The sequence below is a fragment of the Streptomyces sp. NPDC031379 genome (assembly GCF_055569615.1).
In genome coordinates, this window is sequence record NZ_JBVIIT010000023.1 from 65302 (window position 1) to 120949 (window position 55648).

Genomic DNA, 55648 nt, shown 5'->3' on the forward strand with positions numbered 1-55648 from the left:
CGTGGGTGCGCGGGGGGAGAGGTTGCGGGGGGTGGGGGGCGGAGAGGAAAGACACAACACAACCTCCAGCAGGGGGGGACCGCCCAAAACAACGCCGGGGGGGGGGGGGGGGGGCCCCCCCCCCCCCCCCACACCGGTGCTCGTGGACGCGAACGCCGTATGGCCGGTGTTGCCGCGCGTGGACGCCGTCTTCCCGTCGTGCGCCCTCACCGCGCCCCTGGACCGCTCACCGAACGAGCCGGCGTAGCGCGACCGGCTGCGGACCGGCACGGCCGAACAGGCCCTCGCCCGCTCCGGCCTGGCCACGCATCCGGCCGGAGCGGCCGGGTACGTCGTCGGCTACGCGCCGGCCGGGGAACACCTCCGGCAGGGCCTGACCGTGATCGCCGGGTCGGCGAACCCGCCGGCCGTGACCCGCGACGCCTGGCACGACACAGGGGTCCGGGCGGGCGTCCCCGTGGCGGAGGTCGTCCGCTCGGACGCGGCGGAGCACGGGCGCCGGGTGGAGACCCGGACGTCGGGCATCTTCGGCCTGCCCCTGCCCGGCCGGCGTGAGGTGATGGGCCGAAAGTACGAGCCGTGGAACCGCGAGCACATCGTGATCGACATCGCGGGGCAGCCCTGGGACCGGTCACCGGACACCCTGATCGCGGCCGCCGCGCGGGCAGGGACCGCCCGACCGGGGGCCTGTCGGGCTTGCGCGACGGCGACGCGGCGGGCCGTGCCTCTGTGATCGGCCGCGGCAGGGCGGTGGGGCCCCGGCACACCGGATCGACTGCCGGGAGGGAGCCGGGGCCCCCAGGTCAGCGGCGCTGCCACTCCTTCGCCAGCAGCTCGTAGGAGCGGACCCGGTCCGCGTGGTCGTGGGTGATGGTCGTGATGAGCAACTCGTCCGCGCCCGTGGCCTCCTGGAGCTGTTCGAGCCGGTCGGCCACGCGGTGCGGCGAGCCGACGAACTGGGTGTCGACGCGGTCCTGGACCAGCGTCCGGTCCTCGTCGGTCCAGACGTGCGCCCGGGCCTCCTCGGGTGTCGGGTAGGCGATGGCCCCTTCCGCTGTGCGGATGCTGCGCACCCACGGGCCGTAGCCGGCGGCGAGTTCCCGCGCCGTCTCGTCGTCCTCGGCGACCACGACGTCGGCGGAGACGCTGACGTACGGCTTGTCGAGAAGGTCGGACGGCTGGAAGAACGCCCGGTAGCCGTCCACCGCCTCCAGCACGGTGCCGGGACTGACGTGGTAGTTGGCGGCGAACCGCAGGCCGCGTGCCCCCGCGACCTCGGCGCTCTGCCCGCCGCTGCTGCCCAGGATCCACACCTCCACCTCGGCTCCCTCACCGGGCACGGCGTGCGCCTCGATGCCTTCAGCGGATCGGTAGGTGCCGGCGAGGAGGGCGAGGATGTCGCCGATCTGCTCGGCGTAGTCCTGCGACTCGGCGTTCGGCAGCAGAAGCAGCTTGCGTTGCAGGGCGACGCGGGGCGAGCCGAGCAGGTGCCGGAAGGAGAAGCGGGGCGGGATGAGGAGGCCGTTCGGAGCCCGGCCGTCGACCACCGGGGTGGCCGTCGGTGGCGGTGCGGCGCCCGGTCCCGGCGGGGCGCCCCCGGAGCGGCCGAGGCCCAGGTCCAGACGGCCCGGGTGCAGCGCGTCGACCAGGCCGAACTCCTCCACCGTGGACAGCGCGGTGCGGTGCCCCAGCTGGACGGCCCCGGAGCCGAGCCGGATGGTGGAGGTGGCGGCGGCGGTCAGGGCCAGCACCACCGCGGGCGAGGTGCCGGCCACGCCCGGGTTGAGGTGGTGCTCGGCGAACCAGTAGCGGCTGTAGCCGAACTCCTCGGCCCGCTGCGCGAGGTCGATGGAGTTGCGCAGGGCCTCGGGCGCGCTCGAGCCGGACGAGATGGGCACCAGGTCGAGGACGCCGAGCGGTATGTCGGAGGGCATGGGCGGGACTCCTCAGCGGTCGGTGGGCCCGGGCAGGACCGGTGCCCAGGCGAACGGCGGGTCCGGGATGTCCTTGCGCAGCACGGGGGCGACCGCCGACTGGAACAGTTCCAGGGAGTCGCGGTGCCGTGTGCCGGGCAAACCGCTCGCGTCGGCCTGCACGTGCAGCACGGTGTGCCCGAACTGCTCGTGGTAGCGGTGCACCTTGTCGATGACCTGCTCGGGACTGCCGATCAGCGCCGAACTGCGCTCCACGAAGTCCTCCAGGGTCCCGAAGACCACCGGCAGTCCGGCCGTGCGCTGGAAGGCGAGGTTGCTCTCGAAGACCGGCCGGTAGGCGTCCACCGCCTCCTGCGAGGTCGGGGCGACGTACAGGCCCGCCGAGCCCGCGCCCACCGCGATCGCCGCCGGGTCGTGCCCGTAGTGCTCCCAGCGCTCCCGGTAGTGCCGGATCAGCTCCGCGTACGGCTCGATCGGGTTGGTGACGTTGGCCGAGAACAGCGGGTCGCCGTAACGGGCGGCCAGCTCCACGGACTCCTTGCTGGTGGCGCTGCCGTGCCAGACCCGCACCGGCTGCTGGTACGGCCGTGGCCAGACCTCGGCGTCCGTCAGCGGCGGCCGGAAACGGGTGTCGGCGCTCACCCTGTCCTGCCGCCAGAGCTGCCGGAACACCTCGTAGCTCTCGGCGTTGCGGTCCCACTGGTCCTCCGGGGTGACCTGGAACAGCTCCCGCTGGGCAGTGCCGTTGCCCTTGCCGATGATCAGGTCGAGGCGGCCCTCGGAGAGGTGGTCCAGGGTCGCGTAGTCCTCGTAGGCCCGGACCGGGTCGAGCAGGCTCAGTGTGGTGACGGCGGTGAAGAGCCGGATGCGCCGGGTGAGCGCCGCGATGTGGCTGAGCACCACGGTCGGCGAGGAGGAGAGGAACGGCCGCTCGTGCCGCTCCCCCACGCCGAACCCGTCGAAGCCCAGCTCCTCCGCCAGCACGGCGTTGTCCAGGACCTCGCGGAAGCGGTCGTGCGTCGGCTTCTTCACCCCCGTGACCGGGTCCGGCCGGTGCACGATCAGGCTGATCGCGAGGAACTTCACGACGCGGCCCGCCGGTCCGAGCCGCCGGCGTCCGCGTCGGGGTGGGCCAGACCGAGGTGGTCGCGCAGGGTCGTGCCCTCGTAGTCGGCGCGGAAGACGCCCTGCTCCTGCAGGAGCGGGACCACCTTGTCGGCGAAGGGGTCGAGGCCGCCGGGGGTGATGTGCGGGACGAGGATGAAGCCGTCGGAGGCGTCCGCCTGCACGAAGTCGTTGATGGTCCGCGCGACGGTGGCCGGGGAACCGATGAACGTCTGGCGGTTGCCGGTGTTGATGACCAGGTCGCGGATGGACCACTTGTTGGCCTCGGCGAGCTGCCGCCACTCGCGGGCGATGGCGATCGGGTCGCGGTACATGCGCACCTGGGCGCGGCCCCGGGAGATGTGCTCCTCGCTGACCACCGGGTCGACGTCGGGCAGCGGCCCCTCCGGGTCGTACGCCGACAGGTCCCGGTTCCAGACGAATTCCAGGTGCTTGATGGCGGTGGCACCGCTGACCTGCTGCCGGCGCACCTCGCGGGCCAGCTCGGCGGCCTCCTGGTCGGTGTCGCCGAGGACGAAGGTCGCGGCGGGCAGGATGAGCAGCTGGTCGGGGCGGCGGCCGTACTTGGCGAGGCGGGACTTGACGTCCGTGTAGAAGGCCTGGCCCTCCTTCAGCGTGGAGTACCGGCTGAAGATCGCGTCCGCGCCGGAGGCGGCGAACTCGCGGCCCTCGTCGGAGTCACCCGCCTGGAAGATCACCGGGCGGCCCTGCGGGGAGCGCGGGACGTTGAAGCGGCCGTGGATGTCGAAGTGCTGCCCCTGGTGGACGAAGGAACCGGCCCGGGCGTCCCGCAGGAAGGTGCCGGTGGCCTGGTCGGCGAGGATCTCGTCACCGTCCCAGGAGTCGAACAGCTCGTTCGCGGTGGCGAGGAACTCCTTGGCGCGGGAGTAGCGCTCGTCCTGCGGCAGGAAGCCGCCGCGGCGGAAGTTCTCCCCGGTGAAGGCGTCCCAGGAGGTGACCACGTTCCACGCGGACCGGCCGCCGGAGAGGTGGTCGAGGCTCGCGAACTGGCGGGCCACCTCGTACGGCTCGTTGAACGTGGAGTTGATGGTGCCGGTCAGCCCGAGCCGGTCGGTGACGGCGGCCAGCGCGGCCAGCACGGTGAAGGTGTCGGGGCGGCCGACGACGTCCAGGTCGTAGATACGGCCGCCCTGTTCGCGCAGGCGCAGGCCCTCGGCGAGGAACAGGAAGTCGAACTTGGCGCGTTCGGCGGTGCGGGCGAAGTGCGCGAAGGAGCTGAACTCGATGTGGCTGCCGGCGGCCGGGTCGCTCCACACGGTGGTGTTGTTGACGCCGGGGAAGTGGGCGGCCAGATGGATCTGCTTCAGGGGCTTGCTCATGGCGTTGCGTTCCTCCGGCTCAGGCGACGGCTGCGGCATAGCGGTTGGCGGGGCGGGCGAGGCCGAGGAGACCGCGGAGGGTGTCGGCTTCGTAGGCGTCCCGGAAGCGGTGGCGGCGCTGCAGTTCGGGCACCAGGTCCCGGCTGATGCGGGGCAGGTCGTGGCCGGCGACGGCGGGCCGCAACCGGAATCCGGTCAGCCCGCCTTCGGCCAACTCCTCCAGCAGGTCGGCCAGTTCGGCGGCGGTGCCGGTGAAGATCCGGGCGTCGCTGGTGTACGGCTCGCCCGCGAGCGCGTCGAGGCGGTCACGGCGGGCCTCCGCCTCGGCCCGGGTGTCGTCCAGGAAGACGACGAGGTCGCCGAAGACGTGCAGGGTCTGGTCGGCGCGGCCCGCGGCCTGCTGCTCGGCGCGGATCTCGGCGACGATCGCGCGGGCCTGCGCCACGTCGTGCGGGGTGACGTAGCCGATGTCGGCCTGACGGGCCACGAGCCGGTACGGGATCGTCTGGTGGGCGAGGGCGGTGACCAGCGGCTGGCCCTGCGGCGGGCGGGGCGTGATGGAGGGGCCCTTGACGTGGAAGAAGCGGCCCTCGAAGTCGATGTAGTGCAGCTTCTCCCGGTCGACGAAGCGGCCGGTCACCGCGTCCCGGATCTCGGCGTCGTCCTCCCAGCTGTCCCAGAGCCGGCGTACGGCCTCCACGTGGTCGGCGGCCTCGTCGAAGAGTTCGGTGACCAGTTCCTGGGCGGAGGGGCTGTCATAGGCGTCGATCAGGGGAATCGTGCGGCGGCCGAAGTGGTCGGCCTCGTTGGGCCGGGCGGTGATCTGCACGCGCAGGCCCGCGCGCCCGCTGCTGACGTAGTCGAGGGTGGCGATCGCCTTGGAGATGTGGAACGGCTCGGTGTGTGTGGCCACCACGGTCGGGACCACGCCTATGTGCCGGGTGAGCGGGGCGACGCGGGAGGCGACGAGGACCGCGTCCAGCCGGCCGCGGACCTGGTCGGTGCGCTCGTCGGGTTCCAGGAAGCGGGAGGACTGCGGGCCGAGGCCGTCCTCGATGGTGACGAAGTCGAGCAGGCCGCGTTCGGCCTCCGTGACCAGGTCGGTCCAGTATCCGGCGGTGAACAGCTCACGGGGGCGGGCGCCCGGCTCGCGCCAGGACGCGGGATGCCAGCCGGTGCCGTCCAGCGCGACGGCGAGGTGCAGGGCGGGAACGGGAGTTGAGGACACGTCGGTGCCTTCCTTGATGTCCGTACGTGAACACCGGCTCGCGCGGCAGGGCGTCGGCGCGGGGCGAGCGCGGCAGGAGGAGCCCCGTGCCGGGGCCAGGGGCCGGGGCACGGGGGGGGAACGTCAGTGGCGACAGAGCGCGGCGGACACGCGCTGGAGATCTATGTGCGGCCGGGAGTGCAGGCGGACGGAGCGGTACGGGTGCGGGACGCGCAGCGGGAGTACACGTGTCACGGCCGTCACCTCCGTCCGTCGGGCGCGGCGGGCCTGGTCGGCGACCGCCTCGCGGATCTCGTCAGGACTCACAACGCCCGTCCGGCGCTGGTTGTTCCCGGTGTGCGGACCTGGACGATCCGCGAGCGGCGGCGGAGGGTGAACCCGATCGACTCGTAGAGCCGGATCGCCCTCATGTTGTCCGCGGCGGCGTGCAGGAACGGGGTGTCCCCGCGGTCGCGGATGCCCGCGGCGACCGCCCGCACCAGCCGTGTGGCCAGTCCGCGGCCGCGGTGTCCTGGGTCGGTGCAGACGGCGCTGATCTCCGTCCACCCGGGCAGCCGCAGACGCTCCCCGGCGAGCGCGATCAGCCGCCCCTCGTACCGGATGCCGAGATAGGTGCCCATCTCCACGGTCCGTTTCAGGAACGGGCCGGGTCTGGTCCGGGCGACCAGGTCGAGGATCTCGGGGACGTCGGCGGGTCCCAGCCGTACCGCTTCCGCGGCGTGCTCGGCTCGCAGTCCGGTGTCGACGAGCTGGACGCCGGTTCCGCCACCGACGACCTCCCACCCGTCGGGGACCCGCTCGACGGGCTTGATCCGTACGGTGCGCCCCGGTCCGACGAGGGTGTGCAGGTCGGCCCAGGTGGCCGGGTCCGCCGGGTCGGCGACGGCGGCGAAGGCGTAGGTCTCGGGCAGGTAGCGGGCGGCACGGCCCACGCGTTCGGCGAGGTGGGCGTGCGGGCCGTCGAGAGCGGCCCAGACGGCGTTGTCGAGGACAGCCGTGTCGGACGGGGTCGGGGCTCCGCCTCCGCGGAGGTCGGTCGGTAGGGCCACGGAGGCGGAGTCCTTTCTCGACTCGTCCGGTGCGGTGCCGGTGGGCGGTGACGGTGGATCAGGAGTTGTCGAGCGGCAGCCCGGGCGGGTTGACCTCCGACTTGGCCACAGCCTCGTTGGAGAGGTTGTAGGCCGCCAGCCACTTGGCGTACTGCCCGTTCTTGATCAGGTGGTTGATGGCGTCCGCGAGCGGCCGTGCGAGCCCGCTGTCCTTCTTGGCCGTGGCGGCGATCAGCCCTTGCAGGGTCTCGCCGGCCCCGGAGAAGGTGCCCGCGCTGCGGGTCGGGTGGGGCGTGTTCGCGGTCTGCCGGGCGCGGTAGGCGACACCGGGGTTGGGTCCGAAGTAGGCGTCGATCTTGCCGCTGCTCAGCGCCAGGTTGACGGAGTTCTGGTCCGGGAAGTACTTGACGGTGAGTTTCTTGCCCTCCTGGGCGAGCTTGGCCTTCCACTCCAGGAGGATCTTCTCCTGGTTGGTGCCGGAGCCCACGGAGACCGTCTTGCCCGCGAGGTTCTCGTAGTCGTCGTCGAAGTTCCAGGTGCTCTTCTTCAGCACCTCGAAGGCGAGGTTGTCCTGCCGGTAGGAGGCGAACTCGTACTTCTTCTTGCGCTCCTCGGTATCGGTGACGTTGGAGAAGGCCACGTCGACCTTGCCGCTGTCGATGCCGACGAAGAGGTTCTCCCAGGTGAAGTTCCTGATCTCGGGCTCGAGGCCGAGGACGGCGGCCACCAGGCGGCCGAAGTCGGGCTCGGAGCCGGTGAGGGTCTTCTGGTCGCTGCCGACGTAGTTCAGCGGCGCGGACCCCGACGGCAGGGCTCCGATGCCGATGACGAGCTTGCCGCTCTTACGGATGGACTCGGGCAGTTCGGCGCTGATGGACTTCACCTCGGAGACCTTCAGGCCGGTCTCCTTGGCGGCTCCGTTGGACAGCTGCCCCACGGTGACCGTGCCGGTGGCCTCGGTCTTGGTGGCGGCCTCGCTGTCGCCCCCGCAGGCGGCGAGCCCGGTGGCAAGGGTGGCGACGGCGGTCGCCGCGGTGATGCCGCGTATCAGGCTGCGTCGAGAGATGTGGGTAGGCATGGCGTGGCTGTCCTTGTCTCGCTGTCGAGGGTGATGAGGGTGGTGCGGGAGGGTGCTGCCGTGGGGGGAGGTCATGGGTGCGCCGGCAAGCCGGTCAGAGCACCTTGGCGAGGAAGTCCCGGGTCCGTTCGTGCCGGGGCCTGTCCAGCACCTGGCCGGGCGGTCCCTGTTCGACGATCCGGCCGCCGTCGATGAAGACGACCCGGTCGGCGACCTCGCGGGCGAAGCCGATCTCGTGGGTGACGATGACGAGGGTGGTGCCGCTGGTCGCCAGGTCCTTGATGACGGCCAGCACCTCGCCGACGAGTTCGGGGTCGAGCGCCGAGGTCGGCTCGTCGAAGAGGATGACCCCGGGCCGCAGGGCGAGGGCGCGGGCGATGGCGACGCGCTGCTGCTGCCCGCCGGACAACTGCCGTGGGTAGGCGCCGGTCCGGTCGCCGAGGCCCACGCGTCCGAGCAGTTCGCGGGCCAGCTCCTCGGCCGCCGGCCTGGCCAGCCGGCCGGTGGCGACGGGCGCGGCGGCGACGTTGTCGAGGGCGGTCAGGTGCGGGAAGAGGTTGAAGTTCTGGAAGACGAAGCCGATCCGGCTGCGCTGGGCCAGGATGGTGCGCTCGCTGAGTTCCTTGAGGCGGTCCCCGTGGCGCCGCACGCCGATCAGTTCGCCGCCCACGCTGACGTGGCCGATCTCGGGCTTCTCCAGGTGGTTGACGACCCTGAGCAGCGTCGACTTGCCGGAGCCGGACGGTCCGAGGATCACGGTGACCTCGCCGGGGCGGATGGTCAGGTCGATGCCGTCGAGGACGCGGTGGGCGCCGTACCACTTGTGGACGTCGTGCACCTCGATCGCGGCGGGGGCGGCCTTCTCGCGGAGCTGGGCGCTGGTCATACGGCGGCCTCCCTGCGCAGCCGGGCCCGCAGGTCGGCCAGGCCGGCCCGGGCTCTGCGCAACGGTGTCGGCGGCAGGGTGCGGGTGGCGCCCCGGGCGTAGTGCCGCTCGACGTAGAACTGGACGACGGACACGGCGCTGGTCAGGATCAGGTACCAGACGGTGGCGACCAGCAGCAGCGGCACGACGTCACCGGGGTAGGTGTTGCCCATCGTCTGCACCGTGCCGAACAGGTCGAGCAGGGACACGTAGAACACCAGGGAGGTGCTCTTGACGAGGCCGATCAGCTGGTTGACGTAGTTCGGGGTGATGGACCTGAGGGCCTGCGGGAAGACGATCCTGCGGAACTGGTAGCCCTTGGGCAGGCCGAGCGCGGACGCCGCCTCGTGCTGCCCCTGGTCGACGGAGAGGAGACCGCCGCGGACCACCTCGGCCGCGTAGGCGGACTCGTTGAGGCTGAGGCCGACGACAGCGATGGCCATGTCGGTGGCGAGCTTGGACTCGTCGAAGCGGACGAAGGCGGGACCGAACGGCACACCCAGGCTCAGCGTCTGGTACAGGGCACTGAAGTTGTACAGGAAGATCAGCACCACGATCAGCGGTACGGAGCGGAACAGCCAGGTGTACGTCCAGCTGACCGCGCGCAGCACCGGGCTGCCCGAGAGCCGGCCGAGCGCCAGCACGATTCCGCCGGCCAGCCCCAGCACGGCGCTCAGGGCGGCCACTTCGAGGGTGACGACGAGGCCGTCGAGAACGGCCGGGCGCAGGAACCAGTAGCGGAAGCGGTCCCACTGGTAGAACGGGTTCGTGACCAGTCCGTGCAGGATCTGCGCGACGAGCACGAGGACGACGGCGGTGACGATCCACCGGCCGGGTCGGCGCAATGGCTGAACCCGTTGTGCGGTAAGGGGTTTTGACGGTACGTCGGGGGCGGGCGCCTCGGCTAGGGAGAGGGCGGCGCCTGGGGGTTCACTCATGGCGGGCTCCGGCGGAATCGGACACCCCGGGACGGCGGCGAGCGGGCGCGGGTCACGACGGCACTACGGCACGGGGCACTGCGGCACGAGGTGGCACACGGGAACGCGCGGAACCGGGAGCTGGGCGGACAACGGCACACCACACGGACGGTGTGCGTGACGGACGCGGGGGGCTGGGAAGCTTGCGTCAGCCCCGACAGCGGGCAGAGCCCGGTGCGGTACACAGTGCGCTGTTGACGCGGAGCAGATCGACGGCGCGGTTGGCGACGAGGAGCTGGGCGCGCGACGGTACGCAGCCCTGAGGGCGGCTCGCGGCCGTCCTGGGAGCTGCGTACATGGCGTCACCTGTCACTGTTCCGGCCCCGCGGGGCCTCGCGCTTACCGAAAACGTCGTCCGGTCCGGTCGTCACCTGGGGCACCCCACCGCGATGCGAGGGTTGCCGGTCAGCGAGCCAGGGCTTGGCGCTGACGCTCATGACCGTTCTGAGCCGTAAGTAAGGCAGTTGCCCGTTCGAATGTCAACGGCCGTCCGCGAAGTGGACGTACGGAGCCCGCTCTCACCTGCGGAAAGCGTCCGGTGCATCCCCCGCGTGGCCGACCCAGTCCAGGATCTGGACAGCTGCGCCGGCGGCCTCCAGACCCTGGCAACGGCCGTGGTGGCGGCGGGAGATGCCGTCCAGGTCGAGGTGGCGGCCGAAGGCGGGGTGGGCGGCCAGCCGGCGTGCGTAGGCCCACAGGGTGCGGTGGTCGGCGATCCGGTGTACGGCGGAGGCGTCGAGGTGACAGCGGTGGACGGTGTCGAGCTGCACCAGGGTCACCCACAGCTCGATGTCGGCGGCGGTGAGCCGGTCGCCGACGAGGTACTCCTCACCGGTCAGCCGCCGCTCCAGCCGGCCGAGGGTGTCGAGCAGGACGTCGAGGGCGGCGGCCTGCTCGGCGGGGTCGGCACCGGCACGTCCGGCGCGCTGGGCGGCCTCCTCGATGCCGTCGGCGCACATCCGCTCGACGGCCTCGATCACCGACTCCGTTCCGCACGGATACAGCGAGGCCCGCGCGTCATGCGGAAAGCGGTCCAGGTCGCGCAGGATGTCGGGGGCGTGAGTGCTGACGATGCGTCCGGACCAGTCGTCGCTGAGGACGGGCGCGAGGGCCGGACCGGTGTAGTGGTGGACGCTTGCCTCGTACAGCGGGCGCAGCGCGGCGTGACCGCCGCCGGGACAGTCCGGGACTGCGGGCAGGACGGTGACCGGACAACTGCCCTCCAGGCCGAGCAGGTGGTGCCCGACGGCGAGACGCAGCCCGTCGGGACAGGCGGTCGAGAGATGGAGCCGGTACCGGTGGGGCACGGCGTAGTGGCCGCTGCGCGCGTCCCGGCCGATCCGCCCCCGGAAGAGGGGGGCGGACCGGCGCAGGTGCGAGGCGGTGGCGAGCGGACTGACGGACATGCGTCTCCCCTGTTCGTGGGCGTGCGGACGGGCGCGACGGCAGGCGCCGTCCTTCGATGAGAGCGAGGGAACGGGCTCAGGGCCGGCCGCTGATCGCGCTGCAGACACGCAGCAGGTCGATATGGCGCCGGGAGGTCAGGAGGGGCGCGGTGAACGGCGTCCGGCTCGCTCGGCCGGTGACCGTTTCGAGGCGCGCCATGATTCCCTACCTGTTCACTAGGATTCCCTCCTTGGAGTGTCGATCCGGCTTCGTACGACGTCAAGGGGGCGTCCACGCCTAGGACTCCGGGCGGGTGACTAGACGGGCGACCGGGCGAGGGCCGTACGGGCCGACCGGGGCGGGCCGGACGGGCGACCGGGGCGGGCCGGAACGGGCGAGGCGGTGTGCTCGGGGTCTCCTCAGAGCCAGCGACATGTGACATAGTACTGACGTGGCGAAGCGACTGACCTGCGATGTCGTGGTCGTCGGAGCCGGAATGGTGGGCGCGGCGTGCGCACTGTACGCCGCGCGGGCCGGCCTCGACGTGCGGGTGGTGGACCGGGGACCGGTGGCCGGCGGCACCACCGGCGCGGGCGAGGGCAACCTGCTCGTCTCCGACAAGGAACCGGGACCCGAACTCGAACTTGCCCTGCTGTCGGCCCGGTTGTGGGCGGACCTGGCCGGGGATGCGGGCGCGGCGATCGAGTACGAGCCCAAGGGCGGCCTCGTGGTCGCCTCGACGTCCGCCGCCCTGGCCGCGCTGGCGGACTTCGCCGTGGGGCAGCGGGCCGCCGGCGTCACCGCCACCGCGGTCGGCGGAGACGCACTCCGAGAACTGGAACCGCACTTGGCTCCTGGCATGGCGGGCGGCATGCACTATCCGCAGGACGCCCAGGTGATGCCCGCGCTCGCCGCGGCACAACTGCTCCGCGCCTCCGGGGCCCGCCTGCACACCGGCCGTACGGTGACGGGGGTGCTGCGGAGGGCGGACGGGACGGTGTGCGGCGTCCGCACCGACCGGGGCGACCTCCACGCGCCGGCCGTGGTGAACGCGGCCGGTACCTGGGGCGGCGACCTCGCCGCACTCGCGGGCGTCCGGCTGCCGGTGCTCCCACGGCGCGGCTTCGTGCTGGTCACCGAGCCACTGCCCCGGATGGTCCGGCACAAGGTGTACGCCGCGGACTACGTGGCCGACGTGGCGAGCGACTCCGCCGCCCTGCGCACCTCGCCGGTCGTCGAGGGCACGGCCGCCGGACCGGTGCTGATCGGCGCCTCCCGCGAGCGGGTGGGGTTCGACCGCTCGTTGTCGCTTCCGGCGGTACGGGCGCTCGCCGCGGGGGCGATCGGCTTGTTCCCCTTCCTGGAGCGGGTCCAGGCGCTGCGGACGTACGCGGGCTTCCGGCCGTATCTGCCCGACCACCTCCCGGCGATCGGCCCCGACCCCCGGGTGCCCGGACTGTTCCACGCCTGCGGGCACGAGGGAGCGGGCATCGGACTCGCCACCGGCACCGGACAGTTGATCGCGCAGACGCTCAGCGGGAAGGCGGCGGAGCTGGATCTCACGCCGTTCCGGCCGGAGCGGTTCGACACCGACGGAGGCGACACGCCGTGAATCCCAGGGAGTTGGTCCGGGCCCGGCCGGGCGAGACGTTCACCGTCACCTTCGACGGCCGGACCGTGGCGGCCCTGCCCGGCCAGACGGTGGCGGCGGCACTGTGGGCCGCGGGCGTGACGGCCTGGCGCAGCACCCGTGGCGCGGGCCGGCCCCGCGGGGTCTTCTGCGGGATCGGGGTGTGCTTCGACTGCCTCGTGACCGTCAACGACCGCCCGAACCAACGGGCTTGCCTGGTGCCGGTACAGCCGGGAGACGCGATCCGCACACAGGAGGGTACGGGACGGGACGATGACTGAACGACCCCACCTCGCCGTCATCGGCGCGGGCCCCGCAGGACTCGCCGGAGCCCTGGCGGCAGCCGCACGAGGCGTCCACGTCACCCTCGTCGACGCGGCCGGCCAGGCGGGCGGACAGTTCTACCGGCAGCCCGCCCCGGCCCTCGGCGCACGCCGGCCGCAGGCCCTGCACCACCAGTGGCGCACCTGGGAGCGATTGCGGGACGGACTCGCCCGGCACCGCACCGCGGGGCGGATCAGTCACCTGACGGATCATCATGTCTGGTGCGTCCAAGGGGAATCGGACACGCCGCGACGGGACTCGGGCACGGGCTCCCTCTCCGTGTACGCGCTGCACGGCTCCGCACAGGAGGAGGGCGTCACCGTCCGCGCCGACGCGGTTCTGCTCGCCACCGGCGGTTACGAGCGCATCCTGCCCTTCCCGGGCTGGACGCTCCCCGGGGTCGTCACGGCGGGCGGCGCGCAGGCCATGCTCAAGGGCGGACTGGTGCTGCCCGGCCGGACGGCCGTCGTCGCCGGAACCGGCCCGTTGCTGCTGCCCGTGGCCACCGGGCTCGCCGCGGCCGGCCCCCGGGTGGCCGCGCTGGTCGAGTCCGCCGGCCCCCGGGCGGTACTGCGCCGGGCGCCTGCCCTGGCCGCCCAGCCGGACAAGCTCGCCGAGGGTGCCGGGTACGCGGCCCGGCTGCTGCGCCACGGCGTACGCGCCCTGCCCCGGCACGTCGTCGTCGAGGCACACGGCACCGACCGGCTGGAGGCGGTCACCGTGGCCGCACTCGGCCGGGACGGGCGGACCGTACCCGGCAGTGCCCGCCGCATCCCCTGCGACACCCTGGCCGTGGGTCACGGCCTGCTGCCGCACACCGACCTCGCCGAGACCCTCGGCTGCACCCTGTCCGGCACCGCCGTACGGGTCGACGACGAGCAGCGTACGGATGTCCCCGGCGTCTGGGCCGCCGGGGAGACCACCGGCGTCGGCGGTGCGGCCCTCGCCCTCGCCGAGGGTCACATCGCCGGACACTCGATCGCCGCCCGCCTGCGCGGCACCGCCCCCGACCCGCGCCGCTGGTCCGCCGCCGCTCGGGCCAGGACGCGGCTGCGCCGCTTCTCCGCGGCGCTCGACGCGGTCTGCGCACCGCCTGCGGGCTGGACCGCCACGGTCACGGACGACACGGTGGTGTGCCGCTGCGAAGAGGTCACCGCCGGGGAGGTCCGTACGGCCGCGGACACGCTCGGCGCCACGGACCTGCGCTCCGTGAAGCTGCTCACCCGGGCCGGGATGGGCTGGTGCCAGGGCCGGATGTGCGCACCTGCCGTGGCCGGGCTGACCGGCTGCCCGCTCACCCCGGGACGCCGCCCGTTCGCCCGGCCGGTACCGCTCGGCGTGCTGGCCGCGCTGCCCGACCCGGACTGACCCGGCCTGACCCGGACCGGGTCCGCACCCGCGGGCCGGACCGCACCTCCCAGTGATATGTCACACCCTATTGAATGAGGGATCACCCATGACCCATCCGCAGCACCGCCCCTGGCGCGGCATCCTGGTCGCCACCGCGCTTCCCCTCCGCGACGACCTCTCGATCGACTACGACCGCTACGCCGAGCACTGCGCCTGGCTGGTCGAAAACGGGTGCGACGGCGTCGTGCCGAACGGCTCGCTCGGCGAGTACCAGGTGCTCACCCCCGAGGAGCGCGCACGGGTGGTGGAGACCGCCGTGGCCGCGATCGGGGGCGAGCGGGTGATGCCGGGCGTCGCCGCGTACGGCTCCGCCGAGGCGCGCCGCTGGGCCGAGCGGGCGGGCGAGGCCGGCTGCGCGTCGGTGATGCTGCTGCCGCCCAACGCCTACCGCGCCGACGAGCGGTCCGTCCTCGGCCATTACGCGGAGGTCGCGCGGGCGGGCCTGCCGGTGGTGGCGTACAACAACCCGATCGACACCAAGGTCGACCTGGTGCCCGAACTCCTCGCCCGGCTGCACGGCGAGGGTCACATCCACGGCGTCAAGGAGTTCTCCGGTGACGTCCGACGCGCCTACCGGATCGCCGAACTCGCCCCGGAACTGGACCTGCTGATCGGTGCCGACGACGTCCTGCTGGAGCTGGCCGTGGCCGGCGCCAAGGGCTGGGTGGCCGGATATCCCAACGCGCTCCCCCGGGCCTCGGCCGAGCTGTACCGTGCCGCCGTGGCCGGGGACCTCACCACCGCGCTCCCCCTCTACCGGCAGCTGCACCCGCTGCTGCGCTGGGACTCACAGGTGGAGTTCGTGCAGGCGATCAAACTGTCCATGGACGTCGTCGGGCGCCACGGCGGCCCGGTGCGCCCGCCGCGCGTCCCGCTGCCGCCCGAGCGGGCGGCCGCCGTCCGCGCGGCCACCGAGAAGGCCGTTGCCGCAGGACTCGTCTGACAGGGAGGCCGGACCATGCGCAGCAAGCTCGTCCTGCACGCCGTCGACTCGCACACCGAGGGCATGCCGACCCGCGTGATCACCGGCGGGATCGGCACCGTACCCGGTGCGACGATGAACGAGCGACGGCTGTACTTCCGTGAACACCACGACGCCGTCAAGCGGTTGCTGATGAACGAGCCGCGCGGCCACGCCGCGATGAGCGGCGCGATCCTGCAGCCGCCGAGCCGCCCCGACTGCGACTGGGGGGTCATCTTCATCGAGGTCTCCGGCTATCTGCCGATGTGCGGGCACGGCACGATCGGGGTCGCCACCGTGCTGGTCGAGACCGGCATGGTGGAGGTCGTGGAGCCGGTGACCACCCTGCGGCTCGACACCCCGGCGGGGGTGGTGGTCGCCGAGGTGGCGGTGGAGAACGGTGCCGCGCGGAACGTGACGCTGAGGAACGTCCCGTCGTTCGCCGTCGCCCTGGACCGCAAGATCACCCTCCCCGACGGCCGCACGGTCACCTACGATCTCGCCTACGGCGGCAACTTCTACGCGATCCTCCCGCTGGACGCCTTCGGGCTGCCCTTCGAACGCTCCCGCAAGGACGACATCCTCGCGGCCGGACTGTCCCTGATGAGCGCGATCAACGCGGAGTCGGAGCCGGTGCATCCCGAGGACCCGTCCATCCGGGGCTGTCACCACGTCCACCTCTACGCACCCGGCGCCACCGCCCGGCACTCCCGGCACGCGATGGTCATCCACCCGGGATGGTTCGACCGCTCCCCGTGCGGCACGGGTACGAGCGCGCGCATGGCGCAACTGCACGCGCGCGGCGAACTTCCGTTGCACACCGAGTTCGTGAACGAGTCCTTCATCGGCACCCACTTCACCGGACGGCTGCTGGGCACGACGGAGGTCGGCGGGGTCCCGGCGGTGCTGCCCAGCTTCACGGGCCGCGCATGGATCACGGGGACCGCGCAGTACCTGCTGGATCCCACCGACCCTTTCCCGGAGGGGTTCGTCCTCTAGACTCGCCCGGTGATGCGTGACATGGCACAGAACACGCCGGCCCCGGACATGCCCGCGCTCCCCCGGCTGGGCGGCCGGCGGAGCAGCTACCGCGAGCGGGTGGCCGACGCGCTGCGCGCCGCGCTGATCGCGGGCGAGCTGCGGCCCGGCGAGGTCTACTCGGCGCCCTCGCTCGCCACCCGCTTCGGCGTCTCGGCGACGCCGGTGCGGGAGGCGATGCTGGACCTGGCCAAGGAGGGACTGGTCGACACGGTGCCCAACAAGGGCTTCCGGGTCACCGCCGTCTCCGACCAGCAGCTGGACGAGTACACGCACATCCGCGCGCTCGTCGAGATCCCCACCGTGGTCGAGCTGGCCCGCACCGCCGACCGTGTCTCGCTGGAGGCGCTGCGCCCGGCGGCCCGCGAGATCGTCACCGCCGCGGTGGCGGGCGACCTCATCGCCTACGTCGAGGCCGACACCCGCTTCCATCTCGGCCTGCTGGCCCTGGCGGGCAACGCCCACCTCGTCGAGGTCGTCGCCGACCTGCGCAAACGCTCCCGTCTCTATGGCCTCACCGCACTGGTCGAGGCGGGCCGGCTGCTGTCCTCCGCCCAGGAGCACCTGGAACTCCTCGACGCGCTGCTGGAGCGCGACGAGCAGGGCGTGCGCGAGATCATGACCCGGCATCTCGGGCACGTCCGCAGCCTGTGGGCGTCCGCCGACTGAGCGGGCCGCCCCCACGCCACGCCCGCGCCACACACCCCGCGGACGGCCGGACATCTCACGGCGGGAAGGCCACCGCGCCACACTTCTTGCGCGATCCGGCGGGCCTTACGGGACAAGAACCGGCGATTTTGAGCCAGATCGGAGCATCCCCGACCATGGGCGCGTCCCGGTGATCCCGGGAACGTCAGTTCCATGAGAGGCGCACCACCCATGCACAGCACCGGAACCGTCCCGCAGTCGGCTCCGGCCCCCTCGGAGGCCCCCCCGGTTCCCGTCGAGGACCCCCACGGCGACACCGGCAGGCACGCCCGCCGGTTCGGCCTGCCCGTGGCCACCGCCCTGGTCATGGGCAACATCATCGGCGGCGGCATCTTCCTGCTCCCCGCCTCGATCGCCCCCTACGGCACGGTCAGCCTGGTCGCCTTCGCCGTCCTGACCGTCGGCGCCGTCGCCCTGGCCCTGGTCTTCGGCCGGCTCGCCGCGCGGGACCCGCGCACCGGCGGTCCGTACGTCTACGCCCGCGAGGCCTTCGGTGACTTCGCCGGCTTCCTCGCGGCCTGGGCGTACTGGATCACCACCTGGGTGTCCAACGCGGCGCTCGCCGTCGCCGCCGTCGGCTACCTGGACGTGCTGATCCCGGTGCAGGGCCACGCGTGGACCGCGTGCCTGGCCGCGCTCGCCCTGCAGTGGCTGCCCGCGCTCGCCAACTTCGCCGGCACCCGCTACGTGGGTGCCGTGCAGCTGGTGTCCACGGTGCTGAAGTTCGTCCCGCTGCTGCTCGTCGCGGTGGGCGGCCTGTTCTTCTTCGACCCGTCCCGGCTGGGGCCGTTCAACTCCAGCGGCCAAAGCGCGGTCGGCGCGGTGTCCGCATCCGCGGCCCTGCTGCTCTTCTCCTACCTCGGTGTGGAGTCCGCCGCCGTCAGCGCGGGCGAGGTCAGGAACGCCCGCCGCAACGTGGGGCGCGCCACCGTCATCGGCACCGCGGGCGCCGCGCTGGTCTACCTGCTGGGCACGCTGTCCGTCTTCGGCACCGTCGCGCACGACCGGCTGGTCACCTCCACCGCGCCGTTCTCGGACGCCGTGAACGCGATGTTCGGCGGCAGCTGGGGCGGTACGGCGGTGGCGCTCGCCGCGCTGGTGTCGATGACCGGCTGCCTCAACGGCTGGACGCTGCTGAGCGCCCAGACCCCGTACGCCGCGGCGAAGGACGGCCTGTTCCCGGCCGCGTTCGCGCGCCGCCGCCGGGGCGTGCCGACGGTCGGCGTCGGTGTGACGGTCGTTCTCGCCTCCCTGCTCACCGCGTACAACTACCTGTCGGGCTCGGGGAAGGTCTTCGAGGTCCTGGTCCTCGTCACCACGTTCACCGCGACCGTGCCGTACCTGCTGGCCACCGCGGCACAGATCTTCCACCTCGTCTCCGGCCGCGGCCCGGTCGACCGGGGGCGGCTGGTGCGGGACTCGGTGATCACCGCGGTGGCGGCCGCCTTCTCCGTCTGGCTGATGGCGGGCGCCGGTTACGCGGCGGTCTACCAGGGCGTGCTGTTCCTGTTCGTCGGGATCATCGTGTACGCGGTGCTGGCCGCGCGGCGCCAGCGACGCGAGGCGGCGACGGGGCAGGCCTGACCGGGGGGCGCGGGGGCCGCTCGCCCCTCGGGCCGGTCGCCGCAACGGCCCTCGCCCTCCGACTGAACCGGTCGGGACGGCAGGATGTGAACCTGAACCTGCGCCCCCTTGGCCCTCGAACGTGGCGGCCCGGCTCATGCGGCGGCCCGGCTCCTGTTCGGCCAGGCCGGCAGCAGGCGGCGAGCACGCGTCACTCCGTCGCGATGCCGCCTCCGGGGTCGTCCGCGAGGCCGCCCCGACCCGCTGGCGCGGCGGGCGACGGCGGGTAGTCGTCGACGGTCACGGAGTTGTAGAGGCGTGCGCTCTTGGTGGTGAGGCGGAGGAGGGCACGGCCGGGGCCTGCCGGCAGGGCGGAGATCAGGCGGGCGCCCTGGGCCAGTCCCCGCACGCCGAGGCGGGAGGAGGGGATCAGGGTTCTTGCCGCGCTCAGCGCGACCGCCCGGCTGCCGTGTACGTGCTCCGCCATCACGCGCTCGTAGGCGGGGAAGGCGCGCTCGTGGTCGCCGCCCGCCCGTGCCAGCTCTCCGGCAAGGACGTACGCGCCGACGACGGCCAGGGTGGTGCTGCCGCCGACGGCCGGACCGGGACAGTAGCCCGCGTCGCCGACGAGCGTCACCCTCCCCCGCGACCAGGTGTCCATGTGGAGCTGGGTGATCGAGTCGAAGTAGAACGCCGGGGTGCGGTCGAGTTCGTCCAGCCAGCGGTCCACATCGGCATGCATGCCGGCGAACGCACCGCGTAGCAGCTCCTTCTGCCGGGGCACCTCGCGGTGGTGGTGGTCGGGTTCGTGCTCGCTCCGGAACAGGAACAACGCCCGCGCGTCGCCGAGGTGCCGCGCGCCGTACACGCCGGTGGTACGGCCGACACCGACGTGGATGAGAAGCTCGCCGTCGAGGTCGGAGACGTTCGGCAGGGTCAGAACGCCGAGGTAGGCCCCGGTGAAGGCGCTGAACCGGGACTCCTCGCCGAAGACGAGGCGGCGCACGTTGGAGTGCAGGCCGTCCGCGCCTATGACGAGGTCGAAGCGGCGCGGCGCGGCGTTCTCGAACCGCACCTCGGCGTCGGGCGAGATCTCGGTGATCGAGTCGCCGAAGACGTACTCGACGTCGTCGCGTGTGGCGTCCTGGTAGATCTCCCTCAGGTCGTCGCGCATGATCTCGGCGTGCCGGTCGGAGGTGGCGTTGAAGATCTTGGAGAGGTCCGCCCGGACCGGACGCCGTGAGCTTTCCCGGCAGACGGTCATACGGGTCGTGCCGGTGGCCCGCGCCTCGATACGCGGGAGCACACCCATCTTCTCCGAGATGTTCATCGCGGGCCGGAACAGGTCGACCGCGTGGCCGCCGGTCCTGCGCAGCGCCGGCGCGCGCTCGACGACGGTCACGGAGAAGCCGTGCCGGGTGAGCCAGTAGGCCAGGACCGGACCGGCGATGCCGGCGCCGGAGACGAGAATCCGCATGGCACCCCTCCCCTTCATTCAGGCCACCCGTACGGCGTGGGCCGCGGTGAAGGCCAGCAGGGGGGTGGCGGTCCGCGGCGGATCCTCGAGCAGGGGTGAGTGACCGAGACCGGGCAGCAACTCGACCTTCGCGCCCGGAACGGCGCGGTAGTCGGCAGCGGATGAGGATCGCCATCGGCGGTCGTCCTCGCCGAAGAGAACCAGGAGTGGCTTGCCCAGGACCGCCAGCCGGTCCGGCAGCGCCCGCTGCTCCATGTAGGAGCGCGTGGCCGACATCGTCGCGATGAACGTGTGGTACGTCATGCCGCGCACGTCGTCCAGGAGTTCTTCGGGGATCTGGTATCCCGCGCGGCTGACACCGGTGCTCGCGAACCGGCGGAGCTGCTCGTCGGTCGGCGGCCACCGCGAGGGGTCGATCGCGGCGAACTCCGGTGCGATGAAGGCGTCCAGGCGGGGGCCGGTGTTGACGAGCGCGAGCGCGGTCACCAGGTCGGGCCGCTGTTCGGCGAGGGCGGTGGCGACCACTCCCCCGCTGGAATGACCGACGACCACGGCGTGCTCGATGCCGAGCCGGCCCAACGCCGCGCCGGCCCGGCGTGCCTGGTCCGGGATCGCGTAGCTGCTCTCGTCCGGTTTGGCCGACCGGCCGTGCCCGAGCAGGTCGATCCGGATGACGCGGTGAGATCCGGTCAGCAGCGGAACCATCGGGTTCCACGACCGGGTCGAGGATGCGGAGCCGTGGATGAGCAGGAGTGCGGGGGCGTCGCGGGGGCCGTCCTGGCGCACGTGGATGTCGCCGTCGTCCAGCGACAGGGTCGAACTCCCGGTGGCCTCAGCGCCGCCGCTCACGGGCGAATCACCGTCAGAAACATTCATGAGCCCAATGTCTCCGCCGGCAGGCGCCGGTGGATTGGACGAATGTTCCCCTCCGCGGGCTCGCCGTAGCATGGGACGATGCAGACGTTCGCGCACGGTGCGGCCATGTGGGGCGTCGAGTGCCCGCGGCGGCCCAGTCGGGTGACCGGTGTCACCATGGCCGGGTTCCGTGTGCGTGACCTGGACGCGCTCCGGATCGTCCCGCACCCCGCCGTGACGCTGCTCCTGGAGTTCGGCGCCGGTTCGCCCGTCCTTGACTGTGCCCCAGGGCAGCAGCAGCGGGGAAGCATCGCCGCCGGCCCCGGGCTCGGGTCCGGCGGCGCGGTCCGGGCGCGGGGAGAGAACCTCGAATGCGTGCAAGTGCGCCTGTCCCCGGTGATCGCACGCGCGGTTCTGGGCGCCTCCCCCGCCGACCTCGACGGCGCCGTCGTGTCCCTGGGCGACCTGTGGGGCCGGGAGGCGTCCCGGATCCGCGAGCAACTGGCCGGTGTCTCGTCGTGGCAGGAGCGCTTCGCGCTGACGGACGCGCTGCTCGCCCGCCGGCACGGGGCGGGGCCGCTGGTCGACCCGGAGGTGGCCTGGGCCTGGCACCGGATCGTCGTCAGCCGTGGCCTGACCCGGGTCGACGGACTCGCGGCCGAGGTCGGATGGAGCCGTAGGCGGCTGTGGTCCCGCTTCCGGTCGCAGCTCGGCCTGCCGCCCAAGCGCGCCGTGAAGCTGGTCCGCTTCGACCATGCGGCCCACCTCCTGGTCGCGGGTGAAGCCGCGGCCCGCGTCGCGGCCGACACCGGCTACGCCGACCAGTCCCACCTGCACCGGGACGTCATGGCGCTCACCGGGGCAACCCCCGCGACCGTGGCCGGCGAGCCGTTCCTCGCCGTCGACGGCATCGCATGGCCCGGCCGCGGGACAACCGCCGTGCCCAACCCCTCCAGGCAGCTCCGACCCGGTCGCTGATGGAGACGTCACCGCTGGAAGGGCCCCTCGCCCGCCGCAGCCCGCTCGGCAGTACGGCGGTCGGTCAGGGCAGGTTTGAGGGCGCAGAGCATGACGGCGCCCGTGAGGGCGAAGGCCCAGGGATAGCCGGTGCCTGCCGCGAGCCAGCCGAACGTGGCGGCGCCTGCGCCCATACCCGCGTCGTAGGCGCCGTTCCACAACGCGCTGACGGTGCCGTACCCGGCGGCCGGAACGCGCGCGTACATCAGTGTCGACGTGGCGTTCTGGGCGATCCCGAAGCCGGCGCCGAACAGGCCGACCCCGATGACGACGGCCACCGGACTGCCCGTCAGCGCCATCAGCAGTGCGCCGAGGGCTGACAGCAGCAGGCCGGGGAGCAGCAGTACGGCGGAACCGTGCCGGTCGGAGTACCGGCCGGCGAGCCAACGGGCCGGCGTGGCCGCTGCGGGCTGGACGAACAGTGCCACGGCGACCAGACCGGTGGCCGACGCGGGAACGGCGAGCGGCAGGAAGGTGACGACGATCCCGGCGCCCACGGCCGTGACCGCGAAGACCCCGGCGGGACGCAGCAGTTCGGGTCTGCGCAGTCCCTCCGTCATGCCGACGGGCCGCCCGGAGATACGCAGCCGGTCCGGCATGCCGGGCACCGTCGGGACGGCGGCGAGCGCGGCCACGGCCCCGGCGATGAAGATCGCATCGTGGCCCAGGTGTGCGGCCAGCCACACGCCCAGCGGCAGTGCCACCAGCGAGGGCACGCCGCCGACGACACCGACCAGCGCCAAGCCCTCGCCGCGCCGCTCGGCCGGGATGAGCGCCGCCGTCAACGCACCGCCCGCGACCACCGTGAACGCGAAACCCACGCCGCGCAGCAAGCAGACCACGACGATGCACCACAGGTTCCGGGAGAAGGTCAGCGCCAGCGCCGGCGCGCCCAGCAGCCCCAGGCCGACGGCCAGGACGACACGGTAGCCGTAGCGGTTGACCAGGGCGGGGGTGGCGAACTCGCCCACCACCGTGGCCAGCATCAGCGTGCCGGTGGCCAGCCCTGCCTGCCCGCCGCCCCCGCCGCCGCTCGCGGCGTAGACGGGGACGGTCGACAACAGGAGGTAGAAGCTGGTCGAGGCACCCAGGATCGACACGAAGCGCAACAGCAACGGTGGGGTCACCAGCGGCGGACGCGACGCGGGATCAGCGGGAATCGAATCGAGCATGTCGGTCATGACAGGACGCTAAGGGCCCCACCGGCCCCCGGGTAAGCTCCAGTTCCATGCCTCTGGAGTGGTCCAGTTCCTCGCCCGATCTGCTGCTGGCCGTCGACCGGACCAACGGCCGCCCGCTGCGCGCGCAGCTGGAACACGGCCTTCGGGACGCCATCCGAACCGGCCGCCTGGAGGTCGGCGAACGGCTTCCCTCCTCCCGGGAACTCGCCCGTGCGCTCGGCCTTTCCCGTGGCCTGGTGCAGGAGTGCTACGCCCAACTCCTCGCCGAGGGCTACCTGGTGACCCGTCCCGGCTCGGCAACCAGGGTGGCAGCCGGTGCGACGGCGCCGTCCATGACCGCCCGGCCGCGGACCGTCGCTCGCCCTCGGGTGGCCGACTTCCGGTGGGGGGTACCGGACTTGGGTTCCTTCCCGGTCCAGGACTGGTTGTGGGCCTTGCGGGAGGCCGCACGTGGCATGCCCACCGAGGAGTTCGACTACGGCGACCCGCGCGGCGCCGGGGCCTTGCGCGAGGTGCTGGCCGGCTACTTGCGCCGGGTGCGCGCCGCCGCGGCCGACCCCGAGCACATCGTCGTCTGCAACGGCTACGCCCAGGGCCTGGGCCTCGCCCTGCGCGCCCTCGCGGACGCCGGCGTGCAGGCGGTGGCCTTCGAGGACCCCGGCTCACCCGCCACCGTGACCGCGGCCGCTGCCGCGGCGCGCATGCGGGCCGTCGCCGTACCGGTCGACGAGCACGGCATCGACGTCCGTGCGCTGGCTGCCACGGGAGCCCGGGCCGTACTGGTCACCCCCGCCCACCAGTGGCCGACCGGCGTCGCCCTGGCCCCGGAACGCCGGCTCGCCCTGATCGAGTGGGCCAGGGACCGCGACGCCTTCATCATCGAGGACGACTACGACGCCGAGTTCCGCTACGACCGCGAACCCGTCGGTGCGCTCCAGGGCCTGGAACCGCACCGGGTCATCGGGCTGGGCACCGTCAGCAAGTCCCTCGCTCCGGCGTTGCGCATCGGATGGATGATCTGCCCACCCGATCTGGCCGAACCCCTCGCCGAGCAGAAACACCGCAGCGACCGCTGCGCGCCCGCACTCGATCAGCACGCCCTGGCCAGACTGATCGAGTGCGGGCGCTTCGACCGCCACCTGCGCCGCATGCGCGCCACCTACGCGGCCCGCCGCGCCGCCCTGCTCGCCGCACTCGCCGAACACGCCCCCGCAGTGCCGGTCACCGGCCTCGCGGCTGGCTTCCACGCGGTCGCCCACCTGCCCGCCCATGCCGACGAACACGACGTCATCGCCGCCGCCCGCACCCGCGCGGTGGGTCTCTACGGCATGAGCACCTGCCGCGCCTCGCACGCCGACACGCCGGCACAACTCGTCCTGGGCTTCGGCAACGTCGGCGAACGAGGCATCACAGCGGGCATCGCCGCCATCGGCGATCTGCTCATCGGGCGGCCGAAAGACACCAGCCTGTGACCCGCACGAACCGCGCCGACCGGCCGCGCACCACCGGCTCCCGCCGGCGGGAGGCACGGCCAGGCGCGCCTGAGGATCCTCCCCCACCGCAGAAGGACCGGACGGGCCCCGCCCTCCCGGCAGGAGGAGGACGCCGCCGCACACCGACCGGTCCGTTCAGGCGCCCGGCCCGTCCCCTCCGGAACCCGTCGCGAACGCGAGGGGCGGAGCGATCGCCTGGGCGTCCGCGCCCTCCCCGACCCACAGCCCGATGAAGAGCGCGGCCGTCGCCTCCAGGAGGCCCGCCCGGTCGAGGCCGCCGCCGGCCACCGGTGCACGGCCCGTGTCCCGGACCAGCTCCTGCGCGAGGGCGAGCGCCGACGCGTCGTCGCCGCAGAGCGGGACGGCGAGCGGGCGCCCGTCGCAAACCGGCGGTGGTGGGGCGGATCCACGAAGTCCTCGGGCCGCTCGCAGCGAAGCATCCCCGATCGAGCCGTTGAAGCACACCCCGACAGAAGACCCGTACCGCCGTGCGCTCGGCCGGCCAAGCCCGCCCAGGCGTCCTGCCCCACCTCCGCGACGACGCCGCGCGTCTTCTGTCTCTGTCTCCCGTCACATGATCCGCGTCCCGTGACGGCATTGTCCGAAGTCCGTGACACAGGATGTTCCGGTGGTGCGGCGCGAGCTGAGACGTTGTTACGGTCCGACCGGAGTGCGGCCCGCACGGCCGCCTGTGAACAGGGGGGACGTCCCGACATGAATGCTCATCGCCTCAGACCCGCCGCCATCGCGCTCGCCGCCGCGGCGCTGGCCGCGGTGCTCGCCGGTTGCCAGGGGGACGATTCCGCCGCTGGAGCCGAGGGCTCGCCGAGCGCCGCCGCCACGGCGAACCAGACGTCCGGCACGTCCGGCGGCGGCAAGGGCGGGGCCACGGGGGGCACCGGAGGGGCGGGAGGCACGGGTTCCACGGCGACCACGTCGCCGGGTGCGGCCGGTGCCGGAACGCCCGCGGCGAAGCCGGCCTCCAAGGCCCCCGGCTCGGTCAAGACCACGGCACCGGCCACCGGCTGTGCCGACAAGGCGCCGGACCCGGACCATGTCGACCCCGACGAGATCGCCGTCTACCGAGTCGAGGAACTGCCCGCCGGCACCGGGAAGGTGAACCTCGTCATTCAGCACGGGGCGTGGGGATGCCCTGCCGAGGACTCCGACGGAAGGTCGTTCGTCGTCACCGGCGAGGACAGCCGCTGGGCCCTCGACCAGGCCGCGTACGTCACCGCCACCAGTCCCGTCGTCGCCGGCAGCAAGAACCAGCGCATCGGCGTGCAGGAGCTGATCGACTGGATCAAGGCGCACCCCGACTCCGGCCTGGTGTTCAAGTACACGACCGGCGACGACGGCGCCATCCACAGCCTGGAGCAGATCTACACGCCGTAGCCACCGGACCGGCCGCCACGGGCACGAAGGGATGTCTCGTTCGAGGGACACCGGGCGCGGGTTCCCGACCGTCTCCGGACGCGGGGTCGGGGACTACGACGATCAAGGGGCCGTTCCGGATCTCTCCGAAACGGCCCCTGAACCGCGACTTTCACAAGTCGGGACGACAGGATCAGGGCGCTGTGCTCCGGGGTCGGAGCCCGGGTGTGTGACACATCGGTGACACGGTCACCTCGGCAGAGGCCGCCACGGGTCACCAGACGCTCCAGGAAGCGCGCGTCACGCCGGGTTGATGATCTTGCCGATGCGTCCACGGTGCAGTGTCTGCCGTTGGAGGGGTGCTGCTCGCTGCACAGTCGTGTCTATCTGCAATCAGGTGGCGGCACAGCCACATTGGCAGAGTGACAGCGCAATCGATGAGAGAGCTACTGATCCGCGCGCAGCGGGACGCGGCGTTTGCTGAACTGGCACGAACCGATCCCGATACTGCCGCTGCCGAGTATGACCTGAGTACCGATGAGCTGAAGAGCCTGCGGCGTCTCGGCTGGGACTTGTACCGCTATTTGATTCCGGCCCTCACTACCGGGGAGGACCTACATCTGACTCTCCCTCCGACCACCCTGACCGAGCCCCTGCATTTGACCTACCACTCGTTTTCGGAGCTGGTCCGCGGATCGAAAGGCCCCGAGGCGGAAAGGCCACGGAGGGAACTGGTGGAGGCCATTGCAACTCTGCGCGGCGCAGAGCGGCGCGCCAAGATCGAAGAATTGATGGAGTACGTGTGAACGCCTCGAACGCTGCGCGCCGCCCGGTCGACATCTACGTGGTCGGACTTGGCATCCGCAATGTCCAGCAAATCACCCGCGAGGCAGAGCAGGCCGTGCGTCTCAGTAAGCAGGTCTTCTCCGTGGACGCCGGGTTCGGCGTCGACGAATTCCTGAAGACTCTGTGCCCCGATGTCCGCAGCTTGTTGGGGCAGTACGAGGAAGGCGGGGACCGCCTGCGGACCTACCGGGCCATGGCGGCCGAGGTCATGCACGCAGCCATGGACGAGTCCCCGGTCTGCTTCGCCACGTACGGTCATCCTAAAGTCTACGTGTACCCCACTGCCTTGATTGAAAGGGCCGCGCCGCTTCTCGGTCTGACAGTGAGGGTCCTTCCGGGCATCTCAGCTCTCGACACCATCATCACGGACCTCCGACTGGACCCGGGGCCGCACGGTCTGCAGATGTACGAAGCAACGGATCTTTTGGCCCGTGAGCGGCCCCTGCAGCCGGACGTCCCCTGTCTGCTGTGGCAGGTCTCAGCCGTGGAGACGGCCATGTACTCGACCAAGCGTGGCAACTCCGAGCGGTACCGTCGCTTGCAGGATTACCTGCTATACACGTACCCCGCTGACCACGAAGTCACTATGGTCCTCAGCTCCACCTACGCACTCCTGGAGCCGCTGAAGGAGACGTTCCCCTTGGGGGAGCTCGCCGATCTGCTGGCTCGTGGACTCCAGGTCGGCACTCTCTACATCCCACCCGTCGAGGAGCGCCCGATCACTAATGCCAAGATCCTCCATGACGCCTTCAGCACCGAACACTTGAAGCGCATCACCGAACGGGTCTGAAAATTGTTTGCCGAACAAGGCACGAGGATTTCCTGTGCTCTACACGGCCTTGGAAAGGGTCATCGTGGGGGCTGCCGGATGCGGCACCGACATGGGCTGCGATCAGCGCGTCCTGGGTGTGCTTGACGCTCTGAGACCGCATGATCTCGAAGTCACCTGCGGGAAGACGAGAGCGACGGGAGTTCTTTCCCTCGGCCTGGGTACCAGCCCGTGAGGACGGTGAGCTACGGAACACGGCCTTACGGGTAGAACTGCCAGTAGTGATCGTCATAGCCGCCGTTGCCCCAGCCCTGGCCGTAGCAGGTGAACACCGTGAGCGGCAGGTCGTTGGCCAGGTCGGAGCCGTCGCTGACCCAGCCCGCCACATCCAGACACAGTCCGCTCTTGTAGTTGACGATCAGGAACTCGCTGTCGCGGGAGCGGGAGCCGTCCATCCGCCACTCCTGGTTGTCGTTGTCCGGCACCCAGTTACACCAGTACGTCGACACCCGGGTGGCCGCCGCCACCGAGCCGTAGCCGGGCAGGTCCAGACACTGCCTGTTCTGCACATTGACGATCTCGAAGTATTCCTGGCCGCCGATGGTACGGGTCCAGGCAAGAGTCCACTGCTGGTTGTCGTCGTAGGAGTTGATACAGCGGTACTGCGTCGCCGGAGTGCTGGCGGGCACTGCGCCGGTACCGGGCAGGTCGGCGCACTTCAAGGTCGACGGGTTGGCCAGTACGTACGGACCGGAGGCGTGAGCAGGCTGCACCACGAACACCGTCGCAAACACCGCCGCGGCGGCCACGCTGAGCACACGAAAAAACCTGCGCCTGGACATGACGATTCCCCCCGTTTTGGGCGTCTGACACGCGACACAGCGAGTGTGGTGGCCAAGCTCCCGCAACGGCAAGGAGTCGACCCCGGGGAAGCTGCTACGCCCGCGAGACCGGCGGGCGCTACTGCTGGGTGACGATGCGGTGCACGGTGGCTCGGGCGCTCGGCTTAACCGGGCGCCACTGCCGGGCCGGCCCAGAACACCGGCTCGCCTTCCTCGTCCGGGTGGTAGGCGCCGATGCCTCACTTAGGTGCTGAGCTGAGCGAAGTCGCTCCTTGCCGCAGATGTAACCCGGCCATCCTCAGCTGTGGCCGGGGCACTCCGTTGTGCGCCTGTGGATGTGACACGAGAGCTAGGAACATGATCAAGGGCCCCACCTCACTGATGTGAGGCAGAGCCCTTTGACCTGCGACTATGGAGAGAACTCCCAGTCGGGACGACAGGATTTGAACCTGCGACCCCTTGACCCCCAGTCAAGTGCGCTACCAAGCTGCGCCACGTCCCGCCGCGGTCTCACCCGGGATGCCCCGCGTGATCACGCAGGTCAACCCTACCGCACCTGCGCGGGTGCCCGTGTCGGCCCCGCCGGTGCGGCCGCCGGGGTCCGGTCGGGGCGGCGGACCGGGACGAGGAGGGCGGCGCCGGCCGCGGCCAGGCACAGGAGGGCGAGCAGGGCCCAGCCATGGGTGTAGCCGGAGGCGTAGGGAAGCCCGGAGGGCTGGAGCCGGCCGGTGACCAGGACGCCGGTGAGCGCGGCGCCGATGGAGCCGCCGATGGTGCGGATGTTGGCGTTCATGCCGGTCGCGGCGCCGGTCTGCTCGGGCGGGACGCTGCCCACGATGAGGTTGGCCATGGAGGCGAAGGCAAGTCCGATGCCGAGCCCGAAGAGGCCGGCGACGACGGCGATCTGCCACTGCGCGTCATGCCAGAGCGCGAGGAAGCCGCAGGCCAGCGCACCCAGCGCGGCACCCGTGGCGAGCAGGGCCTTGGCGCCGACCCGGGGCTCCAGGCGGCCCGAGAGGACACCGGAGAGGAACATCGCGACGAGCATCGGCAGCATGAGCAGCCCGGACGCGGTCACACTGGCGCCGAAGCCGTAGCCGGCCGCGGAGGGGGTCTGGACGAAACCGGGCAGGAAGGACCAGATCGCGTACATGCCCGCACCGAAGAGCAGGGCGGCCGCGTTGGTCGTCCACACCGCGGGCAGCCGCATCACGCGCAGGTCGATCAGCGGGTTGCGGGAGCGGGCCTCGGCCGTGAGCCACAGGGCGAACAGCACGACGGCGGCGGCGAACAGGCCGAGCACCTTAGGCGAGCCCCAGCCCCACCGCGCGGCCTGGCTGAGCGGCAGCAACAGGGCCACCAGCCAGGCGGAGAGCAGCGCGGCACCGGCCCAGCCGACCTTTCCCTGGGCGCGCTTGGGCGACTCGGGGACGTAGCGCAGGGCGATCAGGACGGTCGCGGCGACGACGGCGACCGGGATCCAGAACAGCCAGCGGTAGTCGAGCGCGGAGACGATCGGGCCGGCGGCCACTATGCCGACGCCGCCGCCCGCGGCGATCACGGCCGAGAGGTTGCTGATGCTGCCGCTGACCTCGGCGGCGGCGAACTCGTCCCGGATGATGCCGAAGGAGAGCGGGAACAGGGCGCCGCCGACGCCCTGGACGACCCGCGCGACGATGAGCACGCCGATGTCCGGGGCCAGTGCGGCGACGAGACAGCCGGCGAGGACGGTCACCAGGACGGCGACGAGGGTCCGTTTCTTGCCGACGAGGTCGCCGACACGGCCGAGGATCGGGGTGAAGACCGAGGCGGACAGCAGGTACGCCGTCATCACCCAGGTCGCGGTGGCCTGGGAGGTGTGCAGGGCGTGCTGGACGGTCGGCAGGGCCGGCGCGATCAGCGACTGCAGCATGGAGAAGACGCCCGCACCGGTCGCGAGGACCGCGAAGGTGAGGCGGGTGGACTTGCGGGGCATGGAGAAGCCTCTCCGAAATCCGTGACGCGGAGTATGGGGGTTCGGGAACGGGTGGTACGGCCCGTGCGAGAGGTGCGGTGGCCAGGCGCCCGGACGTGTCCGTCCACGGCGCGGCCACCTCCGCACTGCTAAAGTGGAGGCACCCCTCCACTGTAATGGAGGCACCCCTCCGGTTCAAGGAGTGGATGCATGCCTCCGCTTTGTCCGACCCGCTCCCCAGGAGGCAGCAGTGACGGCCACGCCGTTCCCCGTCGGCGAGATCGTGGCGGCCCGCCGGCCGCACCGAAAGGACGCCGCCCGCAACTTCGACGCCCTGCTCGCCGCCGCCCGCGACGCGTTCGCCGAGCACGGCTCGGACGCCTCGCTGGAGGACGTCGCCCGTCGCGCGGGCGTCGGCATCGGCACGCTGTACCGGAACTTCCCCACGCGCCGCGACCTCTTCGAGAGCGTCTACGCGGACGAGGTGAACGCCCTGTGCCGGACGGCCGTGGAGCTGGCCGAGCGCGCGCCGTGGGAGGCACTGACCGGCTGGCTGGACCGGTTCGCCGGCTACATGGTCACCAAGCGGGCGGTGCGCGAGGCCCTGGACGACGAGTCGGACATCTTCACGGCCTGCCGCGAGTCCATGTACGCCGCCGGCCGCCCGCTGCTGGAGCGCGCGCAGCGGGCGGGCGTGGCGCGGGCGGACATGGACTTCGGTGATCTGCTGCGGATGGTCGCCGGGATCACGGCGACGGCGTTCGAGGACGACGCCCAGCGCGACCGGGTCCTCGCCATCGCGCTGGACGGGGTCCGCACCGGTCGCTGAGGTCCCGGGTCCGGCCCGGCGCCTGCCCGTGCCCTACTTGACTTCCGCGTTCGCCACGACCGCGATCACCCCGAGCGACGCGTCCACCAGCCCGTCACTCGGCCCCGCTCGGCGGCCGGCACCTCCGGTCCGCGCCTCGCGCCGCCCGCCGGGCTACGCCCCGCCGCTCCGTCCGCCGCGCCCGCGTCGGTTCACGCACCCGACGAAGTGTCCTGCGACCAGGCCGGATGCCCCACACACTGTCCACGGCGGCGGAGCGGAGGCGCTCGCTAGGGTCGGTCGCATGACGCACAGCTTCGCCCTCCACATCCCGGACGCCGACCTGGAACCCGAGCCTGTCGACCCGGAGCAGATCGTCTCCGGGAATCCGGAGGTGACCGGCAAGGTGGTCTGGGAGTCGCCGGACGGCCGGCAGCTCCGCGGGATCTGGCAGATCACCCCGGGTGTGGTCACGGACACGGAGGCGGACGAACTGTTCGTGGTGATCAGCGGCTCGGCGACGATCGAGGTGGAGGGCGGGCCGACGCTGACGGTGGGCCCCGGCGACATGGCGGTGCTGCGCGCGGGCGACCGTACGACGTGGACCGTGCACGAGACGCTGCGCAAGGCGTACGCGATCAACCTGTGAGGCGCCGGCCCGCCTCGTGCGGGACGGCAGCGACGGCGCCAGGACGAGTGTTGACAGCCGCTTCATGTCCGGACATGGTGGCCGGGTCAGGTGAGGGACCGGTCCGAAAAGGGGCTGTCATGGTGGATGCGCTCGGGGTTGCCGTCGTCGGTTTCGGCTGGATGGGCCGGGTGCACACCCAGGCGTACGCCCGCCTCCCGCACCACTATCCCCGGCTTCCGCTGCGGCCCCGGCTCGTCACGGTCGCCGAGGAGGTGCCGGGGCGGGCGGAGGAGGCCGCCGAGCAGTTCGGTTTCGCCTCCGCCACCCGCGACTGGCGGGAGGTGGCCGCCGACCCGCGCGTGCGGGCCGTCAGCATCACCGCGCCGAACTTCCTGCACCGCGAGATCGGCGTGGCGATGGCCGAGGCCGGCAAGCACCTCTGGATCGAGAAGCCGGTGGGGCTGACCGCCGAGGACGCCCGCGCGGTCGCGGACGCGGCCGCCAAGGCCGGCGTGCAGGGCACGGTCGGCTTCAACTACCGCAACGCGCCCGCCGTCGAGGCCGCCCGCGACCTGATCGCCTCCGGCGGGATCGGCTCGGTCACCCATGTCCGCATCCGCCTGTTCAGCGACTACGCGGCCCACCCGGACGGCGCCCTGACCTGGCGGTACGAGCGCCGGCGCGGCGGCAGCGGGGTGCTCGGCGACCTGGCCTCGCACGGCGCCGACCTGGCCCGCTTCCTGCTCGGCGAGATCGTCTCCCTCACCGCCGACACCGCGATCTTCGTGCCGGAACGGGCCCGCCCGGCCGGCGCCACCGCGGGCCACGCCCTGGCCTCCGGCGGCGAACCGGGCCCGGTCGAGAACGAGGACTACGCCGGCTGCCTGCTGCGCTTCGCCTCCGGAGCCCGCGGCGTCCTGGAGGCCTGCCGGGTCTCGGTCGGCGAGCAGAACAACTACGGCTTCGAGGTGCACGGCACCGAGGGAGCGGTGTTCTGGGACTTCCGCCGGATGAACGAACTCGGGATCAGCCGCGGTACGTCGTACCAGGACCAGCCGGTGAGCACGGTCCACGTCGGACCGGGCGCCGGGGAGTTCGCCGCGTTCCAGCCGGGCGCGGCCAACGCGATGGGCTACGACGACCTGAAGGTGATCGAGGCGTACCGCTTCGTACGGTCCGTCGCCGAGGGCACGCCGTACGGCACGACCCTGACGGACGCCGTGCGCAGTGCGGCCGTGCTGGACGCGATGGTGCTGTCCGCTCAGCGCGGCTCCTGGGTGGACGTCGACCACGGCTGAGCGAGCCGTTCGACACCGGCGGCGAGCGCGTCGACCACCGCCCTCGGGGGTGTGTCGGCCGCACCGGTGGTCCGGGCCAGGAGCGGCAGTTCCACCTGGACGCCGCCCCGGCGGGTGAGGTTGACCGGGTTCCTGGGGTGCAGGCCGCGCAGGGCGGCCGGGATCGCCTCGAGGTCCGCGACCGTCCGGAACCGGGGGGCGAGGGCACGCAGTTCCCCGGCGAGGACGAGCGCCGCCTCGCGGTTGCCGCCGCCCAGGAAGAGGGCGTCCGCCGCCCGGGGCCGCATGTGGCCGTGCAGGGACACGGTGAGGGAGACCCGGTCCAGGAACACGCGCAGGAGGGCGCAGTGGTCCGCCGCCATGCGCGGGGACGGGATGTGCACGGGCTGCCGCGCCCCCGGCTGGGTGAAGACCAGGCTGGTGGCGCCGCAGCGGCGCGCCACGAGGTCCGCCAGCTCGGCCGTGCCCCCCTCGTTGCTGCCGTGCAGCGCCAGCAGCCCGATGCCGCTGCCCGGTACGAGGGTGGCGACCAGCGGCACCCCCTCGATCTCCACATGCTCGATCTCGGCCATGGCGTCCCCTTCACTCGGCCGTCCGGGCGGGCAGGTTGTACGGCGTGACGACCTGGATCGCGGACGGCAGCGCCGGCCCGGCCGGGGGCAGCGCGCCGTGCGCGCGCATCACGAGACGGCAGGCCTCGCGCATGTCCTGACGCAGATCGTGGTGGAGGACCGCGGACAGCCGGTGCCCGCGCAGCAGGCGGGTGTTGTCGTGGTCGAGGTCGTGGGCGACGAACACCGCGCACGCGCGGCCGGCGTCGGCGAAGGCCCGCAGGGTGGCGTCGTTGCCGCCGCCGATGGAGTACACGGCCCGGATCTCCCGGTCGCGTGCCAGGGCGGCGCGGACGAGGTCGTACTGGGTGGCGTCCAGGCCGTGCCCCTCGGCGATCTCGACCAGGGTCCGCTCCGGGTGCCGGGCCCTCATCACGCTCCGGAACCCCATCTCGCGCTCCTCCTCGTTGCGGAAGAAGCCGCTGCTGAGGCTGGTGAGGACGTTGCCGGGCCGGTCGCCGAGCCACTGGCCCATCAGGTAGGCGGCGGTCGCGCCGGCCGCCCGGTTGTCTATGCCGACGTAGGCGAGCCGCCCGCTGCCGGGCAGGTCGGTGACGAGGGTGACGACCGGGATACCGGCGGCGGTGAGCCGGCCGACGGCCGCGGTGATCTCGGGGACGTCCGGCGCCTTGAGGATCACGCCCTGCGAGCCGCGCCGGGCGATCCGGTCCAGCGTCCTGACCTGTTCCTGCACCGGGCCGGTCTCGCGGAAGTGGAAGCGGGAGCGGACCACCGCCGGGTGCAGGGACGGCAGTTCGGCCTCCAGGGCGGCGCGCACGGCGGTGCTGAACCGCTCGGGCGCCTGCACCACGATGTCGACCATGAAGGTCCGGCCGACCAGCCGGACCTGGGTGCGCTGCCGGTCGAGGTCGGCGATGGCCCGGCGCACCTCCTGCGCGGTGCTCTCCCGCACCCCTCCCCTGCCGTTCAGCACACGGTCCACGGTGGCCTCGCTGAGTCCCGCCTGACGTGCGATCTCCCGGATCGGGAACGGGTGACCCACGGACCGCCTCCTTGAGGGGTTTTTGATGGCTGCCTGCTGGTTGTTCGATGGGTTTGTACTGACAAGAATGACAGGGCCGCGCCGCTCCCGTGCCCGAAAGAAGGACACCGATGTCCCTCACCTCCGCCGCCGGACGCACCTGGCTGACCGAGCAGGACTGCGATCTCGGCGCCTTCCGCGCGCTCGTCGGCCGGACGACCGCTCTCGCGGACTACCCGCACGCCGCCTCGGTGACCGAGAACGTCCTGGTGTACGAGGGTGAGCGGCTGCGCACGGCCGGCGACCGGGACACCCTGCGGGCCGAGCTGGTGCGGGCGCTCGCCGACGGCCCCGGGATCGTCGTCGTGCGGGGCGCGTTCCCCGACCCGTCGGTGGTCGACCGGGTCACGGCGGTGTTCGAGGCGCTGATCGCCGAGCAGCGGGCCTCCGGCGCGAGGGCCGGCGACCACTTCGCCAGGCCGGGCGCCAACGACCGGGTGTGGAACGCCCTGGAGAAGACGGCCCTGTACGACCCGGAGGCGTTCGCCGACTACTACGCGAACGACATCCTGGCCCTGGTCTCCACCGCCTGGCTGGGTCCCGGCTATCAGGTCACCTCGCAGGTCAACGTGGTCAACCCGGGCGGCGCCGGCCAGAGCGCGCACCGGGACTACCACCTGGGCTTCCTGAGCGGTGCGGCGGCGGCCGCCTATCCCGCCCATGTGCACCGCCTCTCCCCCGTGCTCACCCTCCAGGGCGCGGTCGCCCACTGCGACATGCCGGTGGCATCGGGTCCGACGCTCCACCTGCCGTACTCGCAGCTGTACGAGCCCGGCTATCTGGCCTGGCGACTGCCCGCGTTCCAGGCGTACTTCGAGGCGCACCACGTCCAGCTCCCGCTCGCCAAGGGGGACGCGGCCTTCTTCAACCCGGCGCTGTTCCACGCCGCCGGCACCAACCGGACGGCACACGTGCGGCGCACGGCCAACCTCCTGCAGGTCTCGTCCGCGTTCGGGCGTGCGATGGAGACGGTGGACCGGGAAGCGCTGGCGAACGCGGTGTTCCCGGTGCTGCTGCGGCGCAAGGCCGAGGGCGCGGCGCCGGAGTGGCTGGAGAACGTCGTCGCGGCGAGCGCGGAGGGCTACCCCTTCCCCACCAACCTCGACAGCGATCCGCCGGTCGACGGTCTGGCTCCGCCGACGCAGGCGGACCTGGTACGGCGGGCGGTGCGCGAGGAGTGGGCGCCGGAGCGGCTGCGCGAGGAACTCCGGGCCTGCAGCGCACGCCGAGAGAGCTGAGGACCGGCATGGGACGTCCCGAGGGACTGCGCGACGGACTGCTGCGGGGCAAGGTCGTGCTGGTCAACGGCGGCAGCCAGGGGGTGGGCGCCGCGGTCGCGCGGGCCGCCGTCCGCGAGGGTGCCGTGGTGGCGGTGACCGGGCGCCGGCCCGAGCCGGGCGAGGCACTGGTGGCGGAGCTGACGGCCGCCGGCGGCAAGGCGCTGTTCGTACGGGCCGATCTGGCGGACGCCGGGCAGGCCCGGGCGTCGGTGGCCGAGGTCGTGGCGGCCTACGGCCGGATCGACTGCCTGGTGAACTCGGCCGGGCTGACCTCCCGCGGCACGCTGCTGGACACCACCGTGGAGCTGTTCGACGCGCACATCGCCGTCAATCTCAGGGCGCCGTTCTTCGCGATGCAGGCGGCGGTCGCCGACATGGTGGCCCGTAAGGCGCCCGGCACGATCGTCAACATCATCACGTCGTCGGCGCACGGCGGGCAGCCGTTCCTCACGCCGTACGTCACCGCCAAGGCGGGCCTGGTGGGCCTGACCCGGAACGCGGCGCACGCCCACCGCTGGGACCGGATCCGGATCAACGGCCTGAACATCGGCTGGACCGCGACGGAGGGCGAGGACGCCACCCAGCGCGCCTTCCACGGGGCCGGCGACGACTGGCGGGAGCGGGCCGCGGCCCGACTGCCGATGGGCAGGCTCGGCCGGCCGGACGAGATCGCGGACTTCGTGGTCTTCCTGCTCTCCGACCGGTCGGGGGTGGTCACCGGGTCGGTGATCGACTGGGACCAGAACGTGCTCGGCGGGCTGGACTGAGAGGGACCGGCCCCTTTCCGGGGGTGCCCCCTCCGGGGGGCGTGAGGACGAGCCCGCAGGACGACCGGGCTCCGGGGCGGAGCCCCGGCAGCGGACCGCAACCACACACGAGGAAGCAGCGAAGCAATGCGCATCGGAATCCTAGGCCTCGGCCGCATCGGCGCCTTCCACGCCGAGACCCTCTTCGGACTGGACGCCGTCGAGTCGCTCGTCGTCGCCGACCCGTTCGCGGACGCCGCCGTGGCCGCCGCCGAGCGGTTCGGCGCCCAGGTCGCGGACTCGCCGGAGGCGCTGCTGGCGGCCGGGGTGGACGGGATCGTCGTCGCGGCGGCCACCGACGCCCATCCGGCGCTGATCCGGGCCGGTGTCGCGGCCGGTGTGCCGGTGTTCTGCGAGAAGCCGGTGGCCCGCACCATGGCGGAGGGCGTCGAGGTGCTGAAGGCCGTGGGCGACAGCGACGTCCCGATCCAGATCGGCTACAACCGCCGCTTCGACGCGGGCTTCGCCGCCGCGCGGGCCGCGGTGCGATCCGGTGAGCTGGGCATGCTGCACACGGTCCGCTGCACCACCCTGGACCCGGCCCCGCCGCCGGCCGCGTACATCGCCGCGTCCGGCGGGATCTTCCGGGACTGTTCCGTGCACGACTTCGACATCATCCGCTGGGTGACGGGCCGCGAGGTCACCGAGGTGTACGCGGTGGGCGGCAACCGGGGCGCCGACTACATCGCGGCGGCCGGCGACGCCGACACCACCGGCGCGCTGCTCACCCTGGACGACGGCACGCTCGCGGCGGTCTCCAACTCACGGCACAACGGCCGGGGTTACGACGTGCGCATGGACCTGCACGGCTTCACGGACTCGATCGCCGTCGGCCTGGACGACAAGCTGCCGCTGCGCTCGGTGGAGCCCGGGGCGGCCTTCCCGGCCGGCGCCCCGCACGACTTCTTCATGGACCGCTTCGCCGACGCCTACCGTGCCGAACTCACCGCGTTCACCGAGGTCGTGGCCGGCAGCCGCCCTTCCCCGTGCACGATCGAGGACGCTCTGGAGGCGGGCTGGATCGCCGAGGCCTGTACCCGGTCGCTGCACGAGCACCGGCCGGTGACGCTCGCGGAGGTGCGGGGACGGTGACAACGCGGTGCGGCGCCGGTCGGTGACCGGCGCCGCACACGCGCCTCAGCCGCAGTACCGGATCAGCCACTCGTCCGGGTGGTAGGTGTCGCGCGCCGGGTCCGGCGCGGTCGCCGGCCTGGTCTCCACCGTGTCCTCCAGCTGTATCCGCTCGGGCAGTGTGCCGTAGCGGCCGCGGCGCAGGACCGCCGCCTCGGTGGTGTCCGTGTCCGGGGCGCTCTCCCGGGGTTCGGGGCGCTGCGTCATCTCGTCCTCCCGTCTGCGCGGGCATCCCCCGTCATCGCTCACCACGCCCGCGTGCGTCCGGTTGGTTCCCGGCCATCCGCCGGCCGAATCCCCTGCGGTTGCGCAGGAACCAGCGCGGACGGCGACGCCTCAGGCTCCGCAGGACCGCAGGAAACGGCGGGTGCGCACGGCGATGGGCAGCGGCTTGTCCGGCTCGCACGGATACATGTCCTGCTCGACGATCGCGAACAGTTCCACGCCGAGTTTCTGCGCCGCCTGCAGCACCGGCCCCAGCGCGGGTACGCCGGAGGGCGGTTCACACATCACGCCGCGCTGCACCGCGGGCCCGAACGGCACCTCGTTCGCGACCACCTCGGCGAGGACGTCCGGGTCGACCTGCTTGAGGTGCAGATAGCCGATCCGCTCGCCGTAGGTCTCGATCAGCTTGACGCTGTCCCCGCCGCAGTAGGCGTAGTGCCCGGTGTCCAGGCAGAGGTTGACCAGTTCGCCGTCGGTGGAGTCAAGGAAGCGCTCGACGTGCGCCTCGGTGTCGATGTGGGTGTCGGCGTGCGGGTGTACGACGAGGTCGAGGCCGTAGGTCTCCTTCACCTCGTGGCCGAGCCGTTCCATGCCCTTGGTCAGGTGCGCCCACTGCTCGGCGGTCAGCTCCGGCGGCTCCAGGATCTCGGCGGTCTTGTCGTCCCGCCAGAAGGAGGGGATGACCACCAGGTGCCCGGCGCCCATCGCCTGGGTGAGGGCGGCCACCTGGCCGACGTGCGCCCAGGTCTCCTCCCAGACGGCCGGGCCGCGGTGCATGCCGGTGAAGACCGTGCCCGCCGACACCCTCAGGTTCCGCCGGGCCACCTCCTCGGTCAGCCGCGCCGGATCGGTGGGGAGATAGCCGTAGGGGCCGAGTTCGATCCAGTCGTAGCCGGCCTCGGACACCTCGTCGAGGAAGCGTTCCCAGGGGACCTGGCGGGGGTCGTCGGGGAACCAGACGCCCCAGGAGTCGGGGGCCGAGCCGACCCGGATGCGGTCCAGCGGGGACGGGTGCGCCATGTCAGGGGGTCCCTTCGGGGGAGGTCGCCACGGGGGCGGTGAGGTCGCTCTCCTCGGGCAGCTCCTCCACGTCGACGCCGCGCACCTGGGCCAGCTCGTGCTTGAGCGCGGCGAGTTCGGCGCCGCCGGCCATGTGGTTGGTCAGCTCCTCGAGGCTCACCGCGCTGCGGTCGGCGGAGAGTTCGAGGGTGCCGAGGCGCAGCACGCTGAAGTGGTCGCCGACCATGTAGGCGTGGTGGGGGTTGTGGGTGATGAAGATGACGCCGAGGCCGCGGTCGCGGGCGGCTGCGATGTACTTCAGCACCACGCCGGACTGCTTGACGCCGAGGGCGGCGGTCGGCTCGTCCAGGATCAGGACGCGGGCGCCGAAGTGGACGGCGCGGGCGATCGCCACGCTCTGGCGCTGGCCGCCGGAGAGGGTGCCGATGGGCTGCTCCAGGTCGTCCAGGACGATGCCCATGTTGCGCAGTTCCTCGTCGGCCGTCCGCTTCATGCGGGCGATGTCGAGGCGCCGGACCGGCCAGGGGCCCTTGGTCATCTCGGAGCCGAGGAAGAAGTTCCGCCACACCGGCATGAGCGGAACGGTGGCCAGGTCCTGGTAGACGGTGGCGATGCCCTTGTCGAGGGCTTCGCGCGGGGTGCTGAAGCGCACCGGCCGCCCGTCCACGAGGAACTCGCCCTCGGTGTGCTGGTGCAGCCCCGAGATGATCTTGATGAGGGTGGACTTGCCGGCGCCGTTGTCGCCGAGGACGCAGGTCACCTGGCCGGCGTGGACCTGCAGGTCGACCCCGTGCAGGGCGCGGATGTTGCCGTAGGACTTGCCGGCGCCGCGCAGTTCGACCAGGGGGGCCTCCCCCGCGGGCGGGGAGTCCGCGAGGACGGCGCCGTGGGTTCCGGTTCCGTTGTCAGTCATCGGTCACCTCCGGGTCGCCGTGCGCTGGACCCATAGATTGATCAGGACGGCGCCGAGCAGCATCACGCCGAGGAAGGCCTTGAACCAGTCGGGGTTCCAGCCGGCGTAGACGATGCCCTGCTGCACCATGCCGAACATGAAGGCGCCGAAGACCGGGCCGATCGCGGAGCCGTAGCCGCCGGTGAGCAGGCAGCCGCCGATGACGGCCGCGGCGATGTAGATCAGCTCCTGGCCGACGCCCTCGCCGGACTGCACGGTGTTGAACGAGAACAGGTTGTGCATGCCGATGAACCAGGCGCCGAAGCCGACCAGCATGAACAGGGAGATCTTGGTGAACTTCACGGGGACGCCGACGGCGCGGGCGCTCTCCTTGTTGCCGCCGACCGCGAAGATCCAGTTGCCGTACTTGGTGCGCAGGAGCACCCAGGTGGCCAGGGCCGCGAAGACCAGCCACCACACGATGGTGATCTTCACCTGGACACCGCCGACGTCGAAGGACGAGGCGAAGATCTTCTTCGCCTGGTCGAAGCCGTCCATGTCACTGATGTCGTCGGTGGCGACGTTGCCGGTGACCAGCTTGGTCACGGCGAGGTTCACGCCCTGGAGGATCAGGAAGGTGCCGAGGGTGATCAGGAAGCTGGGCAGGCCGGTTCTCACCACCATCCAGCCGTTCAGGAAGCCGATCGCCAGGGAGACGATCAGGGCGACGATCACGCCGGTCCACACGTTGAGGGTCAGCTGGTAGCTGAGCATGCTCGCGGCGAGCGCCGAGGTGATCACGGCGACGCCGGCGGAGAGGTCGAACTCGCCGCCGATCATCAGCAGGGCCACCGGCAGTGCCATGATCCCGATGGTCGAGGACTGGTAGAGGATCGTGGCCATCGAGCTGCCCTGGCGGACCGAGGGCGCGACGATCAGGAAGAAGACGAGGACGGCGGCGGCACCGAGGAAGACGCCCACCTCGGGCCGGGCCAGCAGCCGGAGCACCAGCGGGCGCCGGGCGGTGCGGCCGTCGGTCCCCTTGGGGCCGGACGCCGGCGGCCTGCCCACCGCCGGCTCTGCCTGCTGGGCCATGCTCATCACCGGGTGCCCTTCGCGGCGAACTCGGCGACCTTGTCGACGTTGGACTTGTCGACGAAGGCCGGGCCGGTCAGCACCGGCTGCTCACCACCGCCGCTGTAGTTGCCGTTGTTCTTGTAGAGCCACAGGGAGTCGACGGCGAGGTAGCCCTGCAGATAGGGCTGCTGGTCGACGGCGAACTCGATGGTGCCGTTCTGGACGGCCTTGACCAGGTCCTTGTTGAGGTCGAAGGTGGCCACCTCGGCCTTGCTGCCGGCGTCGCCCACGGACTGGACCGCGGTGAGGGCGAACGGGGCGCCGAGGGTGACGACGGTGTCGATGGAGTTGTCCTGCTTCAGCTTCGCCGTGATGGTCGACTTCACGGACGGCATGTCGGTGCCGTTCACGTACAGGGTCTCAGCGGTGCCCTCGAACGTCTTCTTCACCCCGTCACAGCGCTGGGTGAGGCCGACGTTGCCCTGCTCCTGGACCACACAGACGATCTTCTTGGCGCCGGTGGTGTTGAGCTTCTTGCCGAACGCCTCGCCCGCCACGCTCTCGTCCTGCCCGAAGAACTCCAGCAGACCGAGCTTCTTCCAGTCGCTCAGTCCCGAGTTCAGGCCGACGACCGGGACGCCGGCCTGCTGCGCCTTGCCGATCACGCCCTTCATGGCGTCCGGCTTGGCCAGGGTGATCGCGATGCCGTCGACGTGCTGGTCGATCGCGTTCTGCACCAGGTTGGCCTGAGTACCCGCGTTCGGGTCGGCAGAGTAGACCAGCTTGATGTTGTCCTTGGCCGCCGCCGCCTCCGCACCCTTGCGGACGGTGTCCCAGAAGGTGTCGCCGGGCGCCTGGTGGGTGACCAGCGCGACGGTCATCCGGGGGGTGTCGGCCTTGCCCGCGGAGGCGTTCGCCGCTTCCTCCTCGGCCTTCTTGCCGCCGGAGCTGCTGGAGCAGCCGGCGAGGGTGAGGGCTGCCGCGGCGGCCACGGCCACGAGGGGGGCCAGTCTGCGGGAGCGTGGGCGAGAAGAGCGGTCCATCTTTCCTGCACCTCACTGTGCGACGGGGAGGGACGCTGTTGCGTGGGCACGCTGTCGCGTTGGGACGGGATCCAAGTCCTTGCCGAGCCCGCTGTCAATACTTTGTCAAGACATCATTTCACAAGCAGGTCCGAATGTAAGTACAAACGATGGGCATCGACACCTCTCCACGCCCGCCTGGCCGGTGCGGCTCCTGCGCCCAGTACACCGCACCCGACCGCGAAGGGCACCGGCCGCTCGCCGGCGAGGTCCAGCTCCGGCCCCCGGAAGGAGGTGCCCCGTGGCGAGGACCGGCAACCCCTCTCGCCCCGCGCCCCTGCTCGAACTCCGCACGCAGCGGCTGGAGTCGACGGGCGACTTCCAGCTGCCGGCCAGAGCCTGAGCCGTTCAACAACAGCGCAGGTGGCGATGACGATTACGTTTCGGGCAAGAGACCCCCCAGTACGACCGCACCTATTGACTCATGAGCGGACATGGGGCTGTTATTACGCCCACGATGTTCGGTCGAGTTGGTTTCTGAGCGGTTTCGAGAACCTTTCGGTGATCAACTCACCCCTTGGCCGAACCCTGTATGCCTCAGGAGCCGCCATGCGCCTCTCCCCCTCCGGTCTTTCCGTCCCGGGTCCCAGTCGTCGTTCGCTGCTGCGCGGAGCGGGCGGTACCGCCCTGCTCGCCGGTGCCGGCATACCCCTGCTCTCCGCCTGCGGAGGCAGCGGTTCCTCCTCCGACCCGAAGACCGTCACCCTCGGCTCCAACGCCTCCGACGCCGTGCCGAAGAAGGCCTTCGCCGACATCTACGCGGCCTTCAAGAAGCAGTCGGGCCTCACGGTCGACGTGAACACGAAGGACCACAACACCTTCCAGGAGCAGATCAATTCCTATCTGCAGGGCACGCCGGACGACGTGTTCCACTGGTTCGCCGGGTACCGCATGCAGTTCTTCGCGGCGAAGAAGCTGGCCACGCCCATCGACGACGTGTGGGCGAAGATCGGGGACAACTTCCCCGACGCGATGAAGAAGCTGAGCAAGGGCCAGGACGGCAAGTACTATTTCGTTCCCCTGTACACCTACCCGTGGGCGATCTTCTACCGCAAGAGCGTCTTCCAGCAGCACGGCTACGAAGTCCCCACCACCTGGGACCAGTTGGTCGCCCTGTGCAAGCAGATGAAGAAGGACGGGCTGGTCCCGATCGCCTTCGGCGACAAGGACGCCTGGCCGGCGATGGGCACCTTCGACCAGATCAACTTCCGCCTCAACGGCTATGACTTCCACGTCGAGCTGATGGCGGGCAAGGCCTCCTGGACCGACTCCAAGGTGAAGGCCGTCTTCGACCACTGGAGCGAGCTGCTCCCCTACCACCAGGACGGCGCGATGGGCCGGACCTGGCAGGACGCCGCGCAGACACTGGTGGCGAAGAAGTCCGGGATGTACCTCCTGGGCTCCTTCGTGGCACAGCAGTTCACCGACCAGGCCGATGTCGAGGACCTGGACTTCTTCGCCTTCCCGGAGATGAACTCCGCGTACGGCCAGGACACCGTCGAGGCGCCCACCGACGGGTTCATGGTCAGCAAGTCCCCGAAGAACCACGCCGGCGTGGTGAAGCTGCTGGAGTACCTCGGCTCCCCCGAGGCCGAGGCGCTCTACCTGAAGTCGGACCCGAGCGTGGTGGCCGCCTCCAGCAAGGCCGACACTTCCTCGTACACCGCGTTGCAGAAGAAGGCGTACACGATGATCAGCGGCGCCAAGAGCCTCACCCAGTTCATGGACCGCGACAGCCGCCCGGACTTCACCGCCACGGTGATGCAGCCGGCGCTGCAGAAGTTCATCCAGAACCCCAAGGGCGTGGACGGCCTGCTGTCGTCCATCGAACGCCAGAAGAAGACGATCTTCGCGTCCTCGTGAGCAGCCCCATGACGACGGATACGACGACGAAGAGCCCGGAGGCGGCCGCCGTGCCGCCTCCGGGCACCGCGCCCGAGCAGAAGCGGGGTACGCAGGGCCACCGGCGCCTGCTGACCCGCCGTGACCGGCTCACGCTCGCCGTGATGGCGGGTGTGCCCACCATCCTGCACGTGGCCCTGGTCTGGGTCACCGCCATCGCCTCGATCCTCCTCGCCTTCACCACCTGGGACGGCATCGGGTTCGACTCGATCACATGGGTGGGCCTGGACAATTTCACCCAACTCTTCAGCGACAACCCGCAGTTCTGGCCGGCCGTCCAGCACAACGTCATCTGGTTCGTGGTGCTGATCCTGATCCCGACGCCGTTCGGCCTGTTCCTGGCCGTGCAGCTGGACAAGCGGATCCGGTTCAGCCGGGTCTACCAGACCGCGTTCTTCCTGCCGGTCGTCATCTCGATGGCCTGCATCGGCTTCGTCTGGCAGCTGGTCTACAACCCGGACACAGGCCTGATCAACAGCATCATCGGCGCCAACGAGCCGGGCCACTACATCGACTGGATCGGTGACCCCGACCTCAACCTGTGGGCCGTTCTCATCGCCGCGTCGTGGCGGCACACCGGCTACATGATGATCCTCTACCTGGCGGGCCTGAAGAGCGTCGACCCCTCGCTGCGGGAGGCCTCCGCGCTGGACGGCGCCAACGAGTGGCAGACGTTCAAGAACGTCATCTTCCCCACCCTGCGCCCGACCAACACGGTCGTCCTGGTCGTCACCATCATCGAGGCGCTGCGCGCCTTCGACCTGGTCTTCGTCTTCAACAAGGGCGCCCAGGGCACCGAGTTGCTGTCGATCCTGGTGACCAACAACATCATCGGCGAGTCCAGCCGCATCGGTTACGGCTCCGCCATCGCCGTCGTCCTGCTGGTCATCTCGCTCGTGGTGATCATCCCGTACCTGATCGCCACCTTCCGGAAGGAGCGGCGCGCATGAGCGGCACCACTCTCCCGCTGAAGCGGCGCGCCCCGGTCCGCCCCGCCCGGGTCCTGCTGCACGTCTTCCTCGCGGGTACGGCCCTGGCGTGGCTGGCGCCCCTGCTGTGGGCGGTCTTCTCGGCCCTGCGCCCCTACAGCGAGACCAGCACCAAGGGGTACGTGTCCTGGCCGGACAAGCTGAGCCTGGACAACTTCACGAACGCCTTCGAGCAGTCGGACATGCTGCACTACTTCGGCAACACGCTGATCATCGCGATCCCGGCCGTGCTGCTGACGCTGTTCCTGTCCTCCTGCGTCGCCTTCTACGTGAGCCGGTTCGACTTCCGCCTCAACCTCGCCCTGCTGCTGGTCTTCACGGCCGGCAACCTGCTGCCGCAGCAGGTCATCATCACCCCGTTGTACCGGCTGTACCTGCTCACCGACCTGCCGGGCATCACGGCCAGCGGCAAGCTGTACGACTCCGCGCTCGGCCTGGTCCTCATCCATGTGGCGTTCCAGTCCGGCTTCTGCGCGTTCGTGCTGAGCAACTACATGCGCTCGCTGCCGCACGAGCTGACCGAGGCCGCGCTCGTCGACGGCGCCTCGGTGTGGCGGCTGTACTGGCAGATCACGCTGCCGCTGTGCAAGCCGGCGATGGCGGCCCTCGCGACCCTGTTGTCGATCTGGATCTACAACGACTTCTTCTGGGCGCTGGTGCTGATCTCGACCGGTGAGAACATGCCGGTCACCTCGGCCCTGAACAACCTCTCCGGCCAGTACTTCACCGACCCCAACCTGGTCGCCGCCGGGGCCCTGCTGACCGCGATCCCGACGCTGATCGTCTACTTCGCGCTCCAGCGCCAGTTCGTCAGCGGCCTGACCCTCGGCTCCAGCAAGGGCTGAGCCTGTGAAAGAGAACCCCGTGAACCGCACTTTGTCCGTCCCCGGCCTCGCCTACGGCGGCGACTACAACCCCGAGCAGTGGCCCGAGGAGGTGTGGGCCGAGGACATGCGCCTGATGCGCGAGGCCGGCGTGAACCTCGTCAGTGTCGGCATCTTCTCCTGGGCGCTGCTGGAGCCGTCCGAGGGCGTGTACGACTTCTCGCGCCTGGACAGGATCCTCGGCCTGCTGCACGACAACGGCATCGCGGCCGACCTCGCCACGCCCACGGCGGCGCCTCCGGCCTGGTTCTTCCGGGCCCATCCGGAGGCGCTGCCGACCGACCGGGACGGCCGTACCCTGTCCTACGGCAGCCGCCAGACGTTCTGTCCGTCCAGCCCCGCCTACCGGGAGGCCGCCCTGCGCATCGCGGGCGCGCTCGCCGAGCGCTACGCGGACCACCCGGCCGTCGCCATGTGGCACGTCCACAACGAGTACGGCTGCCACAACGCCGCCTGCTACTGCGACACCAGCGCGGCCGCCTTCCGCCGCTGGCTGCGGGCCCGCCACGGCGACGACCTCGCGGCCCTCAACCACGCCTGGGGCACCACCTTCTGGAGCCAGTGGTACCACGACTGGGAGGAGATCCTGCCGCCGCGCGCCACCGGCGCCGTACCCAACCCGACGCACCAGCTGGACTGGCGCCGCTTCTGCTCCGACGAACTGCTGTCACTGTGCACGGCGGAACGGGACGTACTCCGGGCGGCGGCGCCCGCGATCCCCGCCACCACCAACTTCATGGTGATGGCCACCTTCGACGCCCTCGACTACCGGCGCTGGGCTCCGGAGCTGGACATCGTCTCCAACGACCACTACCTGATCTCCACCGACCCCGAGTCACAGATCGACATCGCGCTGAGCGGCGACCTGACCCGCTCGCTGGCGGGCGGCCCGTGGCTGCTGATGGAGCACTCCACCGGCGCGGTGAACTGGCAGCCCGTCAACCGGGCGAAGCTCCCGGGCGAGTTGCGGCGCAACGCGCTCGCGCACGTGGCACGCGGCGCGGACGGGATCGCCTACTTCCAGTGGCGGCAGTCGAAGGCGGGCGCCGAGCAGTGGCACTCGGCGATGGTGCCGCACGCCGGGACGGACAGCCGGATCTGGCAGGACGTGGTGCGCCTCGGCGCCGACCTGAAGGCGCTGGCCCAGGTGCGCGGCAGCACGTCCCCGGCCGAGGTGGCGATCGTCTGGGACTGGGACGCCCGCTGGGCCCTGGAGCTGCCCTCCCAGCCGAGCGCCGAGCTGCGCTGCCTGGACCTGGTCCGGGCCTGGTACGAGCCGCTGTGGCGGGCCGGGGTGGCCGTGGACTTCGTGGCGCCGGACGCGGACCTGTCGGCGTACCGGCTGGTGCTGGCCCCGAGCCTGTATCTGGTGGACGACGCGGGCGCGGCGAACCTCTCGGCGTACGCCGAGCGGGGCGGCACGCTCGCCGTCGGCTTCCACAGCGGGGCCGTGGACGAGAACTGCCATGTGCGCCTGGGAGGTTACCCGGGTGCCTTCCGCGAGGTGCTGGGCGTCCGCTCCGACGAGCCGTTCCCGCTGCTGCCCGGCGAGCCGGCCGCGTTGAGCGGCGCCGTGCCGGACGGGGCGACGGGCACGCTGTGGTCGGAGCGGCTGCGGCTGGAGGGCGCCGAGGCGGTCGCCACGTACGCCGACGGCCCGCTGGCCGGGGTTGCGGCGGTGACGCGGCGCGCCCACGGCCCCGGGGCCGCCTGGTACCTGGCCACGCTGCCCGACCCGGCCGCCCTGACCGCGCTGCTGGACCGGATCCGGGGGGAGGCGGGCGTGGAGCCGGTGCGGACCGCCCCGCCCGGCGTGGAGGTGGTCCGCCGGCGCGGTCCCGAGGCGGACTACCTCTTCGTCATCGACCACTCCGGAAAGGGCGCCGAACTCCCCGTCCCGCCTGGCTCCACGGAACTGCTCACCGGCAAGGACACGTCCGGCACGGTCACGGTCGCGCCGGGCGACGTCGCCGTGGTGCGGGAGCCGCGCGGTCAGTGAGCCGCGTTCAGCCGGGTCCGCTGCTCCTCGGTGAGGTCCAGGTCCACTGCGGCGAGGTTCTCCTCGAGCTGGGCCACCGAGGACGCCCCGGCGAGCGGTACGACGGGCAGTGGCCCGCCCAACTGCCAGGCGAGCACCACTTGGTTGACGGTGGCCCCGGTCTCCCGCGCCACCTCGCGCAGCACCGCGAGGCGGGCCGGGGTGCCGGGGTGCTCGTAGTCGGGCGGGAGCGGCTTGTCGGCACGGGTGTAGGCGCCGGCGAGCAGCGGTGAGTAGGCGACGAGAGTCAGGCCCGGTTCCGCCCGCAGGTAGCTCAGGATCTGGGCGTCGGCGCCACCGAGGCTGCCGTCGGGGAACAGCTCGCTCGGCACGTCCGTGCGCGGACGCAGGTGACTGTGCCGGTACTGGAGCACCTCGTAGCCGGGCAGCCCCGCCGCCGCCGCGAGGGCACGGGCCCGCTCCACCCGCCACACGGCGTGGTTGCTGACGCCGAGCAGGCCGACGGTGCCCTCGGCGACCAGCGCGGCGAAGCCCTCGACGGTCTCCCGCAGCGGCACGGCGGGGTCCTCGATGTGCGCGTACAGCAGGTCCAGACGGTCCACGCCGAGCCGTTCCCGGCTGCGTTCGGCCGACTCCCGGATGACCTTCGCGGACAGGCCCTCGGGGTTGTCGGTGTAACGGGTGCCGGGGGCGAGCGGGCGGGCACCGAGCTTGGTGGCGATGACGATCTCGTCCCCTGTGCCCCGGCTGCGCCGCCACCGCCCGAGCAGTTCCTCGCTCTGGCCGCCCTGGCTGCCGTCCTCCCAGAAGGCGTAGTTGTCGGAGGTGTCGATGAAGTTCCCGCCGGCCTCGACATAGCGGTCGAGGACGGCGAAGGAGGTCCTCTCATCGGTACGCGACCCGAACAGCATCGCGCCGAGCGCGAGCACGCTCACCTCGCGGCGGGTCGCCGGATCCGATCCGATCGTGCGGTACTTCATGCTGGGTCCTCCCGTTCACGGCTGATGGCAGGGGAGTCTTCAGCTTGAAGTGCTCTTCAAGTCAAGGCACTTGAAGTGTGGCGCGGCTGCTGGTGGGATGCGCGGCACCACGAACACCGTCGGCCCGGAGGTTCCTGTGCTGCGAGCGATCCTGACGGCGGGCGCGATGGTCGCCGCGCTGCTTGCCCCCGCCACCGCCCACGCCGAGGAGACCGGGCAGGGCGTACCCCGGCTCACCGACCGGCACGGGCGGGTCCTGACCCTGCACGGCTGGAACATCGAGGACAAGACGCACCGGGGCGACGAGGCCCTGTCCGGCATCACCGAACGCCATCTGCGCGACATGCGGGCCAAGGGCTTCGACTTCGCCCGGCTGCTGGTCTTCTGGGACGACCTGGAGCCGAGCCCGGGCCGGTACAGCCGGAGCTACCTGCGCCGGATCGAGCGCGTCCTGGACTGGGCCGCGCGCCACGACGTGAAGGTGCTCATCGACGCCCACCAGGACGTCTTCGGGCCGGCCTTCGGCCACCGCGGCATACCCGAGTGGGCGACCCGGACCGACGGACTGCCGTTCACCGCGCATCCGGAGGACTGGTTCGCCGAGTACTTCGAACCCGCCGTGCAGCGCGCCTTCACCCATCTCTACACGGACCGGGACCTCCGAGGCGCCCAGGCCCGGATGTGGCGGACGCTCGCCGGCCGCTTCGCCCGCCATCCGGCCGTGCTCGGCTACGACCTGATCAACGAGCCGATGGGCGAGCTGCGCCGGGGGGAGGACCTGGCGACCGCCGCGCGCCGGATCGAACGTGACCGGCTCACGCCGATGTACAACCGCCTGGCGGACGCGGTCCGTTCGGTCGACCGGGACGCCTGGGTGTTCGTGGAACCCACCCCGATCGTGGGCGAGGGCGTACCGACCGGCCTCGGCCGCATCGACGATCCGCGGGTCGTGTACGCGCCGCACTTCTACAACGGCGCCATGGAGGCGGGCTCCGACTACGATCCCGGGGCCGGCTGGATCGAGGCGTACGAGCGGGCCGTCACCGAGTACCCGAAGCGGTACCGGGTCCCGGTCGTGATCGGCGAGTGGGGTCCGCTGAACAGCGCGCTGCCGAACATGAGCCGCTTCTACCGTGACGCGATGGCCTCCCTGGGCCGCTACGCCTCCGGCTGGGCGGGCTATGTGTGGTGCTACGGCGGCGGGTACTGCGCGGTCGACGACGACGGCGCCTTCCGCGCCAACAAGGAGCTGACCGCCGAACCGTACGCGGAGACCGTCGCGGGCACGGTCGGCTCCGCCTCGTACGACGCGGGGCCGGGCGTGTACCGGCTGGTCTACCGCGCGGCACCCCACGGCTCCCGGCTGACGGAACTGTCCGTGCCGCCGGGCACCTGGCGGGTCACGGCCGACGGCGAGGCGACCGTCGTGCGCCGGAGCGCCGGCCGCGCCTGGGTCCTGGCCGCACCGGACAGCCCGGTGACCGTCACCGTGGAGCGCGGCTGACGGCGCCGGACGCCGGGGCGGCCGGCCCGGTCGTGGGGGCCCGCGCACACCGGTGGGGCGCATCCGGGGCCGGCGGCGCGGCGTGGGTCAGGCAGCGGGGTGCGGGTGCGCCGGTGCCGGGCTCACCGCCTCCTGCTCGAAGCGCGCCTGGAATCTGCGGGTGTGGTCCACCGGGCGTTCGGGCCCGGTGAGGGTGACCGTCGCCGTCAGGCGGACGTCGGTGCTGGACGCCGCCAGACGCAGCTGAAGCTCGCCCGGCTCGACCACCCGCCGCCCGTCGCGGCCGGTGAAGGAGGCCAGGTCGGCCGGCACGGTCACCCGCAGGCGGCGCCTCTCGCCCGGGGCCAGCGGGACCCGCGCGTAGCCGACGAGACGCTGCACCGGCTGGACCACGGAGGCGACGGGGTCGTGCAGATAGAGCTGTACGACTTCGGTGCCGTGCCGCTCCCCCGTGTTGCGCACCGTGAAGGCGAGGGTGAACTCGCCGCCGGTGTCCGCCTCCGGCCGGCCGACCGTCAGGTCGCTCCAGTCGAAGGACGTGTAGGACAGGCCGTGGCCGAACGCGAAGGCCGCCGTGGGATCGATGTTGGACACGTCGCTGGCCTGGGCGAGCCGGGCACCGAGGTAGGTGGCGGGCTGGCCGCCCGCACCGCGGGGCACGCTGACGGGCAGCCGCCCGGACGGGTCGGTCCGGCCGCTCAGCACGCCGGCGATGGCACCGGTGCCCTCCACCCCGGGGAAGAAGGACTGCACGATCGCGGCGGCCTCGTCCGCTGCGCGCCCGAGCGCATAGGGCCGGCCGGCCAGCAGGACCGCCACCACCGGTGTGCCGGTGTCGAGCAGCGCGTCGAGCAGGCGCTGCTGGGCGCCGGGCAGCGCCAGGGACTCGGCGTCGCAGCCCTCGCCGCTGGTCCCCCGGCCGAAGAGGCCGGCGCGGTCACCGAGAGCCACGACGACGACGTCGGCCCGGCGTGCCACGGTGACGGCCTCGGCGATGCCGAACAGGTCGCCGTCGTCGACTCCGGTGCCGCGTGCGACGGTGAGTTCCGCGTCGGGGAACTCGCGCCCGAGGGCGTCCTGCAGTGTGGGCAGGTCGATGCCGGGCGGTGTCTGCGGGTGGTGGACGCCGACGTGCTGGGGGAAGGAGTAGCAGCCCAGAACGGCCGTGGGTTCGGTGGCGTTGGGGCCGATCAGGGCGATGCGGCGCGGCCGGCCGAGCGGCAGGGTGCCGTCGTTGGCCAGTAGGACGACGGCTTCCTCCGCGACGGTCCGGGCCAGCTCCCGGTTCTCGGTGGTGTCCAGGTCGACGGTGCCGCGCAGGGTGTCGGGGTCGTCCAGGTCCGCTCCCCCGAGTGCGGCCGGGACCGGGTCCCAGTCCGCGTCGAGCAGGCCGAGCCGCGCCTTCTGGACGAGCACGCGGCGCAGAGCGCGGTCGACGAGCGCCTCCGGTACCCGGCCGGCGGCGACGGCTTCGGCGAGGGGCGCGCCGAACGTCTTGACGGTGGGCAGTTCCACGTCGACGCCCGCGCGCAGGGCCGCTCCGGCGGCTTCGGCCCAGTCGCCGGCGAGGCCGTGGAGGGTCTTGAGGAAGGCGATGCCGAAGTAGTCGGCGACGACCGTGCCCTCGAAGCCCCAGGTGTCGCGCAGCAGCCCGGTGAGGAGGTCCTCGTCGGCTGCCGAGGGCATCCCGTCGGTGTCGGTGTAGGCGTGCATGACCGAGTCGGCCGCGCCTTCGCGCACGGCCATCTCGAAGGGGGGCAGGAGGATGTCCGCGCGCTCGCGCGGGCCCATGCCGACGGGTGCGAGGTTGCGGCCGGCGCGGGACGCGGAGTACCCGGCGAAGTGTTTCAGGGTGGCGACGACGCCGGCGGACTGCAGCCCCTGGACGTAGGCGGTGCCGATGCTGCCGACGAGGCAGGGGTCCTCCCCGATGGCCTCCTCGACGCGCCCCCAGCGGGCGTCCCGCACCACGTCCAGGACGGGCGCGAGGCCCTGGTGGACGCCGACGGACCGCATGTCGCGGCCGATGGCGGCGGCCATCCGGCGGATCAGGCCGGGGTCGAAGGTGGCTCCCCAGGACAGCGGGACCGGGTAGGCGGTGGCGCCCCAGGTGGCGAACCCGGCCAGGCACTCCTCGTGCGCCAGGGCGGGAATGCCGAAGCGGTTCGCGGCTGCGATCCGTGTCTGGGTGCGCAGCAGGGAGAGCGCGCCGAGCGCGGGGTCGACGGGCGCCGTACCGAAGGGGCGGGTCAGCTGGCCGAGGCCGGCCGGCAGGAGCGCGTCGAGGTCGACGGCGTCCTCCATGTCGTGCTGGTGCGGGGCGACTTCGCCGCCCTCGTCGGACGCGCCGACCCACACGCCGTACAGCTGGGCGGTCTTCTCCTCCAGGGTCATCGCGTCGATGAGCGCGGACACCCGGGTGCCGATGTCCTGGGTCGGGTCGTTCCAGAGGGGGATTTCGGGGGTGGTCTCTACGGCCACGTTGGCGGTCACTTTCCTCCCATGCCCATCAGGCCCTGGACGAGGGCCCGGCGTGCGAACAGGTAGACGAGCAGGACGGGCACCATGGACAGCGTCACGGCTCCCAGCAGGCCGGGGATGTCGATGCCGTGTTCGGTCTGGAAGTTGTACAGACCCAGGGTGATCACCTTGGTCGAGTCGGACTGGGTCAGGACGAGCGGGAACAGGAAGCCGTTCCAGGCCTGGAGCGCGGAGAACACCACGATCGTGGACAGGCCGCCGCGGGTGAGCGGGACGACGAGCTGGAAGAACATCCGCCGCGGGCTAGCTCCGTCCACCGTCATGGCCTCGAACAGCTCCGGGGAGATGTCGCGCATGGCCCCGCTGAGGATGAGCGCCGACATCGGCAGGCAGAACGCGGCGGTGGGCAGGATGACTCCGAGCAGGTTGTCGTACAGTCCCGCCTCGCTGATCAGGTAGAACATCGGGACGATGACGGCCTGGGCGGGGATGGCGAGGCCCAGCAGGAACAGCCGGAAGATCTGTGAGGTGACGCGGCTGCGGCTGCGGACGATCGCGTAGGCCAGGGGCGGTACCAGCAGCAGCACCACGCCGACGACGCAGACGGTGACGACGATGGTGTTGAGGAAGTACCGGCCGAAGCCCGAGTCGAACGCCCCGGTGTAGTTGTCGAGGGTGAAGTCGCCCGGGAAGGACAGCGGGCCGTTCTTCGCGTAGTCCTGCCGGGAGCGCAGGGTAGCGGCGAGCATCACGTACAGCGGCAGGCCCACCAGGACGAGCCAGACGATCGAGCCGGCTCCGGCCAGGTAGTTGGGGCGGCGCCTCATGACACACCCTCCATGGAGCTGCGCATCTTGTCGTAGCCCGAGACGCGGACGACGATCAGCGAGACGATCGTGGCCGCGACGACCAGGCAGAGGGCGATGGCCGAGCCGGCTCCGAAGTCGAAGCCCTTGAACGCCTTCTGGTACATGTAGTAGGCGCTGATCGTGGTGTCGGTGCCCGGTCCGCCCTGGGTGAGGATGAGCACCGTCTCGAAGGTGGTGAGCCCGCCGACGATCATCAGGATCATCGAGGTGATGACCGCATTGCGCAGCTGCGGCAGGGTGATGTGGAAGAACTGGCGGTAGCGTCCCGCGCCGTCGATCGCCGCCGCCTGGTACAGCACCGGCGGGATCGCCCGGGCGGCGCCCTGGTAGATGAGGGTGTGGAACGGTGTGAACTGCCAGGTGCTGACGAAGGCGAGCACTCCGATGGCCGGAGCCTGTTCGCCGAACAGGTTGCCGTCCCCGAAGAGCCAGGTCATCCGCGCGGGGATGCCGAAGTTCGGGTCGAGCAGCGCCCGCCAGAGCACCGAGACGGCGGTGGCGGACAGCAGCAGCGGGACGAAGTAGATCGCCGACAGCACGGCCCGGTTGCGCTGCTGTCCGGCGGCCCATACGCCGAGCACGATGCTCAGCGGGGTCTGGAGGGCCACGCCCAGGGCGGTGAGCAGCAGGGTGAGCCAGATGCTCTTGATCATCACGGGGTCGTCGAGGATGCGCTGCCAGTTGTCCATCCCCACGAACCGGGGTGAGCCCAGGCCGTTCCAGCTCATGAAGGACAGCACCGCGACCATGATCAGCGGGGCGAGGGCGAAGAGGGCGAAGAAGAGGGTGGCGGGCAGCGCCCAGAGGAAGCCCGGGCGCGTGCCGTGGGCGGCGTAGGAGTCCTCCGGCCGCCGCCGGGCCTTCCCGGGGGCCGCGGCGGTGGGCGGAGCGCTCGTGATCTGTGTGGTCATGAGCGGTTCATTCGGTCGGGAGGGCCTGCATGGCCTCGATGAAGCCGTCCGTGTCGAGCTGCCCGTTGAAGAACTGCTGGACGGCCTGGTGGATCGGCGTGATGGCGGACGGCGGGTACGCCTGGTCCCACGACAGCTGGAAGGACTTGGCCTTGGCTACGAGGTCGTACTGGAAGCGCGAGTACGTGGGGCTGGCCGAGGTGTCGAGGAACCGCGGGGTGTTCGTGGTCGTGGGCAGGTTGCCGATGGCCAGCTGGGCCTTGACGAACTCGTCGGAGTACATCAGCTTCAGGAACTCGGCGACCGCCTCGGGGTGCTTGGTCTTCTTCAGCACCGAGTAGAAGTTGTTGGTGTTGCCGACGACGTCGGTCGGGTCGCCCTTACCGCCGGGGATGGTCGGGAACGTGCCGTATCCGAGACCCTTGGCGGCGAAGTCCTTGGCGTCCTGCTGCTGTTGTGCGTAGTACCAGGAGCCCATCAGCTCGAAGCCGGCCTTGCCCTGGGCCACCAGCGCGGGCGAGGCGCCGTTGGTGTACTTCACCGAGTCGTAGTTCTTGCCGAAGGCGCCGGTGTCGACCAGTTCCTTCAGCATGCCGAGCGCCTTCTTGCTGTCCGCGCTCGCCCAGGCCTCCTTGTCGCCGCTCAGGGCCTTGCGGAACAACTCCGGGCCGGCGACGCGGTCGTAGACGTACTCGAACCACATCAGCGTCGGCCACTGGTCGCCGCCGCCGAGCGCGATGGG

At 71.7% G+C, this 55648-nt stretch carries 52 protein-coding genes, 1 tRNA gene, 1 pseudogene and 1 riboswitch (1 of these 55 cut by a window edge); of the genes and pseudogenes, 24 read left to right on the forward strand and 30 right to left on the reverse strand.

The features are described 5' to 3' along the window. The first annotated feature begins 409 nt into the window (after positions 1-409). A complete protein-coding gene (locus ACZ5CW_RS29820; protein ID WP_468606740.1) occupies positions 410-733 on the forward strand; it encodes a hypothetical protein in 324 nt (107 codons plus the stop codon). 70 nt (positions 734-803) lie between these two features. Here ACZ5CW_RS29820 and ACZ5CW_RS29825 read toward each other — a convergent pair whose 3' ends face one another. From ACZ5CW_RS29825 to ACZ5CW_RS29875, 11 genes are all read right to left on the reverse strand, one after another. Continuing rightward, positions 804-1934 (reverse strand): LLM class flavin-dependent oxidoreductase, encoded by a 1131-nt coding sequence (locus tag ACZ5CW_RS29825; protein ID WP_468606742.1) that lies wholly within the window; start codon positions 1932-1934, stop codon positions 804-806. A gap of 12 nt (positions 1935-1946) precedes the next feature. Continuing rightward, entirely contained in the window at positions 1947-3020 is a 1074-nt protein-coding gene (locus tag ACZ5CW_RS29830; protein ID WP_468606744.1) for an LLM class flavin-dependent oxidoreductase, read from the reverse strand. Further along, entirely contained in the window at positions 3017-4399 is a 1383-nt protein-coding gene (locus ACZ5CW_RS29835) for an NtaA/DmoA family FMN-dependent monooxygenase (protein ID WP_468606746.1), read from the reverse strand. The genes ACZ5CW_RS29830 and ACZ5CW_RS29835 overlap by 4 nt, the downstream gene beginning before the upstream one ends. A 19-nt stretch (positions 4400-4418) precedes the next feature. Further along, positions 4419-5627 (reverse strand): LLM class flavin-dependent oxidoreductase, encoded by a 1209-nt coding sequence (locus ACZ5CW_RS29840; RefSeq protein WP_468606748.1) that lies wholly within the window; start codon positions 5625-5627, stop codon positions 4419-4421. Between the two features lie 123 nt (positions 5628-5750). Beyond that, the gene (locus ACZ5CW_RS29845; RefSeq protein ID WP_468606750.1) at positions 5751-5861 is read right to left on the reverse strand and encodes a putative leader peptide; all 111 of its coding nucleotides are present in this window, start codon (positions 5859-5861) and stop codon (positions 5751-5753) included. A gap of 68 nt (positions 5862-5929) precedes the next feature. Next, positions 5930-6676 carry a GNAT family N-acetyltransferase gene (locus ACZ5CW_RS29850; RefSeq protein ID WP_468606752.1) on the reverse strand — a complete coding sequence of 249 codons (747 nt, stop codon included), beginning with the start codon at positions 6674-6676 and terminating at the stop codon, positions 5930-5932. 58 nt (positions 6677-6734) lie between these two features. Continuing rightward, positions 6735-7754 carry an ABC transporter substrate-binding protein gene (locus ACZ5CW_RS29855; RefSeq protein WP_468606754.1) on the reverse strand — a complete coding sequence of 340 codons (1020 nt, stop codon included), beginning with the start codon at positions 7752-7754 and terminating at the stop codon, positions 6735-6737. A 94-nt stretch (positions 7755-7848) separates the two neighbouring features. Then, complete coding sequence (locus ACZ5CW_RS29860) at positions 7849-8640, reverse strand: amino acid ABC transporter ATP-binding protein (RefSeq protein WP_468606756.1); 792 nt, start codon at positions 8638-8640, stop codon at positions 7849-7851. Then, entirely contained in the window at positions 8637-9617 is a 981-nt protein-coding gene (locus ACZ5CW_RS29865) for an amino acid ABC transporter permease (protein ID WP_468606758.1), read from the reverse strand. Before ACZ5CW_RS29865 ends, ACZ5CW_RS29860 begins: the two co-directional genes overlap by 4 nt. A gap of 369 nt (positions 9618-9986) precedes the next feature. Further along, positions 9987-10097, reverse strand: a riboswitch (SAM riboswitch). Between the two features lie 77 nt (positions 10098-10174). Continuing rightward, positions 10175-11062 (reverse strand): glutathione S-transferase C-terminal domain-containing protein, encoded by an 888-nt coding sequence (locus ACZ5CW_RS29870; RefSeq protein ID WP_468606760.1) that lies wholly within the window; start codon positions 11060-11062, stop codon positions 10175-10177. Between the two features lie 76 nt (positions 11063-11138). Next, positions 11139-11261, reverse strand: coding sequence for a putative leader peptide (locus ACZ5CW_RS29875; RefSeq protein WP_468606762.1), 123 nt, complete (start codon positions 11259-11261; stop codon positions 11139-11141). A 232-nt stretch (positions 11262-11493) separates the two neighbouring features. Here ACZ5CW_RS29875 and ACZ5CW_RS29880 point away from each other — a divergent pair, with 232 nt between their 5' ends. The 7 genes from ACZ5CW_RS29880 (at position 11494) to ACZ5CW_RS29910 (ending at position 18697) form a co-directional block, all read left to right on the forward strand. Next, the gene (locus ACZ5CW_RS29880; RefSeq protein WP_468606764.1) at positions 11494-12654 is read left to right on the forward strand and encodes an NAD(P)/FAD-dependent oxidoreductase; all 1161 of its coding nucleotides are present in this window, start codon (positions 11494-11496) and stop codon (positions 12652-12654) included. Further along, the gene (locus tag ACZ5CW_RS29885; RefSeq protein ID WP_468606766.1) at positions 12651-12953 is read left to right on the forward strand and encodes a (2Fe-2S)-binding protein; all 303 of its coding nucleotides are present in this window, start codon (positions 12651-12653) and stop codon (positions 12951-12953) included. The genes ACZ5CW_RS29880 and ACZ5CW_RS29885 overlap by 4 nt, the downstream gene beginning before the upstream one ends. Continuing rightward, the gene (locus tag ACZ5CW_RS29890; protein ID WP_468606768.1) at positions 12946-14364 is read left to right on the forward strand and encodes an FAD-dependent oxidoreductase; all 1419 of its coding nucleotides are present in this window, start codon (positions 12946-12948) and stop codon (positions 14362-14364) included. Before ACZ5CW_RS29885 ends, ACZ5CW_RS29890 begins: the two co-directional genes overlap by 8 nt. Positions 14365-14452: 88 nt before the next feature. Further along, entirely contained in the window at positions 14453-15349 is an 897-nt protein-coding gene (locus ACZ5CW_RS29895) for a dihydrodipicolinate synthase family protein (RefSeq protein ID WP_468606770.1), read from the forward strand. A 15-nt stretch (positions 15350-15364) separates the two neighbouring features. Continuing rightward, the gene (locus tag ACZ5CW_RS29900; protein ID WP_468606772.1) at positions 15365-16366 is read left to right on the forward strand and encodes a proline racemase family protein; all 1002 of its coding nucleotides are present in this window, start codon (positions 15365-15367) and stop codon (positions 16364-16366) included. A gap of 12 nt (positions 16367-16378) precedes the next feature. After that, positions 16379-17074 carry a GntR family transcriptional regulator gene (locus ACZ5CW_RS29905; RefSeq protein WP_468606774.1) on the forward strand — a complete coding sequence of 232 codons (696 nt, stop codon included), beginning with the start codon at positions 16379-16381 and terminating at the stop codon, positions 17072-17074. Positions 17075-17284: 210 nt separating this feature from the next. Continuing rightward, on the forward strand, positions 17285-18697 hold the full coding sequence (locus tag ACZ5CW_RS29910; RefSeq protein ID WP_468606776.1) for an amino acid permease: 1413 nt from the start codon (positions 17285-17287) through the stop codon (positions 18695-18697). Between the two features lie 190 nt (positions 18698-18887). Here the strand turns inward: ACZ5CW_RS29910 and ACZ5CW_RS29915 are convergent, their stop codons facing one another. Both ACZ5CW_RS29915 and ACZ5CW_RS29920 read right to left on the reverse strand, forming a co-directional pair. Continuing rightward, positions 18888-20153 carry an FAD-dependent monooxygenase gene (locus ACZ5CW_RS29915; protein ID WP_468606778.1) on the reverse strand — a complete coding sequence of 422 codons (1266 nt, stop codon included), beginning with the start codon at positions 20151-20153 and terminating at the stop codon, positions 18888-18890. Between the two features lie 18 nt (positions 20154-20171). Continuing rightward, positions 20172-21029, reverse strand: a complete 858-nt coding sequence (locus ACZ5CW_RS29920) for an alpha/beta fold hydrolase (protein WP_468606780.1) — start codon at positions 21027-21029, stop codon at positions 20172-20174. 78 nt (positions 21030-21107) lie between these two features. Between ACZ5CW_RS29920 and ACZ5CW_RS29925 the strand changes: the two genes are divergently transcribed. Then, the gene (locus ACZ5CW_RS29925) at positions 21108-21986 is read left to right on the forward strand and encodes an AraC family transcriptional regulator (protein WP_468606782.1); all 879 of its coding nucleotides are present in this window, start codon (positions 21108-21110) and stop codon (positions 21984-21986) included. A gap of 8 nt (positions 21987-21994) precedes the next feature. Here the strand turns inward: ACZ5CW_RS29925 and ACZ5CW_RS29930 are convergent, their stop codons facing one another. Beyond that, positions 21995-23206, reverse strand: a complete 1212-nt coding sequence (locus ACZ5CW_RS29930; RefSeq protein WP_468606784.1) for an MFS transporter — start codon at positions 23204-23206, stop codon at positions 21995-21997. A gap of 47 nt (positions 23207-23253) precedes the next feature. On the opposite strand from ACZ5CW_RS29930, the gene pdxR reads away from it, so the two are divergent. Further along, positions 23254-24678 (forward strand): MocR-like pyridoxine biosynthesis transcription factor PdxR, encoded by a 1425-nt coding sequence (gene pdxR / locus ACZ5CW_RS29935; RefSeq protein ID WP_468606786.1) that lies wholly within the window; start codon positions 23254-23256, stop codon positions 24676-24678. A 156-nt stretch (positions 24679-24834) separates the two neighbouring features. On the opposite strand, the pseudogene ACZ5CW_RS29940 reads toward pdxR, so the two are convergent. Next, positions 24835-25092, reverse strand: a pseudogene (locus tag ACZ5CW_RS29940) (NADP oxidoreductase); the annotation flags it as partial. Between the two features lie 321 nt (positions 25093-25413). On the opposite strand from ACZ5CW_RS29940, the gene ACZ5CW_RS29945 reads away from it, so the two are divergent. From ACZ5CW_RS29945 to ACZ5CW_RS29955, 3 genes are all read left to right on the forward strand, one after another. Beyond that, complete coding sequence (locus tag ACZ5CW_RS29945; protein WP_468606788.1) at positions 25414-26094, forward strand: hypothetical protein; 681 nt, start codon at positions 25414-25416, stop codon at positions 26092-26094. Between the two features lie 401 nt (positions 26095-26495). Further along, positions 26496-26879, forward strand: a complete 384-nt coding sequence (locus ACZ5CW_RS29950) for a hypothetical protein (RefSeq protein ID WP_468606790.1) — start codon at positions 26496-26498, stop codon at positions 26877-26879. Continuing rightward, entirely contained in the window at positions 26876-27709 is an 834-nt protein-coding gene (locus ACZ5CW_RS29955) for an SAM-dependent methyltransferase (RefSeq protein ID WP_468606792.1), read from the forward strand. The genes ACZ5CW_RS29950 and ACZ5CW_RS29955 overlap by 4 nt, the downstream gene beginning before the upstream one ends. A 239-nt stretch (positions 27710-27948) precedes the next feature. Here ACZ5CW_RS29955 and ACZ5CW_RS29960 read toward each other — a convergent pair whose 3' ends face one another. The 3 genes from ACZ5CW_RS29960 to ACZ5CW_RS29970 form a co-directional block, all read right to left on the reverse strand. After that, on the reverse strand, positions 27949-28530 hold the full coding sequence (locus ACZ5CW_RS29960) for an RICIN domain-containing protein (RefSeq protein WP_468606794.1): 582 nt from the start codon (positions 28528-28530) through the stop codon (positions 27949-27951). A gap of 428 nt (positions 28531-28958) precedes the next feature. Then, positions 28959-29032, reverse strand: a tRNA-Pro gene (locus ACZ5CW_RS29965). Between the two features lie 45 nt (positions 29033-29077). Next, on the reverse strand, positions 29078-30505 hold the full coding sequence (locus ACZ5CW_RS29970) for an MFS transporter (protein WP_468606796.1): 1428 nt from the start codon (positions 30503-30505) through the stop codon (positions 29078-29080). A 229-nt stretch (positions 30506-30734) separates the two neighbouring features. Here ACZ5CW_RS29970 and ACZ5CW_RS29975 point away from each other — a divergent pair, with 229 nt between their 5' ends. From ACZ5CW_RS29975 to ACZ5CW_RS29985, 3 genes are all read left to right on the forward strand, one after another. Further along, positions 30735-31313, forward strand: coding sequence for a TetR/AcrR family transcriptional regulator (locus ACZ5CW_RS29975; RefSeq protein ID WP_468606797.1), 579 nt, complete (start codon positions 30735-30737; stop codon positions 31311-31313). Between the two features lie 283 nt (positions 31314-31596). Continuing rightward, complete coding sequence (locus ACZ5CW_RS29980) at positions 31597-31941, forward strand: cupin domain-containing protein (RefSeq protein ID WP_468606799.1); 345 nt, start codon at positions 31597-31599, stop codon at positions 31939-31941. 119 nt (positions 31942-32060) lie between these two features. Beyond that, positions 32061-33221, forward strand: a complete 1161-nt coding sequence (locus ACZ5CW_RS29985) for a Gfo/Idh/MocA family protein (protein ID WP_468606802.1) — start codon at positions 32061-32063, stop codon at positions 33219-33221. Here the strand turns inward: ACZ5CW_RS29985 and ACZ5CW_RS29990 are convergent. Further along, the gene (locus ACZ5CW_RS29990; RefSeq protein ID WP_468606804.1) at positions 33185-33793 is read right to left on the reverse strand and encodes a poly-gamma-glutamate hydrolase family protein; all 609 of its coding nucleotides are present in this window, start codon (positions 33791-33793) and stop codon (positions 33185-33187) included. The genes ACZ5CW_RS29985 and ACZ5CW_RS29990 overlap by 37 nt on opposite strands. A gap of 10 nt (positions 33794-33803) precedes the next feature. After that, positions 33804-34835: a LacI family DNA-binding transcriptional regulator gene (locus ACZ5CW_RS29995; protein ID WP_468606806.1), complete on the reverse strand. Its 1032-nt coding sequence runs from the start codon at positions 34833-34835 to the stop codon at positions 33804-33806. 110 nt (positions 34836-34945) lie between these two features. Here ACZ5CW_RS29995 and ACZ5CW_RS30000 point away from each other — a divergent pair, with 110 nt between their 5' ends. The 3 genes from ACZ5CW_RS30000 (at position 34946) to ACZ5CW_RS30010 (ending at position 38052) form a co-directional block, all read left to right on the forward strand. Next, entirely contained in the window at positions 34946-36112 is a 1167-nt protein-coding gene (locus tag ACZ5CW_RS30000) for a phytanoyl-CoA dioxygenase family protein (RefSeq protein WP_468606808.1), read from the forward strand. 8 nt (positions 36113-36120) lie between these two features. Then, a complete protein-coding gene (locus ACZ5CW_RS30005) occupies positions 36121-36921 on the forward strand; it encodes an SDR family oxidoreductase (protein WP_468606810.1) in 801 nt (266 codons plus the stop codon). Between the two features lie 126 nt (positions 36922-37047). Continuing rightward, on the forward strand, positions 37048-38052 hold the full coding sequence (locus tag ACZ5CW_RS30010) for a Gfo/Idh/MocA family protein (protein ID WP_468606812.1): 1005 nt from the start codon (positions 37048-37050) through the stop codon (positions 38050-38052). 45 nt (positions 38053-38097) lie between these two features. On the opposite strand, the gene ACZ5CW_RS30015 is transcribed toward ACZ5CW_RS30010, so the two are convergent. The 5 genes from ACZ5CW_RS30015 to ACZ5CW_RS30035 form a co-directional block, all read right to left on the reverse strand. Next, positions 38098-38298: a hypothetical protein gene (locus tag ACZ5CW_RS30015; protein WP_468606815.1), complete on the reverse strand. Its 201-nt coding sequence runs from the start codon at positions 38296-38298 to the stop codon at positions 38098-38100. Between the two features lie 129 nt (positions 38299-38427). Then, positions 38428-39336: a sugar phosphate isomerase/epimerase family protein gene (locus tag ACZ5CW_RS30020; RefSeq protein ID WP_468606817.1), complete on the reverse strand. Its 909-nt coding sequence runs from the start codon at positions 39334-39336 to the stop codon at positions 38428-38430. Position 39337: 1 nt separating this feature from the next. After that, positions 39338-40249, reverse strand: coding sequence for an ATP-binding cassette domain-containing protein (locus ACZ5CW_RS30025; protein ID WP_468606819.1), 912 nt, complete (start codon positions 40247-40249; stop codon positions 39338-39340). Positions 40250-40252: 3 nt separating this feature from the next. Then, a complete protein-coding gene (locus ACZ5CW_RS30030; protein ID WP_468606821.1) occupies positions 40253-41329 on the reverse strand; it encodes an ABC transporter permease in 1077 nt (358 codons plus the stop codon). Continuing rightward, complete coding sequence (locus ACZ5CW_RS30035) at positions 41329-42348, reverse strand: sugar ABC transporter substrate-binding protein (protein WP_468606823.1); 1020 nt, start codon at positions 42346-42348, stop codon at positions 41329-41331. Before ACZ5CW_RS30035 ends, ACZ5CW_RS30030 begins: the two co-directional genes overlap by 1 nt. Positions 42349-42936: 588 nt before the next feature. On the opposite strand from ACZ5CW_RS30035, the gene ACZ5CW_RS30040 reads away from it, so the two are divergent. From ACZ5CW_RS30040 to ACZ5CW_RS30055, 4 genes are read left to right on the forward strand one after another with little or no spacing between them, the layout of a single operon-like run. Next, positions 42937-44250 carry an ABC transporter substrate-binding protein gene (locus ACZ5CW_RS30040; RefSeq protein ID WP_468606825.1) on the forward strand — a complete coding sequence of 438 codons (1314 nt, stop codon included), beginning with the start codon at positions 42937-42939 and terminating at the stop codon, positions 44248-44250. 8 nt (positions 44251-44258) lie between these two features. Beyond that, entirely contained in the window at positions 44259-45239 is a 981-nt protein-coding gene (locus ACZ5CW_RS30045; protein WP_468606827.1) for a carbohydrate ABC transporter permease, read from the forward strand. Beyond that, positions 45236-46123, forward strand: a complete 888-nt coding sequence (locus ACZ5CW_RS30050; RefSeq protein ID WP_468606829.1) for a carbohydrate ABC transporter permease — start codon at positions 45236-45238, stop codon at positions 46121-46123. Before ACZ5CW_RS30045 ends, ACZ5CW_RS30050 begins: the two co-directional genes overlap by 4 nt. A gap of 19 nt (positions 46124-46142) precedes the next feature. After that, positions 46143-48161 (forward strand): beta-galactosidase, encoded by a 2019-nt coding sequence (locus ACZ5CW_RS30055; RefSeq protein WP_468606831.1) that lies wholly within the window; start codon positions 46143-46145, stop codon positions 48159-48161. On the opposite strand, the gene ACZ5CW_RS30060 is transcribed toward ACZ5CW_RS30055, so the two are convergent. Next, complete coding sequence (locus tag ACZ5CW_RS30060) at positions 48155-49141, reverse strand: aldo/keto reductase (protein ID WP_468606833.1); 987 nt, start codon at positions 49139-49141, stop codon at positions 48155-48157. The genes ACZ5CW_RS30055 and ACZ5CW_RS30060 overlap by 7 nt on opposite strands. A 97-nt stretch (positions 49142-49238) precedes the next feature. Here ACZ5CW_RS30060 and ACZ5CW_RS30065 point away from each other — a divergent pair, with 97 nt between their 5' ends. Further along, a complete protein-coding gene (locus ACZ5CW_RS30065; protein ID WP_468606835.1) occupies positions 49239-50645 on the forward strand; it encodes a cellulase family glycosylhydrolase in 1407 nt (468 codons plus the stop codon). A gap of 87 nt (positions 50646-50732) precedes the next feature. Here ACZ5CW_RS30065 and ACZ5CW_RS30070 read toward each other — a convergent pair whose 3' ends face one another. The 4 genes in view from ACZ5CW_RS30070 to ACZ5CW_RS30085 are tightly spaced (at most 7 nt apart) and all read right to left on the reverse strand, a layout consistent with a single transcriptional unit that may run on beyond the window. Beyond that, positions 50733-53138, reverse strand: coding sequence for a beta-xylosidase/alpha-l-arabinosidase (locus ACZ5CW_RS30070; RefSeq protein WP_468606837.1), 2406 nt, complete (start codon positions 53136-53138; stop codon positions 50733-50735). Next, positions 53135-53953, reverse strand: coding sequence for a carbohydrate ABC transporter permease (locus tag ACZ5CW_RS30075; protein ID WP_468606839.1), 819 nt, complete (start codon positions 53951-53953; stop codon positions 53135-53137). The genes ACZ5CW_RS30070 and ACZ5CW_RS30075 overlap by 4 nt, the downstream gene beginning before the upstream one ends. Next, complete coding sequence (locus tag ACZ5CW_RS30080) at positions 53950-54906, reverse strand: carbohydrate ABC transporter permease (RefSeq protein WP_468606841.1); 957 nt, start codon at positions 54904-54906, stop codon at positions 53950-53952. The genes ACZ5CW_RS30075 and ACZ5CW_RS30080 overlap by 4 nt, the downstream gene beginning before the upstream one ends. 7 nt (positions 54907-54913) lie before the next feature. Beyond that, positions 54914-55648: the 3' portion of an ABC transporter substrate-binding protein gene (locus ACZ5CW_RS30085; protein WP_468606843.1), read on the reverse strand. It continues 570 nt past the right edge of the window; the window shows 735 of its 1305 coding nt (coding positions 571-1305); the start codon falls outside the window, past its right edge — the gene reads right to left on this strand; it ends in the stop codon at positions 54914-54916.

Bases quoted from the DNA above. Each gene is read 5' to 3' on its own strand.
- ACZ5CW_RS29825 (WP_468606742.1), bottom strand. From the start codon at position 1,934: ATGCCCTCCGACATACCGCTCGGCGTCCTCGACCTGGTGCCCATCTCG.
- ACZ5CW_RS29835 (WP_468606746.1), bottom strand. From the start codon at position 4,399: ATGAGCAAGCCCCTGAAGCAGATCCATCTGGCCGCCCACTTCCCCGGC.
- ACZ5CW_RS29855 (WP_468606754.1), bottom strand. From the start codon at position 7,754: ATGCCTACCCACATCTCTCGACGCAGCCTGATACGCGGCATCACCGCG.
- ACZ5CW_RS29860 (WP_468606756.1), bottom strand. From the start codon at position 8,640: ATGACCAGCGCCCAGCTCCGCGAGAAGGCCGCCCCCGCCGCGATCGAG.
- ACZ5CW_RS29865 (WP_468606758.1), bottom strand. From the start codon at position 9,617: ATGAGTGAACCCCCAGGCGCCGCCCTCTCCCTAGCCGAGGCGCCCGCC.
- ACZ5CW_RS29870 (WP_468606760.1), bottom strand. From the start codon at position 11,062: ATGTCCGTCAGTCCGCTCGCCACCGCCTCGCACCTGCGCCGGTCCGCC.
- ACZ5CW_RS29875 (WP_468606762.1), bottom strand. From the start codon at position 11,261: ATGGCGCGCCTCGAAACGGTCACCGGCCGAGCGAGCCGGACGCCGTTC.
- ACZ5CW_RS29890 (WP_468606768.1), top strand. From the start codon at position 12,946: ATGACTGAACGACCCCACCTCGCCGTCATCGGCGCGGGCCCCGCAGGA.
- ACZ5CW_RS29895 (WP_468606770.1), top strand. From the start codon at position 14,453: ATGACCCATCCGCAGCACCGCCCCTGGCGCGGCATCCTGGTCGCCACC.
- ACZ5CW_RS29900 (WP_468606772.1), top strand. From the start codon at position 15,365: ATGCGCAGCAAGCTCGTCCTGCACGCCGTCGACTCGCACACCGAGGGC.
- ACZ5CW_RS29905 (WP_468606774.1), top strand. From the start codon at position 16,379: ATGCGTGACATGGCACAGAACACGCCGGCCCCGGACATGCCCGCGCTC.
- ACZ5CW_RS29910 (WP_468606776.1), top strand. From the start codon at position 17,285: ATGCACAGCACCGGAACCGTCCCGCAGTCGGCTCCGGCCCCCTCGGAG.
- ACZ5CW_RS29915 (WP_468606778.1), bottom strand. From the start codon at position 20,153: ATGCGGATTCTCGTCTCCGGCGCCGGCATCGCCGGTCCGGTCCTGGCC.
- ACZ5CW_RS29920 (WP_468606780.1), bottom strand. From the start codon at position 21,029: ATGAATGTTTCTGACGGTGATTCGCCCGTGAGCGGCGGCGCTGAGGCC.
- ACZ5CW_RS29925 (WP_468606782.1), top strand. From the start codon at position 21,108: ATGCAGACGTTCGCGCACGGTGCGGCCATGTGGGGCGTCGAGTGCCCG.
- ACZ5CW_RS29930 (WP_468606784.1), bottom strand. From the start codon at position 23,206: ATGACCGACATGCTCGATTCGATTCCCGCTGATCCCGCGTCGCGTCCG.
- pdxR (WP_468606786.1), top strand. From the start codon at position 23,254: ATGCCTCTGGAGTGGTCCAGTTCCTCGCCCGATCTGCTGCTGGCCGTC.
- ACZ5CW_RS29945 (WP_468606788.1), top strand. From the start codon at position 25,414: ATGAATGCTCATCGCCTCAGACCCGCCGCCATCGCGCTCGCCGCCGCG.
- ACZ5CW_RS29960 (WP_468606794.1), bottom strand. From the start codon at position 28,530: ATGTCCAGGCGCAGGTTTTTTCGTGTGCTCAGCGTGGCCGCCGCGGCG.
- ACZ5CW_RS29970 (WP_468606796.1), bottom strand. From the start codon at position 30,505: ATGCCCCGCAAGTCCACCCGCCTCACCTTCGCGGTCCTCGCGACCGGT.
- ACZ5CW_RS29980 (WP_468606799.1), top strand. From the start codon at position 31,597: ATGACGCACAGCTTCGCCCTCCACATCCCGGACGCCGACCTGGAACCC.
- ACZ5CW_RS29985 (WP_468606802.1), top strand. From the start codon at position 32,061: ATGGTGGATGCGCTCGGGGTTGCCGTCGTCGGTTTCGGCTGGATGGGC.
- ACZ5CW_RS29990 (WP_468606804.1), bottom strand. From the start codon at position 33,793: ATGGCCGAGATCGAGCATGTGGAGATCGAGGGGGTGCCGCTGGTCGCC.
- ACZ5CW_RS30000 (WP_468606808.1), top strand. From the start codon at position 34,946: ATGTCCCTCACCTCCGCCGCCGGACGCACCTGGCTGACCGAGCAGGAC.
- ACZ5CW_RS30005 (WP_468606810.1), top strand. From the start codon at position 36,121: ATGGGACGTCCCGAGGGACTGCGCGACGGACTGCTGCGGGGCAAGGTC.
- ACZ5CW_RS30010 (WP_468606812.1), top strand. From the start codon at position 37,048: ATGCGCATCGGAATCCTAGGCCTCGGCCGCATCGGCGCCTTCCACGCC.
- ACZ5CW_RS30015 (WP_468606815.1), bottom strand. From the start codon at position 38,298: ATGACGCAGCGCCCCGAACCCCGGGAGAGCGCCCCGGACACGGACACC.
- ACZ5CW_RS30020 (WP_468606817.1), bottom strand. From the start codon at position 39,336: ATGGCGCACCCGTCCCCGCTGGACCGCATCCGGGTCGGCTCGGCCCCC.
- ACZ5CW_RS30025 (WP_468606819.1), bottom strand. From the start codon at position 40,249: ATGACTGACAACGGAACCGGAACCCACGGCGCCGTCCTCGCGGACTCC.
- ACZ5CW_RS30030 (WP_468606821.1), bottom strand. From the start codon at position 41,329: ATGAGCATGGCCCAGCAGGCAGAGCCGGCGGTGGGCAGGCCGCCGGCG.
- ACZ5CW_RS30035 (WP_468606823.1), bottom strand. From the start codon at position 42,348: ATGGACCGCTCTTCTCGCCCACGCTCCCGCAGACTGGCCCCCCTCGTG.
- ACZ5CW_RS30040 (WP_468606825.1), top strand. From the start codon at position 42,937: ATGCGCCTCTCCCCCTCCGGTCTTTCCGTCCCGGGTCCCAGTCGTCGT.
- ACZ5CW_RS30045 (WP_468606827.1), top strand. From the start codon at position 44,259: ATGACGACGGATACGACGACGAAGAGCCCGGAGGCGGCCGCCGTGCCG.
- ACZ5CW_RS30050 (WP_468606829.1), top strand. From the start codon at position 45,236: ATGAGCGGCACCACTCTCCCGCTGAAGCGGCGCGCCCCGGTCCGCCCC.
- ACZ5CW_RS30060 (WP_468606833.1), bottom strand. From the start codon at position 49,141: ATGAAGTACCGCACGATCGGATCGGATCCGGCGACCCGCCGCGAGGTG.
- ACZ5CW_RS30065 (WP_468606835.1), top strand. From the start codon at position 49,239: ATGCGCGGCACCACGAACACCGTCGGCCCGGAGGTTCCTGTGCTGCGA.
- ACZ5CW_RS30075 (WP_468606839.1), bottom strand. From the start codon at position 53,953: ATGAGGCGCCGCCCCAACTACCTGGCCGGAGCCGGCTCGATCGTCTGG.
- ACZ5CW_RS30080 (WP_468606841.1), bottom strand. From the start codon at position 54,906: ATGACCACACAGATCACGAGCGCTCCGCCCACCGCCGCGGCCCCCGGG.